Origin of the sequence: Vibrio sp. Isolate22 (assembly GCF_022398115.1) — a bacterium.
Lineage (GTDB): Bacteria > Pseudomonadota > Gammaproteobacteria > Enterobacterales > Vibrionaceae > Vibrio.
The window spans coordinates 1-52,780 of the sequence record NZ_JAKEUW010000035.1 but is presented as its reverse complement, the minus strand read 5'-3'; the positions used below and the strand labels follow the sequence as shown (position 1 = coordinate 52,780).

The 52,780-nt window shown below is 43.1% G+C and carries 49 protein-coding genes; 19 read left to right on the top strand and 30 right to left on the bottom strand.

The window, feature by feature from the left end:
• Positions 1–216: IS3 family transposase (locus L1D55_RS18045; RefSeq protein WP_152966870.1), on the top strand; the 216-nt coding region annotated here is incomplete at its 5' end.
• Between the two features lie 70 nt (positions 217–286).
• Here the strand turns inward: L1D55_RS18045 and L1D55_RS18040 are convergent.
• Complete coding sequence (locus L1D55_RS18040) at positions 287–592, bottom strand: DUF3861 domain-containing protein (RefSeq protein ID WP_102423021.1); 306 nt, start codon at positions 590–592, stop codon at positions 287–289.
• Positions 593–695: 103 nt separating this feature from the next.
• On the opposite strand from L1D55_RS18040, the gene L1D55_RS18035 reads away from it, so the two are divergent.
• On the top strand, positions 696–1,130 hold the full coding sequence (locus tag L1D55_RS18035) for a MarR family winged helix-turn-helix transcriptional regulator (protein WP_128163637.1): 435 nt from the start codon (positions 696–698) through the stop codon (positions 1,128–1,130).
• Positions 1,131–1,264: 134 nt separating this feature from the next.
• On the opposite strand, the gene L1D55_RS18030 is transcribed toward L1D55_RS18035, so the two are convergent.
• Positions 1,265–2,326 (bottom strand): MBL fold metallo-hydrolase, encoded by a 1,062-nt coding sequence (locus L1D55_RS18030; RefSeq protein ID WP_239918345.1) that lies wholly within the window; start codon positions 2,324–2,326, stop codon positions 1,265–1,267.
• Positions 2,327–2,604: 278 nt separating this feature from the next.
• Between L1D55_RS18030 and L1D55_RS18025 the strand changes: the two genes are divergently transcribed.
• Positions 2,605–4,503 (top strand): methyl-accepting chemotaxis protein, encoded by a 1,899-nt coding sequence (locus L1D55_RS18025; RefSeq protein WP_239918344.1) that lies wholly within the window; start codon positions 2,605–2,607, stop codon positions 4,501–4,503.
• A 41-nt stretch (positions 4,504–4,544) separates the two neighbouring features.
• Here L1D55_RS18025 and L1D55_RS18020 read toward each other — a convergent pair whose 3' ends face one another.
• Positions 4,545–6,329, bottom strand: coding sequence for an SgrR family transcriptional regulator (locus L1D55_RS18020; RefSeq protein ID WP_239918343.1), 1,785 nt, complete (start codon positions 6,327–6,329; stop codon positions 4,545–4,547).
• A gap of 603 nt (positions 6,330–6,932) precedes the next feature.
• Here L1D55_RS18020 and rimK point away from each other — a divergent pair.
• Positions 6,933–7,838, top strand: coding sequence for a 30S ribosomal protein S6--L-glutamate ligase (gene rimK, locus L1D55_RS18015; RefSeq protein WP_004740040.1), 906 nt, complete (start codon positions 6,933–6,935; stop codon positions 7,836–7,838).
• 32 nt (positions 7,839–7,870) lie between these two features.
• Complete coding sequence (locus L1D55_RS18010; RefSeq protein WP_004740039.1) at positions 7,871–8,299, top strand: RimK/LysX family protein; 429 nt, start codon at positions 7,871–7,873, stop codon at positions 8,297–8,299.
• Positions 8,300–8,407: 108 nt separating this feature from the next.
• On the opposite strand, the gene L1D55_RS18005 is transcribed toward L1D55_RS18010, so the two are convergent.
• Complete coding sequence (locus L1D55_RS18005; protein WP_128163631.1) at positions 8,408–9,196, bottom strand: MBL fold metallo-hydrolase; 789 nt, start codon at positions 9,194–9,196, stop codon at positions 8,408–8,410.
• A gap of 202 nt (positions 9,197–9,398) precedes the next feature.
• Between L1D55_RS18005 and L1D55_RS18000 the strand changes: the two genes are divergently transcribed.
• The 3 genes from L1D55_RS18000 (at position 9,399) to L1D55_RS17990 (ending at position 11,829) form a co-directional block, all read left to right on the top strand.
• Positions 9,399–10,001 (top strand): 2OG-Fe(II) oxygenase, encoded by a 603-nt coding sequence (locus L1D55_RS18000; RefSeq protein ID WP_239918342.1) that lies wholly within the window; start codon positions 9,399–9,401, stop codon positions 9,999–10,001.
• 211 nt (positions 10,002–10,212) lie between these two features.
• Positions 10,213–10,932, top strand: coding sequence for a glycerophosphodiester phosphodiesterase family protein (locus tag L1D55_RS17995; protein ID WP_239918341.1), 720 nt, complete (start codon positions 10,213–10,215; stop codon positions 10,930–10,932).
• Positions 10,933–11,091: 159 nt separating this feature from the next.
• Positions 11,092–11,829: a sulfite exporter TauE/SafE family protein gene (locus tag L1D55_RS17990; RefSeq protein ID WP_239918340.1), complete on the top strand. Its 738-nt coding sequence runs from the start codon at positions 11,092–11,094 to the stop codon at positions 11,827–11,829.
• Between the two features lie 39 nt (positions 11,830–11,868).
• On the opposite strand, the gene L1D55_RS17985 is transcribed toward L1D55_RS17990, so the two are convergent.
• Complete coding sequence (locus L1D55_RS17985) at positions 11,869–12,648, bottom strand: L,D-transpeptidase family protein (protein ID WP_239918339.1); 780 nt, start codon at positions 12,646–12,648, stop codon at positions 11,869–11,871.
• A gap of 2 nt (positions 12,649–12,650) precedes the next feature.
• Positions 12,651–13,133 (bottom strand): GNAT family N-acetyltransferase, encoded by a 483-nt coding sequence (locus L1D55_RS17980; RefSeq protein WP_239918338.1) that lies wholly within the window; start codon positions 13,131–13,133, stop codon positions 12,651–12,653.
• A gap of 202 nt (positions 13,134–13,335) precedes the next feature.
• On the opposite strand from L1D55_RS17980, the gene L1D55_RS17975 reads away from it, so the two are divergent.
• The 4 genes from L1D55_RS17975 to L1D55_RS17960 all read left to right on the top strand — a co-directional run bounded on the left by L1D55_RS17975 (position 13,336) and on the right by L1D55_RS17960 (position 16,968).
• The gene (locus tag L1D55_RS17975; RefSeq protein WP_239918337.1) at positions 13,336–14,316 is read left to right on the top strand and encodes a Gfo/Idh/MocA family oxidoreductase; all 981 of its coding nucleotides are present in this window, start codon (positions 13,336–13,338) and stop codon (positions 14,314–14,316) included.
• A gap of 164 nt (positions 14,317–14,480) precedes the next feature.
• Positions 14,481–14,639 (top strand): hypothetical protein, encoded by a 159-nt coding sequence (locus L1D55_RS17970; RefSeq protein ID WP_008221767.1) that lies wholly within the window; start codon positions 14,481–14,483, stop codon positions 14,637–14,639.
• A 313-nt stretch (positions 14,640–14,952) separates the two neighbouring features.
• Positions 14,953–15,585 (top strand): glutaredoxin 2, encoded by a 633-nt coding sequence (grxB, locus tag L1D55_RS17965; protein ID WP_239918336.1) that lies wholly within the window; start codon positions 14,953–14,955, stop codon positions 15,583–15,585.
• 153 nt (positions 15,586–15,738) lie between these two features.
• Positions 15,739–16,968 (top strand): ferric reductase-like transmembrane domain-containing protein, encoded by a 1,230-nt coding sequence (locus L1D55_RS17960; protein WP_239918335.1) that lies wholly within the window; start codon positions 15,739–15,741, stop codon positions 16,966–16,968.
• A 74-nt stretch (positions 16,969–17,042) separates the two neighbouring features.
• On the opposite strand, the gene L1D55_RS17955 is transcribed toward L1D55_RS17960, so the two are convergent.
• Entirely contained in the window at positions 17,043–17,876 is an 834-nt protein-coding gene (locus L1D55_RS17955; protein WP_239918334.1) for a pyruvate, water dikinase regulatory protein, read from the bottom strand.
• A gap of 178 nt (positions 17,877–18,054) precedes the next feature.
• Between L1D55_RS17955 and ppsA the strand changes: the two genes are divergently transcribed.
• Positions 18,055–20,427, top strand: a complete 2,373-nt coding sequence (gene ppsA / locus L1D55_RS17950; RefSeq protein ID WP_063523883.1) for a phosphoenolpyruvate synthase — start codon at positions 18,055–18,057, stop codon at positions 20,425–20,427.
• Positions 20,428–20,480: 53 nt separating this feature from the next.
• Here the strand turns inward: ppsA and L1D55_RS17945 are convergent, their stop codons facing one another.
• Complete coding sequence (locus L1D55_RS17945) at positions 20,481–21,596, bottom strand: hypothetical protein (RefSeq protein WP_239918333.1); 1,116 nt, start codon at positions 21,594–21,596, stop codon at positions 20,481–20,483.
• Between the two features lie 319 nt (positions 21,597–21,915).
• On the opposite strand from L1D55_RS17945, the gene L1D55_RS17940 reads away from it, so the two are divergent.
• Entirely contained in the window at positions 21,916–23,250 is a 1,335-nt protein-coding gene (locus L1D55_RS17940; protein WP_239918332.1) for an MATE family efflux transporter, read from the top strand.
• Between the two features lie 94 nt (positions 23,251–23,344).
• On the opposite strand, the gene L1D55_RS17935 is transcribed toward L1D55_RS17940, so the two are convergent.
• From L1D55_RS17935 to phnC, 14 genes are all read right to left on the bottom strand, one after another.
• Positions 23,345–23,986: a DapH/DapD/GlmU-related protein gene (locus L1D55_RS17935; protein ID WP_239918331.1), complete on the bottom strand. Its 642-nt coding sequence runs from the start codon at positions 23,984–23,986 to the stop codon at positions 23,345–23,347.
• Entirely contained in the window at positions 23,983–24,750 is a 768-nt protein-coding gene (phnP, locus tag L1D55_RS17930; protein ID WP_239918330.1) for a phosphonate metabolism protein PhnP, read from the bottom strand. Before phnP ends, L1D55_RS17935 begins: the two co-directional genes overlap by 4 nt.
• Positions 24,747–25,394 carry a ribose 1,5-bisphosphokinase gene (phnN, locus tag L1D55_RS17925; RefSeq protein ID WP_239918329.1) on the bottom strand — a complete coding sequence of 216 codons (648 nt, stop codon included), beginning with the start codon at positions 25,392–25,394 and terminating at the stop codon, positions 24,747–24,749. Before phnN ends, phnP begins: the two co-directional genes overlap by 4 nt.
• Before the next feature lie 3 nt (positions 25,395–25,397).
• The gene (gene phnM, locus L1D55_RS17920) at positions 25,398–26,531 is read right to left on the bottom strand and encodes an alpha-D-ribose 1-methylphosphonate 5-triphosphate diphosphatase (RefSeq protein ID WP_239918328.1); all 1,134 of its coding nucleotides are present in this window, start codon (positions 26,529–26,531) and stop codon (positions 25,398–25,400) included.
• 15 nt (positions 26,532–26,546) lie between these two features.
• Complete coding sequence (gene phnL / locus L1D55_RS17915; RefSeq protein ID WP_239918327.1) at positions 26,547–27,272, bottom strand: phosphonate C-P lyase system protein PhnL; 726 nt, start codon at positions 27,270–27,272, stop codon at positions 26,547–26,549.
• Between the two features lie 10 nt (positions 27,273–27,282).
• Positions 27,283–28,110, bottom strand: coding sequence for a phosphonate C-P lyase system protein PhnK (phnK, locus tag L1D55_RS17910; RefSeq protein WP_239918326.1), 828 nt, complete (start codon positions 28,108–28,110; stop codon positions 27,283–27,285).
• Positions 28,107–29,027, bottom strand: coding sequence for an alpha-D-ribose 1-methylphosphonate 5-phosphate C-P-lyase PhnJ (locus L1D55_RS17905; protein ID WP_275665332.1), 921 nt, complete (start codon positions 29,025–29,027; stop codon positions 28,107–28,109). Before L1D55_RS17905 ends, phnK begins: the two co-directional genes overlap by 4 nt.
• On the bottom strand, positions 29,024–30,145 hold the full coding sequence (locus L1D55_RS17900; protein WP_239918325.1) for a carbon-phosphorus lyase complex subunit PhnI: 1,122 nt from the start codon (positions 30,143–30,145) through the stop codon (positions 29,024–29,026). The genes L1D55_RS17905 and L1D55_RS17900 overlap by 4 nt, the downstream gene beginning before the upstream one ends.
• A complete protein-coding gene (phnH, locus tag L1D55_RS17895) occupies positions 30,130–30,750 on the bottom strand; it encodes a phosphonate C-P lyase system protein PhnH (RefSeq protein ID WP_239918324.1) in 621 nt (206 codons plus the stop codon). The genes L1D55_RS17900 and phnH overlap by 16 nt, the downstream gene beginning before the upstream one ends.
• Before the next feature lie 143 nt (positions 30,751–30,893).
• Complete coding sequence (phnG, locus tag L1D55_RS17890) at positions 30,894–31,340, bottom strand: phosphonate C-P lyase system protein PhnG (protein ID WP_239918323.1); 447 nt, start codon at positions 31,338–31,340, stop codon at positions 30,894–30,896.
• Positions 31,341–32,036 carry a phosphonate metabolism transcriptional regulator PhnF gene (gene phnF / locus L1D55_RS17885; RefSeq protein ID WP_239918322.1) on the bottom strand — a complete coding sequence of 232 codons (696 nt, stop codon included), beginning with the start codon at positions 32,034–32,036 and terminating at the stop codon, positions 31,341–31,343.
• A gap of 68 nt (positions 32,037–32,104) precedes the next feature.
• Complete coding sequence (gene phnE, locus L1D55_RS17880; protein WP_239718396.1) at positions 32,105–32,893, bottom strand: phosphonate ABC transporter, permease protein PhnE; 789 nt, start codon at positions 32,891–32,893, stop codon at positions 32,105–32,107.
• 50 nt (positions 32,894–32,943) lie between these two features.
• Positions 32,944–33,939 carry a phosphonate ABC transporter substrate-binding protein gene (gene phnD / locus L1D55_RS17875; RefSeq protein WP_239918321.1) on the bottom strand — a complete coding sequence of 332 codons (996 nt, stop codon included), beginning with the start codon at positions 33,937–33,939 and terminating at the stop codon, positions 32,944–32,946.
• Positions 33,940–33,955: 16 nt separating this feature from the next.
• The gene (phnC, locus tag L1D55_RS17870) at positions 33,956–34,768 is read right to left on the bottom strand and encodes a phosphonate ABC transporter ATP-binding protein (protein WP_239918320.1); all 813 of its coding nucleotides are present in this window, start codon (positions 34,766–34,768) and stop codon (positions 33,956–33,958) included.
• Between the two features lie 597 nt (positions 34,769–35,365).
• On the opposite strand from phnC, the gene L1D55_RS17865 reads away from it, so the two are divergent.
• The 4 genes from L1D55_RS17865 (at position 35,366) to L1D55_RS17850 (ending at position 39,282) form a co-directional block, all read left to right on the top strand.
• Positions 35,366–36,031: a PAS domain-containing protein gene (locus L1D55_RS17865; protein WP_239918319.1), complete on the top strand. Its 666-nt coding sequence runs from the start codon at positions 35,366–35,368 to the stop codon at positions 36,029–36,031.
• Between the two features lie 24 nt (positions 36,032–36,055).
• Positions 36,056–36,439, top strand: a complete 384-nt coding sequence (locus L1D55_RS17860; protein WP_239918318.1) for a RidA family protein — start codon at positions 36,056–36,058, stop codon at positions 36,437–36,439.
• Positions 36,440–36,476: 37 nt separating this feature from the next.
• Positions 36,477–37,883: a cation:dicarboxylase symporter family transporter gene (locus L1D55_RS17855; protein ID WP_239918317.1), complete on the top strand. Its 1,407-nt coding sequence runs from the start codon at positions 36,477–36,479 to the stop codon at positions 37,881–37,883.
• Between the two features lie 76 nt (positions 37,884–37,959).
• Positions 37,960–39,282 carry a CoA-disulfide reductase gene (locus tag L1D55_RS17850; protein ID WP_239918316.1) on the top strand — a complete coding sequence of 441 codons (1,323 nt, stop codon included), beginning with the start codon at positions 37,960–37,962 and terminating at the stop codon, positions 39,280–39,282.
• 474 nt (positions 39,283–39,756) lie between these two features.
• Here the strand turns inward: L1D55_RS17850 and L1D55_RS17845 are convergent, their stop codons facing one another.
• Together L1D55_RS17845 and L1D55_RS17840 are read right to left on the bottom strand one after the other, a co-directional pair.
• Complete coding sequence (locus L1D55_RS17845; protein ID WP_213962381.1) at positions 39,757–40,929, bottom strand: reverse transcriptase family protein; 1,173 nt, start codon at positions 40,927–40,929, stop codon at positions 39,757–39,759.
• Between the two features lie 135 nt (positions 40,930–41,064).
• Positions 41,065–43,299, bottom strand: a complete 2,235-nt coding sequence (locus L1D55_RS17840; protein WP_239918315.1) for a retron Eco8 family effector endonuclease — start codon at positions 43,297–43,299, stop codon at positions 41,065–41,067.
• Between the two features lie 587 nt (positions 43,300–43,886).
• Here L1D55_RS17840 and L1D55_RS17835 point away from each other — a divergent pair.
• The gene (locus L1D55_RS17835; protein ID WP_213962383.1) at positions 43,887–46,199 is read left to right on the top strand and encodes an AAA family ATPase; all 2,313 of its coding nucleotides are present in this window, start codon (positions 43,887–43,889) and stop codon (positions 46,197–46,199) included.
• Between the two features lie 394 nt (positions 46,200–46,593).
• On the opposite strand, the gene L1D55_RS17830 is transcribed toward L1D55_RS17835, so the two are convergent.
• The 6 genes from L1D55_RS17830 to L1D55_RS17805 form a co-directional block, all read right to left on the bottom strand.
• A complete protein-coding gene (locus L1D55_RS17830; RefSeq protein ID WP_213962384.1) occupies positions 46,594–46,851 on the bottom strand; it encodes a helix-turn-helix domain-containing protein in 258 nt (85 codons plus the stop codon).
• A gap of 376 nt (positions 46,852–47,227) precedes the next feature.
• Complete coding sequence (locus L1D55_RS17825; protein WP_213962385.1) at positions 47,228–49,051, bottom strand: relaxase/mobilization nuclease domain-containing protein; 1,824 nt, start codon at positions 49,049–49,051, stop codon at positions 47,228–47,230.
• Entirely contained in the window at positions 49,042–49,629 is a 588-nt protein-coding gene (locus L1D55_RS17820; RefSeq protein ID WP_239918314.1) for a hypothetical protein, read from the bottom strand. The genes L1D55_RS17825 and L1D55_RS17820 overlap by 10 nt, the downstream gene beginning before the upstream one ends.
• A 192-nt stretch (positions 49,630–49,821) precedes the next feature.
• On the bottom strand, positions 49,822–50,631 hold the full coding sequence (locus tag L1D55_RS17815; protein ID WP_239918313.1) for a hypothetical protein: 810 nt from the start codon (positions 50,629–50,631) through the stop codon (positions 49,822–49,824).
• Positions 50,632–51,912 (bottom strand): site-specific integrase, encoded by a 1,281-nt coding sequence (locus L1D55_RS17810; RefSeq protein ID WP_239918312.1) that lies wholly within the window; start codon positions 51,910–51,912, stop codon positions 50,632–50,634.
• Positions 51,913–52,563: 651 nt separating this feature from the next.
• The coding region (locus L1D55_RS17805; protein WP_239915817.1) for an IS3 family transposase at positions 52,564–52,780 on the bottom strand (217 nt) is incomplete at its 5' end.

Genomic DNA, 52,780 nt, shown 5'->3' with positions numbered 1-52,780 from the left:
TCGAGAAAAGGTAACTGCTTGGATAATGCGGTTGCTGAAAACTTTTTTGCTTTACTCAAAACAGAGATGTATCACAACCAAAGCTTTGAAGATGCAGATGCTCTGATAGAGCAAATTAAAGAATACATCGAGTACTACAATACCAAACGTATAAAAGTGAAACTAAAAGGCCTGACTCCGATAGAATATCGAACTCAGGCCTTGAAAGCCGCTTAACAGAAATGTCCAACTTTACGGGGTCACATCAATTTGCTGGCTTTTTGAATATGTCATTGCCGGACAAGCGCTACGCGCCTTTCAGCGTCTTCTTAAGATTTTGCATGAAGTTTCTGAAGTGAGGCATGAAATCAACAAACAGAGGGTGTTTTCTATCTTGCATCATCAACGGTCCCAGTAAGCGAATACTTACACCTAGTCTCGTTGCGGATTGCTCGTCTAAGCCACTGTCCTGCTTAATCTTATCTACAATCGCGAACATGTTTTCTCTATCTTCAATTTCAAACTGCATGGTTTGCAGTTCACGATCTTCCTTGATGTTCACTTCTTCGATAGTGATACGGTAGTGATTGTGTTTACCTGTGATTGTTTGCATCGTCATTACTGTCTCCTAACTTGAATTTACGAACAATTAAGTTGATAATGTCAACTATAAATACAATGGTTGATAATGTCAACTATATTTCTAAGGATCGTTTATGTCTGATAACACATCGTTGGAGTCTATCTTTCGCTTAGTACACTCTTTGAAACGCCAAATGAGTGAGCAGATTGAGAGCTTGGATTCTGAGATCGCACCTATGAATATTCGTGTCATGAAGATCATTACTAAGAAATCTCCATGTACGGCTATCGATATCGCACACTTCCTAAACCGCGATAAAGCACAGGTCACGAGATTAGTTAATGCTTTGATCAATCAAGAACTTGTAAAGAAGTCTCCAAACCCTGAAGACAAACGCAGCCAGTTGTTGGTACTGACTAGTAAAGGTGAAGAAATCATGACTAAGGTTTCGAATATTGATCGAGAGATGCTTCAGAGAATGACTAAAGGCATGAACAAAGATGAGCTAGAACAGTTCAGCCAAATAGCGAACAAAATGGCTCAAAACCTAGAAAACTGCCCTAAGTAATAAGCTGCCCTTTCAAATAAGCCGCTGCTTACAAGAAGCAAGAACGCCACCGAATCCCAAGATCGGTAGCGTTTGTGTATCAGCTAACTTTTACATCGATGCGCGTTATAAAGATTTCGACTAAAATCGTCGTTCTAGTTTGATGCCAATTTCCACCAAGCTTGTGCGGGCACTGGCTCTGAAATCACCAAACGTTCACCCATGACAGGGCTCACCATCTGTACGTCTCGCTCCTTGCTTATCGCTAAGGCTTGTTCCATTGGGTCTTGCCAGGCGTGCATAGAAAGGTCAAATGTGCTGTTGTGGATCGGCATCATCACCTCACCTTTAAGGTCGATGTGCGCTTGAACGCTCTGCTCTGGGAACATATGAATATCGGCCCAAAGTGAGTTATACGCACCCGTTTCAACCATGGTTAAATCAAACGGCCCGAAGCGCTCGCCAATCTCTTTAAAACCATTGAAGTAACCAGAGTCACCACTAAAGAAGACTTTTTTGTCTGAAGCCTTAATAACCCAGCTACCCCATAGGGTTTGGTCACGATCAAGCAAGCCACGCCCAGAGAAGTGCTGTGTTGGGGTCAAGGTAAACTCGATATCTGACGCTGTTGCCGATTCCCACCAGTTCAATTCTATGATTTTCTCTTTGTCCACGCCCCACTTTTCAAGTAGTGCACCAACTCTGAGTGGCACCAAGAATGTCCCTACTTTATCGGCTAATACTTTAACTGCACCTTTGTCTAAATGGTCGTAATGATCATGGCTAATAACCACCACATCAATATTAGGGAGTTCTTGCAGTGAGATAGGGGTTGGGTGGAAACGCTTTGGTCCCATCCATTGAACAGGTGATGCGCGATCACTGAACACAGGGTCAGTCATCACTAACTTACCATCTAGCTTCATCATCACACTTGAGTGACCTAAACGGTACGCAACGTCTTCTTGCTCTTCAATCAGCTGTTCTGCTGTCATGGGAACGAGAGGCAATGCGGTTCGTGGCACTGGCTCATTTCTTTCTACAGTTACATACGCCTGCAAGATTGAAAAAATATCAGACATACCCGACTTGTACTCTAACTCACTGTTAGCAAACTTCTTCGGAAGCTTATCTAGATTGTCATTTGATTGTGAACCTGTGCTTACGATAGCGACCACGGCAAGTACTCCTAAAATCGGTAATAGATATTTTTTCATTGGTATCTCTTCAACTGTTGGGAAAGCCCAACTCAAAAACTACACTAACTAGTTTACATACCAAAAAACAAAAGTAAACCAGTGAGTGTAATTTTTTATTCGTCAAATTTAGAAGCGAAGCACTCCGTATACCGAGCACAGACCAATGTGGACATCTTAAATCTGTACAAATATCGCACAACACTCATTTCTAGACTTCATTTATTGACCATAGAGTCAGGTTTTAATTAACATTGCACTTACAAATGGAATTGAATGTTTTTAGAAGGGAATCTAAATTGCAATTGACTATACGAACCAAAGCGATACTGGCGACGATCGTCGCTGCTCTTGCCATTATTAGCGTGATGGGAGTGTATTCATTTCAATCAAGCCGGGCTATTTTGATTGATAGAACCTTCGAGCGAGAATTACCAGCTTCACTCGGCGAGGTGAGTAATGAAATAAACCTCAAGTTGGAAACGCCTATCCTTGCATCAAAGATGATGACGCTTTCGCCTTTAATGCAACAAACCAGACTTTCGGAACAAGAGCTTCGAACCTATCTTCAATCTGTTAAAAGTGAGTTCAACGCGATCAGTGCCTATTACGTTTCCAACGAAGCGAGCACTTACTATACCCATAATGGCGTACTGAAAACGATCTCTACCAATGAACAAAGTGACCAATGGTTCTACCGCTTCATCGAGTCAAATCAGCCATTTGAGCTCTCTTTGGATATTGATGCAGCCACCGGAATCCCAGCACTGTTTGTTAACTATGTGGTCACTCGCAATGGTGAACGTATTGGTGTGACAGGTATCGGCTTAACGTTGGAAAGTATTACTCAACTGATCAGCAACTATAGCGTCGGAGAAAGCGGTATTGTTTTTCTTGTCGATCAAGAGGGGATCATCAAGGTTCACCCAGATAAAAATCTGATTGGACGCTCACTAGACTCTGTAGGAATTAAGGCTAATCAGTTGATCGGCAGCAAACAAACCGTCGTTCATGAGGCCACCGTCGATGGTCAGCCACTAATTCTGGGCTCCAAAGCGATGCCAGGTATAGGTTGGACTCTGATTACACAAATTCCCAAGCAGGACGTATTAGGCGAATTAAATGGCTTCAGCCAAACCATCATCTTTATGGCCCTACTCATTGCTGCCATTTACACGCCAATCGCAGCATGGGCGACCAACAAGCTCTTGCTACCGTTTGTGGAAGTAGCCGAGCGATTACAACAGATAGGGAAAGGGGGTGGTGATCTCACCTTTCGCTTAGATGATTCGCGACATGACGAAATAGGACAAATCGCCAAAGGCTACAATCAATTCGTGCAATATCTGAGTGATTTACTCAAAGATGTCTCGAACACGGGTATTCAAATATCTGAATCTATCCAAGGTGTCGATCATATGGCGCAGTCGATGGAGCAAGACATCAAACAACAAACCAGCCAGATCGAACAAGTTGCAACAGCCATTCATGAGATGGGTGCCAGCTCAGACGAAATCGCCCAAAACGCTAATGGTGCCGCCGACAGTGCACAACATGCAGCGAGTGCAATCAGCATTGGTCAAAAGTCCGTTTCTGTCACTTCAGAAAGCATTGAACATATGAACAAGCAGCTCGATGACACAACGGACATTATCAATCAACTCGCTCAAGATGCGAACTCTATCGATACCGTGTTGGATGTCATCAACAGTGTCTCTGAACAAACCAACCTACTAGCCCTTAATGCAGCGATAGAAGCCGCTCGCGCAGGCGAACAAGGTAGAGGTTTTGCGGTAGTAGCTGACGAAGTGAGAACCCTCGCCTCACGAAGCCAAGCGTCGACCGAAGAGATTCGAGGTATTATTGAAAAGCTTCAGCAGCGTACTCAACAAGCCGTGACAGCCATCGAAACCAGCACCACCCTTGGCAGTAAGTGTCAGGTCGAAGCCTCCAACTCAGAGCAACAACTCTCAAGCATTTCTCATAGTGTCGATCAGATGAATGCCATGAATATGCAGATCGCCTCAGCGACGAGTCAGCAATCTAACGTCATCAACGAGATTTCACCGCACATCTCTGGAATTTCTGAAATAGCCAGAGAGAGCGATAGCATGATTGAGAAAACGGCTCAGGAGTGCCAACACTTGCGGGCTAAGGCAATGCATTTAACGAGTTTGGTTTCTCAATTCAAATGTTAGCTTCAATGGAACGCGAAATACGCTGACCACTCCCACTCAAGTTAGTCAGCCGACCATACATTCTTGAAATCTGGCCATCCCCAGTTGGTGATGGCTACGTTTTTCAGAATCCCTTGGAAACGCACGGTTTGTAAGTGATGGAACATCGGGACTAACCAATAATCAGAAATTAGTGTCGATGCAATAGGTTCCAACTCAGCCAAGTAATCCGGTAATTCAACCGTTGCTTTGTGCTGATCTAATCGTTGCTTGAGCCAATCACTGTTCATCTCTCCGAGCGCGGAATGTAATACAGGGTCATTCATCAACCACGAGAACAACGAAGATGGCGCATTGTCATCGAGATTCAGGTTACACAGTACCAAGTCCTCTTTTAAATCGCCCCGCTGAGAAAGCTGAGCCAATTCTCGAAAACTGTAGGTATTCACCTCAACTTCCACACCATGTCTTTTAAGAATATCTGACACCGAAATAGCACATCGATAGAGGGCATAGTAGTTATAAACCGCGATGCTCAACTTCTTAGGCAACTCAGTCTCTCTAGAAGGCGTTCGATACAGCTTCTGCCAACTTGGCAATATGTTCTGAGCCAAAGAGACACTGAATAAGCCTTGGTTTTGCTCAAGTTGCGTCAAAATAGCCTGTGGGTTTGCAAGTGATGATAGGTACTTACGTTGTTCATCACTTAGCGAGTTTGCCGCTGAATTTTGGTTAAATAGAATAAACAAACAACCGTCTTCGATTCGACTGCGAAGCCCGTCTGTTTCAGCAGACACTAACTCAGTGTCGCTCTTCCCTAATTGATGAAAACAGGCCGAATCTTCATACGGTGACACCTGCATCTGGCTATAATCGAATCGAGCGCTACCAGTCATCGATTCCTCAAACTGCCAAATGGTCACCTCATCGGTTAAAGAGCGACAACCGTAAAAGTGTTCGAATGCCGAGAGCTTGATACGCTCACTGTTGGTTTCAACCACTCTGAAAGGGCCTGTACCAATCACAACATGAGAAGCTGAGTTTAATGGTGAAGGCTCACGGGTCACCTGTGCTGCCGGTTGAATCGAATACTTAACGCCAGCAAGCAAACCCGCAAAGCCAGTATCCGCTTGGGTTAGTTTAAAACTGATCCTTAATGGCTGCTCACTGTAAATGGAAGATACATGAGCCAACTCAGCTTGATAAAAAGGCAGGGCTTGCAAAGCAGTAAACAAAGCAACTAGCTGTTTGGCATCAACAGGCTGCCCATCATGGAAAGTCAAACCGGGGCGCAGATAGAAAGTCCAAACCAATTGCTCAGTGTCATATTCCCAATGGTGAGCTAACTCAGGCTTCAGTTCGCCCTTGCCGTTACATGTCACTAAGCAGCTAAACACTTGCCTGATCAAAAATCGCTCACTACTGCGATGTATATGATGTGGAAACAGATCCTCAAACTTGCGTTTATAGGTTAATTGAACATGCAAGAGCCCTTCACGCATGGTTGCGCCGGAGGTTTCTTGTAGTAAAGAGCCAAACACAGCGCGGTCATTATCTAATATCGAGAGCGCTTTTTCGTACTTGCCCTGCTCTATCAACTTACTCGCGACATGCTGAGCCAATTCTGGATTGCTAAAACGCAGTGTTAAGTTAGAGCGTTGATTCCTGCCAACTTTTGGTTCCCACACGACCCATTCAGCTTGATGCATTTTGCCTAACATGGTTCGAGCATGGCGCAAGCTTGTAAACAACTTATCTGCCACTTCCGTTAAGGTCACGGAGTGAGAAATGTTTGGCTCGAACGATTCTAGCCGCGTGTAGTAACGCATCATGTTTAGATCAGACAAATAATGAACCTTTTAAACGTAGCTCTTCCTAATTAAGCCCATTATAAAACACAATCGTAAAAAAGTAGTGCGATATGACCAAAACAGGAACAACCAATAAAAATACCATCTGTTTTTTAGTTCCTCTTAATTAACCATAATGAACGGGTCAGCAACAAACCATAGGTTGTAAATGAAGCCTAACTAGAGAGAGTAATGACCATGAGAAAATACTATCTTAACAAGCTAAAAAGCACCTGCAGTAAGCTCGAAAGAGAAGCACTACGAACACTTTTAGATCTATGTAACTGGCGTTATTAGTACACTTTTTAGCACCGAGTAAACGCGAGTTGAGCACAGCCTAATATGCTCCTACCCCCAATATGAGTTAGGTCTCAACTCGCTTTTCCTTTCAAAATCCCCTCCCAAGCCTGCTGTACCAATAGCTCACACAATCGATAGATTTCCGTTGTCGACTCGACAAATTTAATTCGTTTTCTTAGTTAAACAAAAAGCCTTAAGGTTCGCCCCGAAGCAAGCAAGGAGCCTCAGAAAAAACTGAAAGCTCAGCTAACAACTAAATAATTTTGCAGTTACCAATCAGGTATTAACTAAGGAAACGCCATGCGTATCGCAATTCTTTCTCGTAACGAAAATCTATACTCTACCGCTCGTCTAAAGCAGGCTGGAGAAGCACGTGGTCATCAGGTCGATGTTATCGACACGTTGCACTGTGATATAGATATCGCGAGTAACAATCCGAAGATTCGCTACATGGGTGAAGAGCTACCTCAATACGACGCGGTTATCCCACGTATTGGCGCTTCCATTACCTTTTACGGAACTGCGGTTGTTCGCCAATTCGAAATGATGGGCACTTTTTGTATCAATGAGTCAGTAGCTATCAGTCGTTCTCGCGACAAACTTCGCTCACTACAACTGTTGTCTCGTAAAGGTATTGGCTTACCAAAAACAGGTTTCGCTAGCCGCCCAGACAAGATTCAAGACTTGATCAAAAACGTAGGTGGTGCGCCACTGGTTATCAAGCTTCTTGAAGGCACTCAAGGTATCGGCGTTGTACTAGCAGAAACAAACAAAGCAGCAGAAAGCGTTATCGAAGCGTTCATGGGCTTAAAAGCGAACATCTTAGTTCAAGAGTTCATTGAAGAAGCAAATGGCGCAGACATCCGTTGTTTTGTTGTTGGCAACAAAGTAATTGCTGCAATGAAGCGTCAAGCTGGTGAGGGTGAATTCCGCTCTAACCTGCACCGTGGCGGCACTGCTCAACTGGTTAAACTAACCAAAGAAGAGCGTGCGACAGCAATCAATGCAGCGAAAATCATGGGATTAAACCTATGTGGTGTAGATATTCTACAATCTAAGAACGGCCCAGTAGTAATGGAAGTAAACTCTTCTCCAGGCCTAGAAGGCATCGAGAAAGCAACGGGTAAAGATGTAGCAGACATGATTTTCGAATTCATCGAGAAGAATGCAAAACCAAACGCTAACCGTACTCGTGGCAAGGGCTGATTGAATACCGATAACTCATGATTGGAAAGAAAATGAACAATAAAATGATCATAGGGAATACCGAAGCACTTTGCTTACCAGAGTTAGGGATAACTGGACTACATACACGTGTTGATACAGGGGCAAAAACCTCTTCTCTACACGTAGACAATCTACTATGTGTTAAATCAAACGGTGAGAAATTCGTAGAGTTTGACCTTCACCCAGACGTTTATCACCTAGAAGAGACGGTGCGCTGCAAGGCGAAACTGAAAACAAGTAAGAAAATTAAATCATCTAACGGCGAAGTTGAACACCGTTGCGTGATTGAAACCATGCTAAGAATCGGTGGTCAACAATGGCCTATCGATATCACGCTAAGCAACCGTCAAGACATGACTTACATGATGTTGCTTGGTCGCCAAGGCATGAGTGACAAAGTGATTGTTGATCCAGCGGGCGAATTCCTACTGACTCACTAATCTGAGCCATCGTAACCGCTCCACAGGTTATGACTAAAGCTCGCCACAACGATATAAGGCCAGTCTCATGACTGGCCTTATTGCTTCTATTTCCTAGGTAAACCTCACCTATTTCTTAGATTTACCATGAGATTGAAAACCAAAACGCCAAATTGAGAGCAGCAGTTTCTTGGTTTTAATTTTTGTTACCCGCCAATGCGTCACAGGCCTTCTTGGTGCACTCATCAACAAATGGTCAAACGCCTTCTGATTCAGTTCCACTTGCCCTCCATGCGCCACCAACAGGGTGTCGATCTGCATGTCATAAATGCGTGACACAGAATCACGATACTTATTAGGGTGGAAGATCGGGAAAGGCGGAATGAGCTTCTTTTTGACCTCTACCATCAAATCAGCCACATAGGCAACGCTGTGTGATGGAGAATACACAGAGAGATCTCTGTCGGTGTGCCCCGGCGTTTCCAACACTAACCAATCATCAAAGCCAGGAATGCTATCGCCATCTGATAGCTTGTAATCCGGCTTTAACTTCCTCGAATACCAAAGGTTTGCTTTGGGTTTGCCTAAACGATTCGCCATCCATCGTGCCAATGCCAGATCGGTCAGATGCATCAAGATGCCGTCGATACCGTGATACCAATCTTTGTCTCTGTTTGCAGCGACCAAATGACAGTTCGTTAGCTTTCTGAGCTTGTGCGCAGCCCCTGCGTGATCGGGGTGCATGTGCGTAACGACCACAGTATGCAGATCAGAAAAATCTCGCATTAGCTCAGTTTCAATAAAAGCCTTCAAATGCGGAATATCGGCTCGACATGCGCCATCGAGCAACAATAATTTGTCTGGGTACTCCACCAAATACATGTCTTGGATGTAACCTTTAATGGTATGCAGTTGCAAACCCACTCCTTGTGATAAACCAACTGGTCAGACCTATACCATAGCAAACTCATATTTATTTGTAATAAATTTGTTAACTATAAAATCACATCAAAGTACCATGCTCTTCCGCTCTTTTATCGTGACGACAAAATACGTGATTTGTTGACCTGAGTTATTAGGACTATATATGCGCCTCTAATTTATTGTCTGAGTGCTATACATGAACCAACTAATCGATGCTCTTTCTACCCAAGGTTACTGTGTTTGGGATGACTTCTTAACTCATGAAGAAGTGGTGGCATTGAGGGATTGCATTCCAGAGAACTGGAAAAAGGCTAGGATTGGCCGCAACGATGAAGTAACACGAGAATCAAGTATTCGTAGTGACAAGATTCAATGGGTACACCGTGACATGGGTGAGCCTGCATCTCAGTTCCTAGATAAAATGGAGCAGATTCGTTTAGCTGCAAACCAAGCGTTCTTTTTGGGCTTGTTCGAGTATGAAGCGCACTTTGCTAAATACGAAAAAGGCGACTTCTACCAAAAGCACTTAGACTGCTTTAAAGGCAACGAAAACCGCCGTCTGACTACTGTGTTCTACATGAATGACGAGTGGAGTGAAGATGACGCTGGTGAACTTGTGGTTTACGACCTACAAGACAATCACATCGCCACCATTCCACCAAAATCAGGTCGTCTGTTTGTGTTCTTATCTGAGCAGTTCCCACACGAAGTTCTGCCAACCAACACAGAACGATTCAGTATCGCAGGTTGGTTCCGCATCAACGGAGTGAAAGACAACCAACTCGATATCGCTCACTAAAGCGAACGTCGGGGCAAAGCTTAATCTCATCCAAAGCCTCTCCACTCGAGAGGCTTTTCCTTTTAGTACTGCTAGGAAAGTACTAAGAGGAAAATATCACTTTTATGAGCAGAATCCTGTGTAGAGACTCTTGCACAGCAATTACTCTGGCGTATTCGGGAAAACTGATATTTAATAATTATTTACGATGCGCATTCAAGAAGGATTAATTATGTCGTCTATCATCGTAGGTCACCGTGGTGTAGCAGGTACTCACCCAGAAAACACCAAAGCAAGTATTGAACAAGCCGCTAAGCTTGGCTTGAAATGGATTGAAGTTGACATTCAGCAGACTCAGGATGATGAGCTTGTGGTTTGTCACGACCACACTCTCGAACGCTGTAGCGATGGTAAGGGCCGTGTTGATGAACACACCTTGGCAGAACTACGTCAGCTTGATTTTGGCAGCTGGAAGTCAGCGCAGTTCGAAGGAGAGAGAATACTCACACTTAGCGAGTTACTTGAACTTGTTGAAGAACATAACCTCAGCGTTAACCTAGAGATAAAAGTCGATAGCCGACACCAAGCGCCTCATGTCGTTGATCTTCTACACAGCGAGCTGATCCGCTCAAACATAGACACCGACAGAGTGCTGCTTTCAAGTTTCAGTCATGAAGTTGTCGCAGAAATAGCTCATCACTTACCAAGATACCGAGTTGGTGTGATCACAGAACAGCTCTCTCAAGACGAACTTCTGCTTATTGATCAGGTAAAAGCGTTCAGTTGTCATATGAATTACGAAAACGTCAATCAGGATGATCTTGATACGCTTGCCGAAGCAAAGATTCAAACATGGTGCTACACCGTCAATGATCCGTCTACGTTTAAATTCCTATCCGCCGTCGATGCGATATTCACTGATTTCCCAGATAGATTTAGCGCGAAAAATTGACTGGGTAAATGCCAAAGTAGTAAACATTTAAGACGGGAAAATTTACCTCGATAAACCTCAAAATTAAGTAGCAAACACAAGTGAGTAGGAGTACATTCCGCTGCTCACTTGGTTTCATTAGCTCGCACTATTTAGGCAGCTTTATTGGTTACTTAATTTATGGATCTCATTTTTAGTCCAACTTTCCCAATTTTGGGTGCAATCTTCATTTTTGCCGCGATCGTTCGTGGCTTCTCAGGCTTCGGTTTCACCTTAGTCGCATTGCCTTTAAGTGCGTTGTTCGTTCCGGTTATTGAGCTTGTCCCTGTGTTCATGCTTATCGACCTACTTGGTAACGTTCAATTGCTGCCTAAGGTCAAAAAACATGTCAATTGGCGCTGGGTCGCCAAGGTATTTATCCCTTGCCTTGTGTTCACTCCTGTTGGCCTGCTTTTACTCAAATCAGTTAGCCAAGACACCATTATCTTGATCATCAGCGCCTTTGTCTTCGCGTCTGCACTTATGATCTACCGAGGCTTTCAATATAAAAGTGAACCAAGATTTGCTCCCTATATCCTAGGAAGCCTTGCTGGAATAATGAATGGTGCGGCTTCTATGTCTGGTCCACCTATTGGCACCCACGCATTGGCAAGCCCTGTAGCGCCGCACATCGCCAGAGCTGGGTTGATTGCGTTCTTTGTTTTGGCGGATTCAAGTGCGTTTGTTTCTGCATCCATTGCAGGGCTCGTCGACCGTGATGTGGTCTGGCTGACACTGGCACTGTTACCAAGCAGTATATTTGGTGGCTATGTGGGTTCGAAACTGTTCGAAAGGTTTGGTGGCGAGAAATTTAAGCCTGTCACTATCGGACTGCTAATCGTGATTGCGTTTTTCAGTGCAGGTCGAGTTCTACTGTAACGAACTGTCTAATTTCTGAAGGAATATGGGTACCAGAACCTACCATTCGATGTGGATAGGGGTGCCCATTTTAACCAGTTGAATAAACTCATCCATATCTTGGTTGGTTAATGCGATACAGCCATCTGTCCAATCGAAACTTTGGATAAAACCTGGCGAACGACGCTCACCGTTTTTAATACCATGAATTTTGATGTTACCACCCGGGTCCACATCGTTCTCTTCAGCCCACTGTCTATCAGAGGAGCGCGGATAGTTGATGTGTACCGAACGGTAAAACTCAGAGCGCTCCATGATATAGTCGAGCGTATATTCCCCTTCTGGCGTTCGGTTATCCCCTTCAAAGCGTTTATGCCCTTTCGGTTCCTTACCCAAAGCAATACGAAACTCTTGTACCACCTCATCTCCTTTAAGTAAGTACATTCTGCGTTTCGATTTATCGACTTTCACTAAGGTCACGACTTGCAACAGAGGATCGATTTCAGAAAAAGAGTCTGGCGCCATGTAGGGTTCTAATAATGAAGCTTGAGCAGAAGCTTTAGGTAAACGTTTCGATGAACCTTTTGCCAGCTGAGCAATTTGAGTGGGTTGGTCCTCACCCAGCGCCTCATCCACATCAATCACATGCTTTGATTTTGACGTGTCAGTAGAGTTAGGAGAGGAAGTTGAGATGCGTTGTGAATGAGCTGGTGCTGACTCAAAGACAATGGTTTCAATAGCGGTAGCGTCAGACACTATTTTCTCAACAACGACCTTCTCGGCGTGTGCGAACGGAGTCATAAAGAATAAGCATAGTGATAACGGTAAAAACGGACGCACCCTTATATCTCCTCAAAACGCATCGACATGATTCGAGACTGAGTCTCCATTCCTAGCGACTCATAAAAACTCTGAGCTTGTTGATTAAACTCCATCACCTCTAGTCTTAACTCTATCGTCCCCTGAGCTTGCGCCCACTGATTGAATGACTTCATCAGTGCTCGACCCACGCCTTTACTCTGAATTTGGTCATTCACCACAATAGTGTTCACTCTTGCCACCTTGTGTGACTGGATAAAGCTCACGCCTTTGTTCTGCGTCACCTTGCCTGCAAGAAAGCCAATCACTTCATCCTGTTCAACAGCAACAAAGAAGGCCCCAGCCGGGTCAATCATTAAGCCCAGCCAGTACTCCTCACTGTCTGCATTGCTCTGTGATGGCGGCGCGAAAACCATAGGCGCACCAAGATGATGTTGACGATTTATCTGATCAGAGAGCGCTAAAATCGCGTTAATGTCAGTTACCTTCGCAGTCCGAATTTGCATATCATCACCTAGTTTGAATTCAATTACACCTTAGCAAAAATGCCTTAGATGTGCACCGTCCCACTGGTAGACTCAGCCCTGCGATGAAAGATTACCTTTAATATTAGGCACTAAGTTTAAGGAAATTGTTCCGCAAATCTCGAACACAACACCTACCTTTGAGTGCTACTATCTTCGCAGACCCTAAGTATCGGATACCACTATGATTAAGTTCGCTGTAATTGGAACCAATTGGATTACACAAAAATTCGTTCAAGCTGCACATGAATCGCAATCGATGCAGTTAACTGCTGTTTATTCACGAAACCTAGACAGCGCGGCACAGTTCGCACAAGAGTTCGATGTTGAAACCACATATGACTCACTCGACGCGTTAGCTAACGACAATAGGGTTGAAGCGGTGTACATCGCCTCCCCTAATTCGCTGCACTGCGAGCAGTCGATTCTGATGATGGAACATGGCAAGCACGTCATCTGTGAGAAGCCTGTTGCATCGAATATCACGGAAGCAACACGCATGTTTGAAGTTGCTGAGAAAAACGGTGTGGTGCTGTTTGAAGCGTATAAATCTCAATTTCTGCCTAACTTTAAACAAGTCCAACTTGGGCTAGAGAAAATCGGCAAGGTGCATAAAGCGCACATCAACTACTGCCAGTATTCATCGCGTTACCAGAAGTACTTAAATGGTGAAAACCCAAACACCTTCAACCCGGCTTTCTCAAATGGCTCATTAGTCGACATCGGCTTCTATTGCGTTGCAGCAACGGTAGCGCTGTTTGGAGAACCTGAAAACGCGCAGGCCTCTGCAAAGTTACTGGAGTCTGGCGTTGATGCGCATGGCTGTGCCATCTTCCAATACCCCGAGTTTGACGTGACCCTTGCACACTCTAAGGTCAGTGACTCTTACGCACCGAGTGAGATCCAAGGTGAGCAAGGTGCGATCATCATTGATCACATCGCTGAATGCACCGACGTTAAGATCCGCTACCGCGATGGCAGCATTGAAAATCTCACTCAAGTGCAAAGCAACAACTCAATGAGTTACGAAGCGCAAGCCTTTGCTGGTTGCATTGGTGGCGATCACACCACACAAACCGATACAAAACAGCGCGCATTAACTGTTGCCAAATTAATTACAAAGATGCGTCAACAAGTTGGTGTCGTTTATCCTGCAGATAAATAATACAGACCACTAAGCTAACGCACTGATTTTAATAACATACCAGTTTATGCATAACTAAATTTAATCCTTACGACAAATAACCGGATTAGTTGATCAGAGGGCTATCTGATTAAATCCGCGTTCGATATCTATCGTATTTATTTAATTTATTGAAGGTGTGTAAAGTGTTTTCAGTTGATGATCGCGTTGTAGCAACAAAAGGTGTTGAACTTGGTGAAATGGTAGTAACTGGTCTAAGTGCTGGTGGTTACTACGTTCACGTTACAACAGTAGAAGGCGCAATGCCGCTTACTTACCCAATGCAAGATCTTAAAAAAGCATAGTCTAACCGCTCTGCTCTTTTAGTAGTCACTCTGCTAAAGGTAACAAAATTGAGGCCTTGGCTGCTTTACTCTTCTGCATTAGAGTGAACAGCCAGGGCCTTTTTTATATCTGCTACTCCCCGCCAAACCCTCCACAGGTTTAGTCATTGCAGCAAAGCCGAATTCAACAGACAATAGAATGAATCAAAGCGGAACGACACCAAGCACTTATTGCCTGTGAATACGCACTCTCTATTGATGTTTAGTGTTTACAGAAGTTTCTGGTACATTAGCATCATCTTATACTTACAATGACCATGAACTGAGGGAAGCTATGAAGCTTTATATTTACGACCACTGCCCTTTCTGTGCACGAGTCGCCTACATTGCTCAATCTCTGGGCTTAAACATCGAACTTGTTTCTGTGGATTATGATGATGCCCAAACCCTTATCGATTTAATCGGTAAAAAGATGGTACCTGTATTACAAAAAGACGATGGTTCTATCATGGCAGAGAGCCTAGATATCATTGCGTACTTCATGGACCTAAAATCAAGCGACGAGCAGCGTGAACCATCAGAGCAAGTAACCCTGTTCCAAACTCGCGCATTCCCGCTAAGCCAGCGCATTGGTTTACCACGTTGGTGGAAACTGGACCTTGCCGAGTATCAATCACCAGCAAGCAAAGAAGCATGGCGCGCAGCCAAAGAAACTGAAGAACTCAACTTCGACAAGCTGATTGAACAAACACCGCAGTTTGTTGAACAGATTAACCCGCTTCTGAAAGATGCAGAGCTGCTGCTGAACATAGAAAACGGTGAGTCTTCGCTGCCTCTTATCGACCAAGCCTTGTACTTCTCTATGCTGCGTGGCTTCTGCGTAGAGCCGAGCATCACATGGCCACCAGCACTAGAGCGTTGGTTAGAGAAGCAAAGCGAAACTCTGAAGCTATCTCTGCTTCGCTAGTGCACTTTTCCTTTAAGAAGCTAAAGGCTGTGTTCAGCTTTTAGCTTCTAACCGTTCTATTTCCTACCTTAATCAATTCCAACAATACCATTCACACTTCATTCATACTGACAACCGTACGATATAGGCATTCCTGTATTGCTAGAGTCCTGTATGAATACTTTTAAAACCACACTGCTAACCTTATTTGTATCACTTTCTGTCTGGTTTATATTGCCAGTCGATCTCGAGTTGGCTCGAAAAGTCCCAGCATTTTTTGCTGCAATCTCCATGCTCAGTATGGCTGCGGCAATGCTCATTAGCTGCCGTACTAAATGGCTAGATCGTCTAATTGGTGGGATAGATAAGGCTTATGTTTGGCACAAATGGTTAGGTATTTCAGGTGTGCTTGGTGCTAGCTTTCACTGGTTATTGGTTCCGGGCCCTGCTGGCAATGGCATTGATCCAACCTTTGCTGATTTTGGAGAGGAAGTTGGGCAGTGGGCTATGTATGGCCTGATCTTATTAGGCGGTATTAGCATGATCCGCCAGATCCCTTACCGAATTTGGTATTACACACATATGCTAATGGGGCCAATTTTCATCATCTCGGTTTACCATACATTCTTTTCAGATGTGCCATTTAGCCTGACCAGCGTAACGGGTATCACTTTGCTGTTCGTTTCCACTATCGGGATTGTAAGTTGGGTTTACAAAGCCATCTTTAAGAAACGAAGTTTCTGCACCTACACAGTTAGCGATATTAAAGCGATAGACAACGCTGTAGAGGTTACCCTTGAAGCTGAGTCCAAAAGCATTGATTACCAAGTCGGACAGTTTGCTTATCTGGATTTTAACTTGGATAAGGTATCTCACTTCCACCCATTTACTATTACGTCTCACCCTTGTGAGCAGCAGCTGAGCTTTATTATTCGAAATTTGGGCAAGCATACTCAAGCGCTACAAACACAACTGGTCATCGGCCAGAAGGTCACGGTTGATGGTGGTTATGGACAACTCATACGCGAAAAGAAGCCAAGTCAGCCACAAGTATGGTTGGCAGGAGGAATAGGCATCACACCTTTTATTTCTTGGATAAAGGCAACGGCTAGCCCTGAGCAAGAAGTTCACCTATTTTTTGTTGGCCGCGGAAAGTTTTATCGCCTTATGGTTCAAAATGTAACTGAGCTAATTGGTAGTAAGAACATTCAATTGCACGTACAAGACAATGAACAGGATCGCCTATCTGCTGACAGTATTAGCGAGAAACTATCTTTACCACTGTCGATGTATCAAGTGTTCGGGTGTGGACCGACTCCAATGCTCAACTCATTGAAAGAGCAACTGGTCAGTAAAGGATTAAAGCCCAGTCATTGGCACAATGAAAACTTTGTTATGAGGTAATACTCGCCAAGCAACAAGGCTCGTTGTTAGTAATTAGCTAAAAACCAACAACGAGCACTTCTCAGCGTTTAGAATCAAAGTAGCCTGCGTCTCAAGCCAGTTCGCTCTAGGATACGTGTAGAAATTTCTTCAACCGATAACGATGAAGTATTGATGTACGGCACAGCTTCTCTACGGAACATCGCCTCTACGGTTTGCAGCTCATACAAACACTGTGAGTCGCTCGCGTATTCACTGCCTGCTAAACGGTTCTCACGGATTTCAGTCAGCCTTTCTGCATCAATGGTTAAACCAAACAACTTATATCGGTATATCTCAAACTCAGGCAACAGCTTTAGTCGCGCTAAATCATCGTGGATAAATGGATAGTTCGCTACGCGTAAACCAAACTGCATCGCCATGTACAAGCTAGTTGGGGTTTTACCACTTCGAGACACACCCAGTAAGATGATGTCGGCTTCTTCTAGACCTTTAAGCGTAATGCCATCATCGTGCGCAAGCGTGTACTCAATTGCGGCAATACGGTCGAAATACTTCACCGAGTCCTTGTTTACACTGCGTGAGCGTTGCAGCTTAGGAGTCGGCGCCATATGGATGTCATCTTGTACCTTCTGAACAATGCTTTCCAACACGTCATAGCAATGAGCAGGCGCTTCAAGCAACTTCGCTTTGATTTCAGGAATCACAATCGAAAAGAACACTAAAGGTTGCTGACCACTCTCACGATACGAAGTGTCGATCTCTTTCAATAAATCAGAAAGTTTGTCCTCACTTTCAACAAACGGAAAGGTTTTCTCATTGGCTTTGAAGGGAAATTGACCTAGAACAACATGCCCTAAAGTCTCACATGTTATGGCCGTTCCATCAGAAACATAGAATACATCACGACTTTGAATATCAATTTGCATTTTTTATTTAATGTTTAAAATTATTTTGAGTAGGATGGTAACCATAATATATATAACAAAACCCTGCTGACTATTACGTCCCCCACAGCTTTTAAAAATAATTTACATTTTTTTAAACTGACACGTAATCGTTTGCCTTTAAATCCCTACAATGCTTGCTATGTTTCTGGAGAAATAAATGCAAAATAATACCCTATGGTTCAATGGCCTATCCATGGAAGATGTCGACAAAGTCGGCGGTAAGAACGCCTCACTGGGCGAGATGGTTTCTAACCTATCCAATGCTGGTGTTTCTGTACCAAATGGTTTTGCTACCACCTCTCATGCGTTTAACGACTTTCTTGACTACAAAGGTCTTGATGAGCGCATTCACCAATTACTTGACGAACTTGATGTTGAAGACGTTGAAGCTCTGCGTAAGACAGGTGCAACGATTCGACAATGGGTTCTAGATGCCCCTTTCCCAGAATCACTAGAGCAAGACATCCGTGATAACTACCGTGAGCTAATCGAAGACAACGAAGAATTGTCTGTAGCTGTACGTTCATCTGCAACTGCAGAAGACCTTCCAGATGCTTCTTTCGCAGGCCAGCAAGAAACCTTCCTTAACGTGAAAGGTATCGATGCGGTACTTGAGGCGACTAAGCACGTTTATGCGTCACTGTTTAACGACCGCGCAATCTCTTACCGTGTACACCAAGGCTTTGACCACCGCGGCATTTCATTGTCTGCGGGTATCCAACGCATGGTTCGTTCAGACAAAGCATCTTCAGGTGTAATGTTCACCCTTGATACAGAGTCAGGCTTTGACCAAGTCGTATTCATCACCTCTTCTTGGGGTCTAGGTGAAATGGTGGTTCAAGGTGCTGTGAACCCAGATGAGTTCTACGTGCACAAGCCAATGTTAGAAGCAGGCCACCAGCCGATCGTGAAAAAGACATTTGGTTCTAAATTGATCAAGATGATCTACTCAACCAACCAAGAGATCGGTAAGCAAGTCGACATCATTGATACAGATGAGCAAGAGCGTAATCAGTTCTCACTGAACGACGAAGAGATCAAAGAGCTGGCCAAACAAGCGATGATCATCGAGAAGCACTACCAACGTCCAATGGACATTGAGTGGGCGAAAGATGGCATCGATGGCAAGCTTTACATCGTTCAAGCTCGCCCAGAGACTGTATGTTCTCAAAGCGACCAAAACGTTATCGAGCGTTACGAGCTAAATAACAAGGCAGATGTACTCGTTGAAGGCCGTGCTATTGGTCAACGCATCGGCTCTGGTCCAGTTCGTTTAGTTGACTCTCTAGACCAAATGTCACTGGTTCAAGAAGGCGACGTGCTAGTAACAGACATGACAGACCCAGATTGGGAACCTGTTATGAAGAAAGCCTCTGCGATTGTTACCAACCGTGGCGGTCGTACTTGTCACGCAGCAATCATCGCTCGTGAGCTGGGCATCCCTGCAATCGTTGGTTGTGGTAGCGCAACAAGCAACCTTGAAGATGGTGCGACCGTGACAGTGTCGTGTTCTGAAGGTGAAACCGGTTATGTCTACCAAGGTGAGCTAGAGTTCGAAATCAAACGTTCTGAGGTTGATGAACTACCATTGCTACCAACTAAAGTAATGATGAACGTGGGTAACCCAGATCGTGCTTTCGATTTCGCGCAGATTCCAAACGAAGGTGTTGGTCTTGCTCGTCTCGAGTTCATCATCAACAAGATGATCGGTATTCACCCGAAAGCACTGCTTAACTTTGACGCTCAGTCTGATGAGCTAAAAGCTGAAATCACACAGCGTATTCGTGGTTACAAAGATCCTATCGATTTCTACGTCGGCAAACTAACAGAGGGCATTGCGACCATCGCTTCTGCATTCTGGCCTAAGCGTGTGATCGTACGTATGTCTGACTTCAAGTCGAACGAGTACAGCAACCTAGTTGGCGGTAAAGAGTTCGAACCACATGAAGAGAACCCAATGCTAGGCTTCCGTGGTGCATCTCGTTACATCTCGCCAGTATTCGAAGACTGTTTCGAGCTAGAGACTCAAGCGATCAAACGTGTTCGCAACGAAATGGGTCTTAAGAACGTTGAAATCATGATCCCGTTCGTTCGCACGCCAAGTGAAGCTGCTTCGGTTATCGACATTCTGGCTAAATTCGACCTTCGCCGTGGCGACCAAGGTCTGAAAGTGATCATGATGTGTGAGCTGCCGTCAAATGCGATTTTGGCTGAAGAGTTCTTGAAGTACTTCGATGGATTCTCTATCGGCTCAAACGATATGACTCAGCTAACGCTTGGTCTAGACCGTGACTCTGGTGATGTTGCTCACCTATTCGATGAGCGTAACCCAGCTGTGAAAGCAATGCTGAAAATGGCAATCGATGCAGCAACCAAAGCCGGTAAATACGTAGGTATTTGTGGTCAAGGTCCATCTGACCATGATGACCTAGCAGAGTGGTTAATGGAACAAGGCATCAGCTCTGTATCCCTAAACCCAGATACGGTTATCGATACGTGGTTGAAGCTAGGCAACGTTGCTAGCAAGTAATCGTCACTAATCGAAATACGAATAAAGCCAGTCATTACGACTGGCTTTTTTAACTATTCCAATAAGGCTCTGGCATTGTCACCTTGTTCATAGATATACAGGCTGACACGAGACAATATGGTTATCTCTTCCATGCTCACTTGGAGTGAGTTTTGCCCTCTTCCAAGGTTCGCTCTCAAGCGATCCACAAGCTCCTGCACGGCGATCAAATCATCCCTCGCTTTCGGTACTCGCGTCTTCATGAAGTTAAACCATTTTTCACTCATATTACGGTTTATTTTGGCAAGCACTTCGCTATTAGTAATAGTAAATGCCTTATCTAGATTACCGCCATCGCGCAGAATATCGTAAATGATATGACCATTTTTCTTCGCTACCATCATGTTCCGAGTATTAAGCTGTAGCTCACCAATGTGGCCATTGGCCATTTTTAAGAAGAACTTAATGTCTTTGTAGCCGGCATCGGTTGCACCGCAGTTAAACTTAGCGTTGTCACCTTGGCTTGTGCCGTAGCGATCTTTCATTGCAGATTGGTGGTGCTTCAGTTCAACGAATTCTTTGGTCAAGATGATCATTGCCTTTGCTACGATCATATCGTCCATATTCTCAAACACGATCGTCATACGTGCCGCATCTTTAAGATCACCGATGTCGTAATGACGTTTACGATTAGTGATCTTGTCTAACGCACCGTGGAAGTCTTTTACACCTAAGTAAGCACCGGGAGGTTGCTTGAGCGTGCCATTACATACTGAGGCCACTTTCACCGAAAACTCTCTGAGCGCCTCTTGCGCTTCAACGGTTTCCATAAACATCATGAAGAGCTGTTTCTTCTTGAGCGTAGCATTGGCAACTTGATTTCGAGAGCCAAAATCAAAGTTCCCATTTGCTAACTTCTGGCTTGATGTTTCATCCAGATAGTTATGGATCTTCTCTTTCTGCGTCATGATATCGAGAATCACCTGATCTTGCTTTTTATTCGCTTCATTCAGGTAATCGAAGTTTTCCACCTTCTGCTTCAGTGCTTGTAGCTTCTGTTGGTAGTCTTTGACATTAACCAATCGAAAGCCCTGAGACATAATGCCTTGCTGGTTTATCTTGGCGAGCACCTTAGCCTTATTCTTCCTAACTTGCTCTTGGCTAATCTGAATTTCTTCTGTGGTCGGCATATCTTAGTTCCCTCTCCAATATGCAGTTCATTCTGTACTGTCGGATGCACTATCCGTTTTCCTATAACGATATTAGTTTATGGATTTGATAATTACATTAGCCATCAAGGATAACCCTATAAAATAAATAAGGTTTGAGAGGTAGTTCCATAAAGTCACTGTACAAAATGCGCCAATTCTATCAACCGCAGGGTTAAGGAATATAGCGAGATCCGGTAACAATGATTGGTATCGTGCTGGCCTTACGTTATCCTTTACACAATTCTTCACAGCTCGACGTTAACGCTGTGAGTCTATCTTCAAGACCAAAAAGAGTAATATGAATTCTACTACCGCAACTCCCTCACCTTCGCTTGGCCGACAACTCTATACCATGACGTGGCCAATGCTGTTTGGGGTGCTTTCTCTAATGAGTTTCCAACTTGTAGACAGTGCCTTCATTGGTCAGCTAGGGGGACTACCGCTCGCTGTTCAAGGTTTCACGCTACCTATCCAGATGATCATCATCGGAATTCAAGTCGGTTTAGGCATCGCGACCACAGCAGTCATTGCACGTGCAATTGGTGCTAACGAAATGCGCTACGCTAAGCAGTTAGGTGGGCTTGTGATCGCAATGGGAAGTGTGAGTGTCGCACTTTTTTCCGTCATCATTTATCTGCTTCGCGGCCCCATTTTAGAACTGCTCGACGCACCAGCAAGCGTATTACCGATCATTGACTCTTACTGGATCTATTGGTTAATCAGCTCTTGGACAGGTGCTCTACTCTACTTTTACTACAGTGTGTGTCGTGCCAACGGTAATACTATGCTGCCCGGCTCAATGATGATCGCAACCAGCATCATCAACCTGATATTGGACCCAATTTTCATTTTTACTCTCGACATGGGTATCAATGGTGCGGCTATTGCGACGATTTTGGCGTTCGGTGCGGGCATCTTTATCGTGGCGCCCAAAGTAACCAAGAAACATTGGATGACGTTCGATTGGCACGATCTTGACATCGGCAAGAGTGTTCGCTCGATTGGCAACATCATGGGTCCTGCGATGGTAAGCCAATTGCTGCCACCTGTATCCTCTATGTTGGCGACTAAACTGCTGGCAGGCTACGGTACGGCTGCCGTTGCGGCTTGGGCGCTGGGTTCTCGTTTTGAATTTTTCTCGATTGTAGCGGTACTTGCATTGACCATGTCGATGCCACCAATGGTTGGTCGCATGTTGGGAGAAAAGAACCTGATTGATATTCGCAGCTTGATCAAGATTGCCGCAACCTTTGTACTTGGCTTTCAAGTCGTAATTGCGCTCGTTACGTGGGTATTCTCAAGTGGATTAGCAGGATTGATGACCAGCGATAGTGAAGTAACCACAATCCTAAACTATCACCTCATGATTGTCCCAATCAGCCTTGGTCCTCTGGGTATTTGCATGCTGATGGTGTCGGTTTCGAACGCCCTAGGTAAGTCTTACACCGCATTAACGATTTCAGCATTGCGTCTGTTCGCTTTCTTCTTACCCTGTTTATGGATTGGCTCTCACCTGGCTGGAATTGAAGGCCTATTCTGGGGTGCCATGGTCGGTAATGTGTTTGCCGGAACCTGCGCATGGTTCATGTACCAACGCGCTTTAGGCCAAGTTGAAGCTAAGCTTGCCAACTAACTCGCGAGCAAGCTTTTAGCTTATATTTGTTAAATACAAAAAAAGCAGCCACTTAGGCTGCTTTTTTAATTTTCAGAATGAAAGAATATCGAGTTTAAGCTTGCTCAAAGTGACTCAAGAACTCACCACAATCTTTCTGAAATAGTGGCAAGGCTTCAGCGAGCTTTTCATCTTCCCAATGCCACCACTCAAGGGCTTCTAGTCGCTCGGCATAGCTAGGATCACCAAAGCGAGGTCGCAGAACCTTGGCTGGGTTACCAACCACAATTGAATATGGAGGCACGTCTTTCGTCACCACACTACCAGCACCGACAATAGAACCATTGCCAACCGTGATACCCGGTAGCACAATCACGCCGTGGCCAATCCACACATCGTGTCCAACATGCACTTTGTCTTCTTCGCGCCACGAGAACACCTCATCGTCCAGCGATGAAGGATCTTCACCTAGTTGATACTTGCCCGGGCGATAAGTGAAATGATGCAGCGTTGGACGCCACCATGGATGATTGCTCGGGTTCAGGCGAACCGCCGCCGCAATGGAGGTGAATTTACCAATCTCGGTAAACATCAGATTACAGTCGTTTTGGATATAACTGTAATCTCCAACCAACACGTTATTTAACACGCAACGGTCAGCGATTTCAGTCCAACGCCCAAGTTCAACGTTGTGTAACTTACTGCTCTCAGCAACACTAGGTTCGCTGTTTAAGGTAGGTGAAAGCGGTTGGCTCATAGGGTTATCTCCTCGCCATCGTTGAGAATACGTAAACGTTGTGAAAAGGCGTGGGGATGTTGTGCAGCCCAGCCGAGCATATGGTGACTGACATGGATCAAACCAAGATTCTTCGGACGACAGGCTTCATCAATACCTAATATGTGGTGAAAGTCATTATGATTTAAGTTCGATCGAACTTGAGGGTCTTCAATTGGCGGGGAGTTACAATCGGTGATCAACCAATCGACAGGAAACTCTTTCAACCAACGCTCAGTTTGCTTTGGCAGCCCCACCGTGTCTGTTAAATATGCTAATCGCTTTCCATCCAATTCAAAGCAATAACCAAGGCAAAGTTTAGAGTGATTGAGCGGTAAAGGTGTGACGGTGATTCCCTGCCAATCAAACGACTTAAACGCCTGAGCACGCAGCGAAAAGTCTAAGATTCCCGGATGTTTATAGAGATCATCACAACCCAGCGGATCATCAGGAGAAATTACCGAGATCTGATCGCCTGCCCCCCACCGGAGATCAAACAAACTCTGCACATGATCCATGTGGTAATGTGTTAGTAAGATCTGGTCAATCGATCCTGCGGGGAATCGGGACATAAGATCAGGAGCATTGGCATCCAACAGCAGAAGCTTGCCATTATGCTCAAGAAGCGCTGATGACTTTTCTCGCCTTAAACTCGAGTCCTTAAGAGCAGAAATACACACCGAACAATCACAACCGTAAACTGGCACCATCGCGCTGTTGGCGGTGCCTAACATGGTCAACTTCATGCGACACCACCTGCTGGTTCTGCGAGCCTTTCAGCTTGCTCTTTTAATCGTGCAAACTGCGCAATGCTCTCTTCAAGGGTGCCACTATTATCAATACACAGTGTGTTATTGAGAGTGGATAGTGGGTCTAAACAATAGTCCGCAGCACGCTGCAGTCGAAGGGCAATCTCAGCACCACTTTCACGGCCACGTGCTCGCAAACGTGCTTCTAATACCTCTGGCTTGACGCTCACCACAACGGGGACTAATCGCTCGCCAAACAAGTCTCTAGCTGCATCTAAATACGCACGTGAGCCATTAACCACAACACTCAAGCCCGCATCCATCCATTGGTGAACTTCTTGACCGATGCCATAGCTCATACCATGAGCCTGCCAACTCATCGCAAACATATTGCGCGAGTAGCGAATAAAGAATTCATCATCACTGAGCTCGATATGGTTTTCGCCACCAGCATCGGCTGCACGTGTGATGTAGCGATGAGCAACCACTAAGTCTTTTACGAACTGCTCACGCAGCGCTGAGATAATCGAATCTTTGCCTGCACCAGAAGGACCAATTACGTAATAAAGCTGACCCGGTTTGTCAGCTTTTGGAGTAGCGTTCACCACCCCATTCACATCAAATGAGTAACCTTTAGACATGGATTAGAATACCTTCTTGCCTTCGCGCCACACACGAGAAACCAGTTGATGACCATCAACACGATGTGCGAGTACTAAGTCAGCACGTTTGCCTTCTGCAATCACACCACGGTCATGTAAGCCAAGAGCTTGCGCTGGGTTCAACGTCGCCAGTTGTACCGCTTGCGCCACATCGAGGTTGTTACGTTCATCGTTGACCAGCGTAAATACTGCATCTAATAAGCTCACTGGGTAGTAATCCGAAGACAAGATATCCAACACACCCAAAGACACCAATTCATGCGCAGCGACATTACCCGAGTGTGAACCGCCACGAATCACGTTTGGCGCACCCATCATTACCTTCAAACCTAATTCGTGAGAGCGTTTCGCCGCTTCAACTGTGGTTGGAAACTCTGCGATAACCATGCCTAACTCTTTAGATTCGGTCACATGTGCGCTTGTCGCATCATCATGGCTTGCTGTTGGAATGTTCAACTCACGGCACTGGCGTGTGATCTCATCACGATTCTGTTTCGACCAACGTTCAGACTGAGCAACTTGGTCTTTTTCATACACCGCCATCTCAGCATCCGTCATGTTGTATTTGCCTTGATAGTAAGTGCGGTACTTGTCTAAGTTTACAAACTGACGCTGACCCGGCGCATGATCCATCAAGGACACCAACTGTACTTCAGGCATATTCACGTAACGCTCGAACAAACCAACGGTAGTTGAATGCGGTACTTCACAGCGCAAGTGAATACGGTGCTCAGCACGAGTTAGACCGCGTTTCTGGCTTTCAGCAACGGTATTAATGAATTGGTCGAGGTTCTCTTGGCGATTGCCATCTCGATAGTCACCCAAAGCAACCGCATCAAGTACAGTGGTGATGCCTGAGCCAATCAGCTGAGTGTCGTGTGCACTCATTGCCGAAAGCGGCGGCCAATTCACCTTTGGTCTGGGCGTGAAGTACTTCTCGAGATTATCGGTATGCAGCTCAATTAAACCCGGCATTAAAAAGCCATTCTCACCATCAAAGGCACCTGGCAGTTGGCTTGTAGAGTCAGACATATTGGCGATCACGCCGTCTCGCAGTTCAACCGAGCCACGTATCACTTCATTTTCAAGCACCAGATTTACGTTGGTAATAATCATTTGCGTCAGCTCCCTTTACGCACACGCTGTAGTGAGTGGTTTTGGTGAAATGTCTTGTTGTAGCTTGACGTCATACAGGCGGTCAGCAACTAAATCTCGTGTTGCTTCATCATGGAAGATACCAATGATTGCAGCGCCGCACGCTTTGGCTTCTTCAATCAAGCTAACGACTACCGCACTGTTGGTCGCATCGAGCGAAGCGGTTGGCTCATCAAGCAATAGGATTGGATAATCAACAATAAAGCCGCGAGCGATGTTCACACGCTGTTGTTCACCACCAGAAAAAGTTGCTGGCGCCAGGTGCCACAAATGCTCTGGCACTTTTAGGCGAGTCAGCAGTAGCTTTGCTCGCTCTTCGGCTTCTTGCGCGCAGCCACCCATTTCCAACATAGGTTGCATCACTACTTCTAGCGCACTGATACGTGGAATCACACGCAAGAACTGACTAACCCAACCTATAGTGTGTTTACGCACGTTAATAATTTCTCTTGGTGTTGCTTTAGCAAGGTCTATTGTGTTGCCTTGGTGCACAACATTGATCGACCCTGAGTCCACTAAGTAGTTTGCATACAGCGCGCGCAGCAGTGTGGATTTACCTGAGCCTGAATGTCCGTGCAAAACCACACACTCGCCGCTGTCTACAGAAAAGTTCGCACCAGTAAGTACAGGCAGTTCAACGCCATTTTGATTGTGCAGCACAAAGATTTTGCTGACGTTGTTTACGGTTAGTTTGGTATTCATGTCATCGTCCTTAATTCTGCAATACAGAAGAAACCAGTAGTTGTGTGTATGGGTGTTGAGGATCGTCAAGCACTTGATCAGTAAGGCCGCTTTCTACCACTTCACTGCGACGCATCACCATGAGTCGATGTGCAAGCAAGCGAGCCACTGCAAGATCGTGCGTTACGATCACCACAGCTAACTCAAGCTCTGTGACCAAGCGACGAAGAAGATCAAGCAACTTGGCTTGAACAGACACATCCAATCCACCAGTTGGTTCATCCATGAAGATCAATTTAGGGTGAGTCACCAGATTGCGGGCGATCTGTAATCTTTGCTGCATACCTCCAGAAAAAGTCGTCGGCATGTCGTCCATTCGATCCGTTGGGATCTCGACATCAGCGAGCCATTTCGCTGATTTCTCACGAATTTCGCCATAGTTACGTTCACCCACAGCCATCAGGCGCTCACCAATGTTTCCGCCCGCTGATACTCGACCACGCAAGCCATCCATTGGGTGTTGATGCACCACGCCCCACTCGGTACGAAGCAAGTGACGACGCTGGCTTTCCGCCATTTGGTACAAGTCTTCGAGTTGTGAGATTTGCTTATCCGCATCACCACGTAAGTAAATCACTTCACCACTATCTGGTGTCTGGCGACCAGAAAGTGACTTCAACAAGGTACTTTTACCTGAGCCAGACTCACCGACAATACCCAACACTTCACCCGGGTAGAGGTCGAACGACACGTTTTGAAAGCCCTTGCCCGGTGCGTAGAGTTTGGTCAGGTTAGAGACAGACAACAATGGCAGCTCCGACAGGTTCGGTTGTTGTTGCATCTTAATCAAAGCATTCATGCGTTGTTCTCCTGCTGTTCGCGGCAGTAATCCGTATCGGAACAAACGAACATATGTGAGCCTTGGTCATCCATAACGACCTCATCAAGGAAGGTATCCGTTGAGCCACAAATCGCACACGGCTCGTCCCACTTCTGAATCTCAAACGGATAGTCTTCAAAATCTAAACTCTGAACTTTGGTGTAAGGAGGAACAGCGTAGATGCGCTTTTCACGACCCGCGCCAAATAGCTGTAGTGCCGCCATGTTGTCCATTTTCGGGTTATCGAACTTAGGAATCGGCGATGGATCCATGATGTAGCGGTCATTGACTCGCACTGGGTAAGCGTAAGCCGTTGAGATATGGCCAAAACGTGCGATATCTTCATATAATTTTACATGCATGATTCCGTACTCTTGCAGCGCATGCATTTTGCGAGTTTCGGTTTCACGTGGCTCAATGAAGCGCAACGGCTCAGGGATCGGCACCTGATACACTAAGATCTGGTCTTCTTGAAGATCGACTTCTGGGATACGGTGTCGTGTCTGAATGATGCTCGCTTCGGTGGTTTTCTCAGTCGTTTTCGCACTGGCGATAGACTTGAAGAACTCACGAATCGATACAGCATTAGTTGTATCGTCGGCACCTTGGTCGATCACTTTTAGCGTGTCTGGTTGGCCAATAATCGCAGCGGTGATCTGCACACCACCGGTTCCCCACCCGTAAGGCATGGGCATTTCACGACCACCAAATGGAACTTGGTAACCTGGAATAGACACAGCTTTAAGCAGCGCACGACGAATCATTCGCTTAGTTTGCTCATCAAGGTATCCATAGTTGTAACCCGTCGCTCCTACTGAGCTGTCAGATGCAGTCTCCTCAGAGTTCAATACCTGTGAGGTGTTACCTACCGGCGCATTTAGCGTTGGCGTGCTCATGAGTGACCTCCTTGTACATCATTACCTTGTTCGTCATTACCTGGCTGAGCCATCAATTCATCGTGCTCTTTGTGCATTTTTCTAAGCAGCTCCAGTTCCGCTTGGAAATCGACGTAGTGAGGAAGTTTTAGGTGGGACACAAAACCAGCAGCTTCAACATTGTCTGAGTGAGAAAGCACAAACTCTTCGTCTTGAGCAGGGCTATCAACAGGCTCATCAAACTCAGCAGCTTGCAAAGAACGATCAACCAACGCCATCGACATCGCTTTACGTTCAGTTGCACCGAACGTTAAGCCATAGCCACGAGTCAATTTAGCTTTCTGTTGTTTGTTACCAACAAAGCCATTAATCATCTGACACTCTGTTAGCTCAACTTCACCGATGTCGATGCTGAAACCAAGCTCTTCTGGTTCAATTGATAGCGTTGAAAATCCAGTACGAATCTCGCCCGCGAATGGGTGATTACGACCATAGCCACGCTGAGTCGAGTAACTCAGTGCAAGTAAAAATCCTTCATCGCCACGCACCAAGTTTTGTAATCGTGCACTACGGTTACACGGGTAGTTCACCGGATTCATGGTGATGTCTTCTGGTACTTGCTGGTCATCTTCTTCGGTCAACATCATGTCGAGGTTTTCAAGAATGCCTAATACCTGTGGGCAAGGTTCAGATTCAGTCACATCTTGAGTAGAGATCTGCGGTGCTTCACCTTCAGCAAGCAAACTAAAATCCAACAAACGGTGTGTGTAATCGTAGGTTGGACCTAAGATTTGGCCGCCAGGTAAATCTTTATAGGTTGCCGAAATACGGCGCTCGATTCGCATAGCGCTCGTATCGACAGGTTGCGCTGTGATCAAGCGAGGTAATGTAGTTCGATAAGCGCGTAACAAGAAAATCGCTTCGACAAGATCGCCAGCCGCTTGTTTGATTGCTAATGCCGCAAGTTGTTTGTCATAAATACCGCCTTCCGTCATCACTCGGTCCACCGAACCCGACAACTGCTCTTGAATCTGCTCTACAGTCAGCTCTGGAAGCTCTGGATTACCGCGACGCTTCTTGGCTTGCAGTTGGTGCGCCAAGCTAATGGCCTTTTCCCCACCCTTTACAGCAACGTACATGATGTCGCCTCCACTTTGGTTGTACGAGGCAGACACAGCACTTGCTGCTCTGCGACAAAGATAAAATCAACACCTAATGGGAACTTCACCAATGATTGACGTTCTTTAAGGTAAGCAATAAAACTTTCAGGTAATCCGGTGAATGAAGCGATTTTCTCACTTTGAATGCCCGGGCCACTCAGGTACAGCTCAGTACCAAACGTTAAGCTATCCACTTCAATAACAACCGTTGTTGAAGTATCTGGATACTCTTCGTTGCCGAGATTAAATGTCAGTTCTGACCAATCAATATCCAGTAAATCTTGCTCTGATATCACCGCAAAACTGGCCTGTTGAGGCTGCTCTACAATCGGTGCGCCAACATGAAATTTAACGTTTTCAGTGACGGCGTGGTCGGCCTGTAATGTCGCAGATAGCCAAATTGGCGTCGCATTGTCGGCCATTGAAAGTAGTGTTTGAGCAGCAGCACTCATCATTGAACCAAAGCCTTCACAACGGTTCAGTGTTACTACGGTGCCGGGTTCCGACATCGCCTTCAGCAGCAATCGAAAGCACTGCTGGCTGTCATGAACTGCATCTTGAAATGCAGGAGAAATCATACTCATTGAATTCGTTCTAACCTGTTTAATTCGTTAATCTTATTCTTGAATGACATGTGGTTCTTTTGCTTGCGAGCGAAGCTGTTCTTCTCTCCGAAACAAGCTTCTCCGCGAAGCTTTTCTTTACTAAGCCAGTCTTCTCCACAGGCCTAGTCTTCTCCGCGAACCATGGTAAAAAAGTCCACTTTGCTTGAGGCGACTTCTTGGTGACGTCGACTGTCTCGTTCGTGCTTCATCGCTGCCAACGGTTCTATAAGTTGCGCTTTGATCACTTCGGCTTGTTGCCCGTTTTGCATCAAGGCATCGACTACAGCTGCTAACTCTGCATGCGGCTTACTTCGTCCCTGTAAGTAGCTGTAGCCAAGCTCCCCAGTTGTTAGCTTGATTACGGCTCGTGTCACGGTGACATCACCCATGTTGAATTGACGGCCTGTTGAGCCCATACGAGCTCGCACTTGTGCCAACCCAATCTCTGGTTGGCGAACCATTGCGTATTCTGCTTCTAGCCCTAATGCTTCCCAGCGCGTTTTTAATTCTGAAAACTGGCTCTGCGCGAGTACTGACATCCAATTTTGTCGCTCTTTCAAAGCTGTCATTTAGTGCTCCATTACTATTTCGGTTGCATCGGCACGGGTATTGGAACTTGAGAATTCCGCTATTACTTGAGTGCCTTTAATTACGTTGGTGGTTTTAATTTTGAGTAGCGGTGTGTTGGTGCTGATTTGCAGCAAGCGACACTCTTCATTGCTTGGGATTTTTGCCCCAACACGAGTCTCTTTTCGCTCTAAATCAGTCTCCAAACCACGCTGAATAAACTGGTGCAAAGAACCGTTAGTGAAATTCTTGAGAATCGGCCACCACACCAGATTCGGCAGGTAGTGATCGATAATGGTTCTTGGCGTATCTCCCGTTTTTCGCAGGGTACGGATATGAATAACCTTGCTCCCTTCCTCCACCCTCAAGTAACCCGCAATCTTGGGGGATACATTAATAAGGCGAGACTGAAGCACCTCACATCTTGGCATCGCACCTTGTTCAATCAGGTTTTTGGTGAAATGTGCTCCAGAGTGCAGTCGATATTCACTTGGCTCACGAATCACCATGTTGCCTTTACCTTGATGACGCTGAATCAGTCCCGTAGATACCAACTCATCGACAGCGCGGCGAAGCGTGTGACGATTCACGGCAAAGCGCTCTGCCAGTTTTGACTCTGGAGGAAGGTAGTCACCGGGAACAAAACGATCTTTCACCTCTTGTTCAAGCTGTGAAGCAATATCTAAGTAAACGGGCATAAGGTGTTCCTTCTCTATGATTCAATTACTTATCTAGACAAGTCTGCTTAAATAGACATCTAAGATGCCTAGATAAACTTCTTACGAATGATTTGAGAAACGAAGTCGATAACACTGACCGTTACGATAACAATCGCCATAATCGCGGCAGTTTGTTGCAACTGGAAACCTGAGATCGATTGCCAAAGCAGTACACCGATACCACCTGCGCCAACCATGCCTACAACCGTTGCAGAGCGGATATTCGACTCTAAGCGGTACAGTGAATATGAAATCCAAAGTGGCATCACCTGTGGAATCACACCGTATAGAATTACCTCAAATGGGTTAGCACCAGTCGCTTTAATACCTTCCATCGGTCCGGGTTCAATCGCTTCAATGGCTTCAGCAAATAGCTTGGCAAGTACGCCTGTCGTGTGAATAAACAGCGCCATCACACCGGCAAACGGACCCAACCCAACAACCACCACAAACAGCATCGCAAACACCATTTCGTTGATAGCGCGTAGACAGTCCATTAGTCGACGAATTGGAAATGTCACCCAGCTCGGCATCAGATTTTCAGCACTCAAAATGCCAAATGGAATCGCCAACAGAATCGATAGCACGGTTCCCCAAATACCCACTTGAATCGTTACTAGCATTTCACTGAAGTAAACGTTGCTTTCACTGAAATCTGCCGGGAAGAAGTCCTTGCCCAGCTGAACCATATTCTCTGGGTGTTCAAAGAACATCATTGGTGCCATCTCTGCGCCTTGCCATGCCCAGCTAAGGACCAGAAGCGCTATCACAGCAATCACACCATTTTTAATCGACAGCTTCGATGAAGGCTCGTAACGTTGAGTTATTGCAGTCATTGTTCTATTACTCGGTTGTTGCGCCACTCAAAGCAGCGCAAGGATTAGGGTTAGCCTTTAAGGGCATCAATTTGAATTTGTAGTTGGTCGATTTCAGCTTGGTATTTCGCCATGCGCTTAGTTCTATCTTTCTCGCTCAAGTTGCTGTTGTTCTCCGCTTCAACTAACTTCTTAAACGCTTCCATTTGACGAATTGGCAGTAGTTGGTTGTTATCGGTTGCAGCAAAGCCAGACCAAGCTAGCAGGCTGAGGTTTTCAAGCTGTTGTGGCTCGTCTCCATAAGCAACAAAGAATTCTCGTGCCTTCTGCTTTAACTCTTCATCTAAGCCTTTTCGGTAAGTAATCACATCTGAAGGGATGAGCTCTGACTGCCAAACCACTTTCAGCTTGTTAAACAATTCAGGGTTTTGTTCTTCGATACGAACAAGGCTCATGGTGTGATTGGTGGCAACATCAACCTGGTTGTTGGCTACGGCCATTACGTTTGCGCCATGGCTAGCAGTGACGTTGCGATGGAAATCGTTGGCTGATACACCATTGTTGGCGAACGCTTCGAAGTTTGGCACTAAGAAGCCTGACGTGGAGTTAGGATCACCGTTGCCAAGCCTGAGTTTCTCATGTTGGTCTAGAACATCTTGAAGTGTGTTGATGCTGTCATTTTCTGCATTAACAATAAGTAGGCTGTAATACCCCTGTAAGCCATCCGTATCGATATAACGTGCAAAAACTTCCGCATCGGCACGATCAACAGCTTCCATTGCAGCTTTGTTTCCGTAGTAGGCAAAATCAACTTTTCCAAAACGTTGCGCTTGGATGATTCCCGCGTAATCGGGAGCAAAATACGCCTTCACGGGCTTACCCAAGGCTTCGCCTAAATCATCTAAAAGAGGCTCCCAACGCTGACGTAAGTTTTGTTGCGCATCGGTCGCGATAATGCCGAAGTTTATTGTGTCTTTTGCAAAAGCATGACTAGCAGTGAACGTTGTCATCAGTACCGTTACTAACGTTGCGGCTTTTTTAATTCCCGACTTGATTGAATGAAACATCTTAATTCCCTGATATTTAAAAAGACGCAGCAAGCACGTCGTTAGATTGGATGTGTGGTGTATTCGCCGATTTTTTTGAGCGGTATAGATCTTCAAGCTGAGGCTTAGTCAGTTCAGCACTCTTTCCTTCATAGAACACTTGGCCGTCTTTTAGCGCGATGATGTTTTCGCAGTACTTAAGGGCATGGTCCACTTGGTGAAGTGTGACGATGACAGGAATGCCTTCTTTCTCATTAATGTCGGTCAACAGTTCCATCACAATGCGCGCAGATTCTGGGTCTAGCGAAGCGATGGGTTCATCAGCAAAGATGATTTTAGCCTTTTGCATCAATGCTCTAGCAATCGCAACACGCTGCTGTTGGCCACCAGATAGATTGCCAACACGTTGGCCCGCGAAATCTTCCATACCGACTCGACGCAATGCTTCTAATGCTTGTTGCTGCTGTTCAACCGTGAACATGCCAGTTAGCGTTCTCCACTTAGGAGTCGAGCTCAGTGCACCAATCAGTACATTGGTCATCACCGATAAACGGTTCACTAAATTGAATTGTTGAAAGATGTAGCCCGCTTTCGCACGTCGCTCACGAACTTTGGCATCAGGCTTGCCATTGGATTGAACAGTCTTACCTAAAACTCGAATGTTTGAGTCGTTACCTTTATCGCCAATAACTAGTCCACTTAAATGACGCAACAACGTAGATTTACCTGAACCCGATGGGCCAAGTAACGCCGTCATCTTGCGGCTGGTAATCGTCAAATTGATGCCATTCAGTGCTTTATTCGAACCGAATGTTTTGTTGACCTTGTTAACTTCAATGATGTTATTCATCGTCAATGTCCCTGTTTGGTTTAAGGCCACTTTGACGTCTGATTATTAAAGTTACGTGTCGGTTTATTTGCAGAAATGAAATATTTCAACGGGTTAACCAACTTGTCTAGACAAGCTTAACCTGCTGTTTTAAATGATAAAAAATGAAGGAATTAGCAGAGGGATATCAACTTATATACAGACGTAATTCACAGTAATTTGACAATAAAAAGTGCGATAGCCACAGCGACACCTTTTTAACTCTCAGATCAATCAATAAACATGTCCAATAACTAATAAGTTCGCATATAAAAAAGCATCCCATTATGGGATGACCGTTTCACCTCAGTCGTGAATTTGTTCTAGATCATTAAAGTGTTCAAAAATGCAATCTTTGGTTTTAAATATTTAAACTTTGATGAAGTTTAAGAAATTAAACCATATTGAAGATGGTTTGGTGATCCTGTTCAAATTTCACTCTTAATTTAGGTTAAATTTCCGTTATTTGTTGGTGTTTTAGACGCTTTTTATCGGTTTACAGAAGTTTACTGCACCTTGCTCAAATACCACCAAAGGGGTAGATTTCAGTCATCGAGTTCAAAAATGTAAACCGAAACAATGAATGTAAAACAAGTTAGATTCACCGATGAAGATAGAGAATGTTTAAGCAATTACTTTCGCTTAGCAGACACGCTCGCTGATTTAATTGGCCCCTACTGTGAAGTAGTCATTCATTCATTTGAAAGCTTAGAAAACTCGGTCGTGAAAATCGTCAATGGTCATCACACAGGTCGTGAAATTGGCTCTCCAATCACAGATCTCGGTTTACGTATGTGGAGCACCTTTGAGAAAACTGGCGAAGTTTCTCCAAAGAGCTACTTCACTAATGCAGCAGATGGTTCCCTACTAAAATCAACCACCTGTGTGCTAGCTGGTCCACAGAAAAAGCCAATTGGCATGCTGTGTATCAACATGAATTTATCCTTCCCATTTCCTGAAATCGTTAAAACGTTAATGCCAACGTGCAACGTATCTCAAACACTAGTCAGTGAGACTTTCAGCAAAAGTGCAAACGATGTGATTCAACAAGCACTGACTGCTGCAATAAAAGAAGTAGAACAAGACGAAACGATTTCCTGCAAAAGTCGCAACAAAGCCATCATTCGTTGTTTGTTTGATAACGGCGTATTTGAGCTAAAAGAGACGACGACACAAGTATCAGAACAACTTGGGATCAGCCGTCAGGCGGTTTACAAGTTTATCCGTGAATTTAAATCAGAATAAAACCAATAATTTAGGAGTTACATCGTGAAACAGATCATTGCCACTGAACAAGCACCAGCAGCTATCGGGCCGTACTCACAAGGTACGTCTTACGGCGAAATGGTTTATACCTCAGGTCAATTACCTCTTGTTCCAGAAACCATGCAGTTTGTTGAGGGCGGTATTAGAGAGCAAGCTCGCCAGTCTCTTGAAAATTTGAAGGCCGTTTTAGAAGCAAGCGGAGCTGGGCTAGACACTGTATTGAAGACAACCTGCTTCCTTTCAGACATGGAGAACTTCGTTGCGTTTAACGAAGTGTACACCGAAGTATTTGGCACAGAGAACGCACCTGCTCGTTCTTGTGTAGAAGCAGCAAGACTACCAAAAGACGCACTGGTTGAAGTTGAAGCCATCGCATACAAAAAATAACCGACTTAGGTATTAATGGGTATCATAGGAGATTCTCATGAGCGTTTCATTTATTGGATTAAGCATACTGTTCTTTGGGTTCTACGCACTGTTGTCGAACTTCAAAAAGCAAAAGAAAAGTTTTAACTTCCGCGTACTCAGTGCGCTCGCTGCCGGCTTGTTATTCGGTGGTGCAATTCAACTGGTTTTCGGTGTCGGCAATGCTGCAACAGCAGGCTTCGCTGAGCTAATTTCAGTGTTCGGTAAAGGTTACATCAAACTTCTACAAATGATCGTTATCCCGCTAGTATTCGTGGCGATGATCTCTTCGATCATGAACGTTGAAGGTGGTGGCGCACTGTCTCGTATCGCACCAAAAATCATCGGTATTCTACTTTTCACTTGTGCAATCTCAGCAGCCGTTGGTATCGCAAGTATTTACCTATTTGGTATCGATGCAAACGCGCTAGTAAGCACAATCGGCACCAACAGTGCAATTGAAGCACGCGGAGATTCATTGGTAGCAACACAAGATGCAATGGCGAGTAGCGGTCTATCTGGTATGGCGCTTTCTATCATCCCTACCAACATCTTTGACATGCTAACAGGCTCTCAGCGCACCTCGACACTATCGACAGTATTGTTCGGGATGTTCCTTGGCTACTGCATCCTACAAGTGAAAAACCGTAAGCCAGAAAAAGTGCAAAACTTCGTTGATTTCATCAACTCTGCAAAAGAAGTTGTACTGTCAATGGTACGTGAAATCCTGAAGTTAACGCCTTACGGTGTATTTGCTCTGATGACAACCTTCATGATGACCAACGACCTATTCGCACTCGCTGAAATGGGCCGCTTCTTACTAGCGAGCTACGTGGCAATCGGCGTGATGTTCGGCATCCACTTCGTGATGGTATCGATGCTCGGCCTTTCTCCAGCCAAGTTCATGAAGAAAATCTGGCCAGTGCTAGTATTCGGCTTTGGTTCTCGCTCAAGCATGGCGGCAATCCCACTAAACGTTGAAACACAAACTCAACGCCTAGGCGTAGATGAAGAAACGGCAAATATGTCAGCAACATTTGGTACCAGTATCGGTCAGAACGGTTGTGCGGGTATCTATCCAGCAATGCTAGCTATCATGGCGGCTCAGGTAATGGGTATGCCAGTTGACCTAGGCTTCATCCTACAACTGATTGCTGTTATCGCGATTGCTTCATTCGGTATCGCTGGTGTTGGTGGCGGTGCAACTTTCGCAGCAGTAGCAGTACTAACCATTATGGGTCTAGATATCACAGTAGTAGCAATCCTAGTGTCTATTGAAGCTCTGATTGACATGGCGCGTACCGCGCTAAACATCTCAGGCTCTATGTTGTCTGGTGTTCTAACAGCTAAGAAGAACGGCTCACTGAACACAGAACAATACGATGCTGATGTAGCTGCAACAGTTTCAAAAGAAGCAGCAGTATAATCCCCACGTTTAATTAAGAGCACTCCCATGGGTGCTCTTCTGTTTTTCCTGAGTTCAGGTTATTTAGGTAATAAATATGAAAGTTGTTGTTATAGGCGGTAGCGCCGCTGGTATGAGTTTCGCAGCTAAGTACAAACGTAATCAGCCATCAGACGAAGTCATTGTTCTGGATAAGCGTAGTTACATCTCATTTGGCGCATGTGGTTTACCCTACTTTGCGGGCGGCATGTTTGACGACACAGAACGCATGATTTCTCGTACGCCAGAACAAGCGATTAAATCAGGCTTAGACGTTCGTGTTGAAACAGAGATGGTGGCACTAGACCGTGTTGAAAAGCAGATTAAAGTCCGTCATAAAGGCGAAGAGAGCATCATCGATTACGATATGGTAGTGATTGCTACAGGCGCGCGTCCAATCGTTCCTTCGTTCGGTGAATACAACTCAGAACACGTGTATACATTGACAAGCATGGAAGATGGCTTAGCAGTAAAAGAAGCTTTAAAAGACAGTGACAAACAACGAGTGTGCGTAATTGGCGCTGGTTTTATAGGTCTAGAAGTATTCGACGCAGCACATGGCCTCGACAAACACGTAACCATCATCGAACGTGAACAGCACATAATGAGCCGCCAGTTCAGTCCAGAGATCATTGAAGTAGTTGAAGGGGCTATTAGAGAATCAGGTGCAGACCTTAAAACAGGGTGCAGCGTGTCTGCAATTCGTAATGCAGAGCAAGGCGGTTACATTGTAGAGACCGATAACGGTAATGTAGAAGCGGATGTCGTGATCCTGTCACTCGGCTTCAAACCAAACACAGAAGTATTCGAACTACCAAAAGCTTCAAATGGTGCATTGTTAGTGAATGAATATGGCGCAACTGAAGACGCTTACATTCATGCTGTAGGCGACTGTGCAGTGGTTCATCACATGGCTTTAGGCAAGCCAGTATATGTACCACTTGCAACCACAGCTAACAAACAAGCGCGCATGATGGCTGATAAGCTAGCAGGTAAAGATACTTACATGTCAGGCTTCTTAGGTTCATCTTGCTTGAAAGTTCTCGATTACGAACTGGCATGTACTGGCGTGAATGAACTTCTGGCGAAAGAACATAACTTAGATGTGAAAGTATCAACAATTTCTGACAAGAACCAAACCGACTACTATCCAGGTCAAGAAGACATAAAAGTGAAGCTGGTTTACCACCCAGAAACCAATGTACTGCTTGGTGGAGAAATCGTTGGTAAGAAAGGAGCTGTGGGCAGAATCAACGCATTAGCTGTTGCTATCACGGCGAAAATGACCACTCAGCAGTTAGGCTATATGGACTTCTGCTACGCCCCACCATTTGCTCGTACTTGGGATGCGTTGAATGTTGCAGGAAACGTCGCTAAATAGGCATTACTAGTCACAAGTACATGTAGCGAAAACATCAAAGCAGAGCCTATGTGCTCTGCTTTTTTATAGGTTGAACTCTACGAGGCTTACAGCTAGGTAAAATAACTATTTATCTAATGTATTTGAGCTTTCTTTTACCAAATGCAAAACGAAAAAAAAGCCCGCTGATTTCTCAGCGGGCTTTCTAATGGTGGTGGAGGGATAGGGATTTGAACCCCATCGCTTACTAAAAATCTTTTGCAAGCCTTTGAATTTAAAGATGTTTTCGACACCTAAAACTGCAAATCGTATACAAGTGTCTAAGTCAATTGACTTGGGCACAGTGTTACAGGCCATTTACCAAAAGTCAACCTAGTGACATTATACTACAAGATTACAAAGCGAACTAATGTAAGTTATATTGTTACTTACATTAGTTAGTCGTGAATTAGCTCATATAATGTAACGCGAAGTTGATTGGTATTTATGTATACGTTACTTCAGTCTTTTAGTAATCGAATTGTCTAATTGTTCAAGAAGTTTAGTATACTTACTTCTACTAGCAGTGCTCAGACAATCCTTATCTCCATCGAACTTGACTATAGATATGATATAAGACTTATACCCGACAAGCTTATTGTTGATCTGATTGGTACAAAAATCGGATATAAAATCATTAGCACCTTTTTTATATTTAGGAGTAGGAAATTCTTTCTTAAAACACTTCTTAAATACTAATATATCGTCTTTATTAACTTTTAATTCGTGAATTAGTTTAGTTATTGTTTTAGTTTTAACATTAGAAATTCTTATATCTCCCTTTATATCGGAGTAATTACTTCCTGTTATAGTATATCCGTTTATAGATATAGTATGAACTGACTTCTTAACCTTGTTTTTATTTATTTTGTAACCATCTAACTGTAACAGATAAGAAATTTCCTCATAAAACGCTTTAGAATGCAGAAATGGAGGATCATAACTTTTTCTCTTCTTAGTATCTTTTCCAAAAAACGCAAAAATGGGCGGAGGAACTATTTTCCCCCTTGATGAAAATAGCATGTCATCAGCATATCGAGTATAAACGATGCCTTTTTCGTCGCAAAATTTTTCGATTAATAAATCTATTTTTCTAAACACTAAATTTGATATTGAAGGAGACAAAGGAAAGCCCATGGGAAGTATTTCACATCCCTTGAATGTAGAGTTATCACTCTTACTATCAAGTTTATACATAATTAAATTATATATGGCTTGAGCGTGTGTTTGTTCACATTTATCAGAAATCGGATCATTTGAAAAATATTCAAGAAAATTTCTTTCTATTATATCTTTACTAATCGAGTGAAAGAAATTCTTTAAATCCAATCTTAGAAAGAAATAATTGTTCCGATGTGGCTCTATAAAGTCATAATATGACTTTCCAGACAAGTAAGCAGTGGCAGACTGATTAACAGGAATTTTAGAAATATATTGATTGAAAATCAACTTTGAAACTTGAGAATGAACGCTGTTGATTGCAGACGAAGTCGAATAGGCGAATTTTTTCCCAATTTTGAATTCACGAACATGGGAAGAGGACAAAGGAAGAACCCCTTTGTCCTCTTTGTAGTATGCATACTCTTTAAGCAAATCTATGATGATAGGAGATAAAGAATATTTTTTCATAATAATCTCTTCTTGGATACAAAGAACGTCTTTTCACGTTTACGTGCCTTAAAAGTACCATTAGCGATACGGATGCGCAGGACAAGCACATATTAGGCTAGGAAGCTCCAGGCTTCATCTCGCAAGCGAGACCCATTAGTCTATCGAAGAAGAAACTTCTTCTATTGTACTATATAATTCTGGGAATGCACGCTTAAACTTTTCTTCTATCTTGTCCGTCCCACAAGAACTGCTGCGCATTTCTTTGATCGAAAAATCAAGGAAGCTTGATACCCAACCTCCTGTTTTAGAACCACCATAAGGTAATTTATCAACAATCCGATCTTTGACAATTGAAACTAGGTCACGAATAGATTGATCAATTAACAGTGTGTAGTTATTGTTATCCTTACTGCATAACGTGTCAGATTTTCCTTCGAAAGCAATTCTAACAACAATAACCCTATCTTCCTTAGTTATATTGCACTTCCTAAACTCTTTAAGTACTTGCCTTAGATATTTGATTTTAACCAATTCAACAAAATCTAAATTCTCTCTTGAAAGCTCTCCATCAAAGGAATAGCCATTAAAGATAGCGTTAAAACAACGGACCACGTCAAATTTATTTGGATAATTTTTTCTATGTATATCTATAACTATATTAGGGTTTCCTTTAGGTCCAACGTTAACATTATTATAGAATTCAGATATTAACCACCTAACAAACAGCTTTATACTATTTCTATTTATTAAGTAACCTTCTATCGTATTTGGTGCGACTTTTACTCTCTCGGAATCAATTATTATTCTATTGATTCTATTCACTAACGATTCTATATTTCTATGTTTGAAAGATGTTTTATTCGAATTAAACTCATTAGGGATTTCATTAACCTTTAGGATACTATTGAGTCTTTTGTAGCGTTCATTGCTTTTAGAACCCCAAAAACTTCGCTTATATTTATCTCTTATAGAAGGTATATCTACCTCCTTTGATAGGAAATTTATTGCTCCTGTATGAGGGTTAATATCTATCATCTTGTCTGCATCGTACAAAACAAGGTAAGGTATCGATACATTGGAATTTGCAGGCTTTATTGCCTTTAACATCACTTCGTTAGTTTTGTAAATATCAATTTTACTTAATATTGGGAACACTCTTCTTAAGCTAAGGTTTCCAAATAGTTCTAACTCCGTCTCACCTTCTACAAAGAGAATAAAGTTGCTGAAGAACAATCGAGCTTCATTATCATTGAATACATTGATGAACCTATTGTCATCAAAATATGATTTCATAACAGAACAGGATGTCACACTATTTCTAGAAGAGGTGAAGTGGAATACTTTATGTTCGTCATGTTGATTAAATTGCTTTACTATTGTTTTTAGAATGCTCGGAGAGTGTGTGGTGAATATCATAATGGGATATGGTGTATTGTACTTTCCGCGCTCCCATTGAGGTGATTCACTTTTGAGACTTCGATATAATTTGTGTAGGTTATCAATTAGCTCTTCACTTCTCATTGGATGTAAACCAATTTCTGGCTCATCTACAAATATTGTCGGAGTGATAAACTCTCTTCTCGTTAAAGTTATAACTAAATTAAAAAATAACTCTAAGAATTTGTGTGAGTTAGTACCGTCTGATTGAGTATCTAAATCTAATCCATCAATATTAAATGTATGTCCTTCCAAACCAACTTTAATATAGTTTAATAAAAGTTCTTGGTACTCATATGGGGTTGCTTTTGTAATAGAGTCAATATTATTGACGTAATCTTTATATGAGTTACTCTTTTGGGAGATATTCTGATCGATAAAGTCAATCAACTTATCTCTGGGTAGCTGCTTCGTGTTCAAGAATTTTAACTTTGTTACAATGCTCCATAAATATTTCCAGTTGTATAAATCTAATCGTCGAGTATCAATAGAAAAAAATGGATAAATACGATGGATGATTTCTCTTACATTTTTGTCGGAGTCAGACCAAGAGATTGAATTATTTTTATGTACTTTAAGAGTTAAACTAAACCGATTTTTTTTCTTTCCTTTCGCATGTAAGTACTCCCACTGGTTTAATTCACTCCTAAACAAAGTTTTATATATGTGACGCTGGTAAGGGCTCCTGTCTCGACTGGTTCTAATAACATCTTCCAGCCTACTGGTATCAAAGGTTATTGTAATTTCACCATGATTAGAGTACTTACTATGTAATTGTAGATTTTGCGAAAACTCATTATTCAAAGCTTTATAATAAAAATCTATAATCTTTAAAAGGTTAGATTTTCCAACGTTATTTTTACCAATAACACAGTTAATATCTGATAAATCTTTTATCATAAAATTATTGAAAGATAGTAGATTCTTTATCTTTATAGATTTGATGCCCATCAACTGTTACCCATCGAAAACAAAGCTTGTTTTACTGCTACTAGTAGCAGTAAGTTACCTTATTTTTAATCTAGTTCAACAATTTTCTTGTATTTCATTGTGTTAGTGGGGGACATCATACTAGGGTGCGTGACCGAAAATTTCGATTACAGGCGTTTCTTACAATGCTCTAGAGAACGTATTATGGTGTGGTAGATCTACATTGATCTGGCGACCTCCTCATTCTACTTAACTTTCTAACTAAATCAGTTGTAGTTGCATTTTCGTGCTAATGACAGTCTAGTTGGCACATCGTTGAACAGTAATGAGTCAACGACTTTGTGAGGTAGCAAAAGATAGATTTAATCAGGTACGAAAAGCTTCGGTAGGTCAATGCAAGGTCACTCCTATCGCTCACTGCTTTTTCTGTAGTATTCGTATTAAACAGCCCGACTTATACCTTTATCTTGAATCTTTTCTTTTGTCCACTGACTCGCATCCTCTGCTCTTTGAGCTAGATACAGTTTTAGGCAATATAATCATGCTAATATGCCTTTAGCATCATATTTACACCATGCAACGAAATTTACATAGCTGAAAGATTAGAAATGTTAGAAAGAATAATAAAGATTGAAAACATCAAGCAATGGCAGCAAAAGCGAGCATTAACTCAAGGGTTTGATAAGCTAAACCTGATCTACGGCCGAAATGGCTCTGGTAAGTCTACGCTAAGTAAGATATTCAACTTCATCAATGAAAACGACAAGGCAGCGATAGAAGCCTTAAAGCCTCTAGAGTCTAATGGTGTACCAGCTCTCAATCTTCGAGTTGGCGGTAAAAACGTAACGCTAAACTCTCTTGAAACACCGTTTAGTTTCCAAGTATTCAATCAAGAGTTCATTGATAGTAACCTTTATATACCTAATGCTAAAGATCGTAGTCAACTCACTAATTATTATGAGTTTTCATTAGGTAAAGTATCAGTATTAAAGGAACAAGAGATTGATACACTTAAAGCAGAAATTGACGCTATCAACGTTCAGCTAAGTCCAATTGATACACGACTTACTACGAAATTTCCCAGCAAAACAGTTGCTAAGATACGTGGTATAAAAGCTACTCCTAACGCTGATGCTGAGATTTCAAGTCTTGAAGCTCAAATCCAAGATTTGAAGAGTGTAGAACACTACAAGAGCCGTAAAAAGCTTTCTCCCTTAGCTCTGACTAAGCCAGATTTAAATACAAGCGTCTTCACACTCAACATCGAGAGTCTGTCGAAAGAAGCACAAGAAAAAGTTGAGCTACACATTGCTAATCATCTTAAAGAGCGGGATGTCACGTGGCTTGAAACTGGCACTCAATTGGTAAACGAATCAGATAATTGCCCTTTCTGTGCTCAACCTCTTGCAAACTCCAATGTCTTTAGGCTGTATCAGGACTTCATTAATGATTCATACACTAAGGCTAGTGATAAGTTCGAGCTTGATAGTGGCCAGTTCGAATTAGATGTAAGAAACATTGGTTGTAAAATTGAAGACTTAGAAGCTCTAGTGAAATCCAATAGTGAGATTATCAAAACTTGGTCAGATCGCATCAAAGGCTTCAATCCTCAATATGATTTTAAAGACCTGGTTTCTTTATCAACATCAATCGAATTTGAGTGTGTCAACTTGATCAAGGAAAAGAAAAAAGACTTATTGTTAGAAACCAATTTCACTACGTTCAATCAACTATTTGATAGTATTTTCAATGGATTTGATTTCTCAGAATACAACAGTGAAGTGCAAGAATTTAACGATCAAGTTACTAAGTTTTTGAATCAACTAGCAACTGGATCAACTCAAGCTCTCCAAGCCAAAATCGACAACATTGAAGAAACCAAGAAGCGTTTCGAGACTGAAGTAGTTGACGATTTGGTCAATCACAAGTCTCTGTCTGATGACAAAAAAGACAAGACAAGAAAGGTCAAAGAACTAAAAGAAGAAATTCATAAAGATCAGGAAGTTAGCATTAAAGAACATAAAGATTCGATTAACCTGCTATTAAAAAACTTTCACTCAATGATACGAATCAAAGAGCTTCATAAGGATAATAAAGGTAGAGGCGGTTCAACTCGTCTTAAGTATGTAATAACCTTTATTGACAAAGAACTTTCAGTTGAAAATGTGGACGATAACAAACACATCTTTGAGCACGTTCTGAGTCTAGGTGATAGATCTGCTCTAGCTCTAGCATTCTTCTTATCTAAGTTTGCTAAGGCTAATAGTGATAATTCAATCGTTGTTTTAGATGATCCTATGTCATCCTTAGATAATTACCGCAAAGACGCAACTATCGTTGAGCTTGAAAAGCTGATTAACAACGGCTATCAAACCATCGTATTTAGTCATGATCCATTCTTTTTATCTGAGATTCAGAAATACTCGGTATTATCTCAACATACAAAGTGCTTTGAGATTGATGTGTCATATAAAAAATCAGATCCTCTTAAGGCTGACAGTTCTCAATACATATCTAGTCAAATGGTGGAAAGAAGCGACTATGACTCTCACGTTCTTCACTCATACCATAAAGAGTACAATAAGCTCTATGATTTTGTTGCTGATGCCAAAGATGAATCAAAGGTTGAAGTAGCTCGTTCGATTCGCCCTATTTTAGAAGCACACCTACGTTTCTTATACCCTAGAGAGTTTAACGAAGGTGTTTGGTTAGGTAATATGATAACGATGATTCGAGAAGAGACAGATCCAACTAGTCATTTCTATGATACACATAATCAGATCGGTCAAATCACTAAGATTAATGAATTTTCTAAGGCGTTTCATCATGCTGATGGATTTGATACACAAATTCAAAGCTTAGATTTACAAACCGTTCAGTCATATGCCCAAGAAACGCTGCACTTCATTACTGGTATTTAATAAAATACCTTGAAAAGTTCTGCCATATCGGTAGAGCTTTTCTTTCATCCAACAAGACTTGTTTAAGCGCTTTATATTACTTCACTCGCTAATCGCCCAATCCGAGAAGTAAGACCAAATTTCGAAACAAAAAGGTAGAGTGTGATGGCAAGTGACTTGCACATCTTTCTATGGCTCTAAATTAGCTATCTCAATTAACCTATCTCCGTAAGACAGTCCACTAGCTAGCTTTGCCCTTGTTCGACTCTCGATGCTGGGGAAGGGGGATAATGATATCGAGCGATGTTTTTACTAGCACAGTTCAGCCAGTCTTCATCATGTTGGATTGGAAGCTATGGACACCGCCAAGCTCTTTAGTGAACCTATCAACTCACCACTCATAAAAACGCGCACTTTACCATTTCTCATCGCTCTCATTATTAGCTTCTCGGTATATGCTTTTGCCTCTTGGCACAATATGCATTTCTAAATTTAGCGATGATAAGATACGAAATAGCGTCTGAATACGGGTGGTTTCTGGATTAACTTCAAACTTAGAAACGGTGTCCTGTTTAATGCCAACAGGATCAGCAACTTTATTCTGAGACAAATTCTTGCTTTTTCTCTCATCACGAAGGTGTGTTGCTAACTGCTTGGGTGATGTTATCAACATAAACATTCCTCATGTTACTTTCGATAAAGTGTAGTTTACCCTTTTTAGGGGGTAAAACACACATTACCCCTTGTAAGGGGTAAGAAAAAGGAAGCTGTGATCTTTAATTGGCGTTAATTGCTCTGAACAGATTTTTGCCTCACAAAAGCCTCCGATAAACTTAGTATGTATTCGGTACACTAGAGGTTTCAGACATTTTGACTAAACAGTGTTAATCGCTCACGAGTGATGAGGAAAATTGGACTCTTGAACCATAAGAAAAACTTTTCATTAATTTATCATGAACTCTAATGAATTTAGACAGATCAATAGTTAAGCTAATGTATTTAAATAAAAAATAATAGTCATGACAGATATTTGCTATTACGTAAACTAATTAATTATTTCGATTGTTAGTTGGGCTATTCATAACATTTTTCTTTTTGTTTTCAAGATTATCAAGTACTCGCTGTAACGTATCGCGCTCATTATCCCATCGCATTTTCTCTTCGTTTTTAGCTAGCGTATTTTTAAGTTTTGTTTTCAGCTCAGGCTCTGTTGCTATAACTTCAAAAGCTCGACTAAGTTCGAGATAGCTTTCGCGCTGTCGTTCTGCCACATTTCGAGCAGTTTCAAGCGTTGTTCTAATTTCAGTATTTGCTGTCTCGTGGATATTGAGACTTCGTCGGAGGCTTTCGATAGCTCTTGTAACGCTTCGACTGAAGCTTGGTATTCTTGGAGCATGATTTGATTGGTCTGAACAATGTCGTTCAAAATTGTTCTGCGTTCGGCTTGGTATTGCTCTTGGATTTCTTTTATCGTGTTCAAGTAAAACTCGTTCTGTGTCTCGACCATAGCGAGTAAATGCTCGTTTGAAATCTGCTGATTCTTCGTCAATGATGTAATTTGTGAAGCTAATTGTTTCTCCATATGGCTCATATTCTGATTTTCCTTCAATTACGCAGCTCATCCACTCTGAGACAAACTTACGTTGTTGTTCGTGATACTGTTTCAAAGCTAGCTCTGCGTTGCCCTCCGCTAGCGCTTTTCTTTCCTCAAGCTGTTTTGCCATCTCCGCACCTCTTAGATTTGTGTCAAAGTCAGGCATACGAGCATAACTAGGAAGAGGTTGCGGTATGTAAAAAGGCGGTGTTTCTGTCCAACGCGAGTTCGAAGGTAAATAATGCGCTTTGCTCACATTGAGTTCGGGCTTACTTTTGTGTAATCCGTAACGTCTGTTGTTGTAGTTAGCTCGTTTCATAATCGCTTTATCGAGTTGGTCTTTTAGCTCCTCCAGTCGACTTTGTTTGCTTTGGAATAGCTCACTGGACTGTGTTAAGGAACCCCTAGAACGAAACTGGTCTGTAAATGCGAATCCTTTCAATCGGAGATTCTTTTTATCTTTAAAATGTAGACGCAGAAAATTTTTAGATTCACTAACATGAGTAACACCACTAGCTTGTTTAAACTTATCGCTATTTAGCGCTTGAACGATGTCTGAACGGCTATTCACTCGGTTGTTAGCAATCATGTCACTAACCCAACCATTTATTTCTTTCTTGAGCTTAGAGCGCTTATCAAAACTTTTGCTATCTTGAGTCATTCTCCTATGCATGGCATCTAGGGGGCTGGCTAAATCGTGCTTTAGATTTAAGTAGTCACGAAGCAAGTTAAAGTCATTTTCATGACCTGGTGGGGCGGGGTTGAAAGAAAGCCCCGTAGCAAGGTGGATCCTCGGTATTAAGAAGTGGTTTTCAATATTACCCTGATGCGTGTGACGCACCCAATCAATAAGACGTTCATTGGTGGGGAACCCCGCAAAACACAAGTCTTCGAATAATTCTCGCCATTCCGCTTCAATTTCTGGATTGGCTTGTAACTTATCTGTATCTTCCAACGCGTGAGCAATCACACCAGAAACATATTTATGTTGGTGAGGTGTATGCGCAATCGCATATTCGACCGCTTTGCGATTGCCATTAATCGCTTCTGGTGGCGGCTCTCGGCGCTTTCCTTTCTGCTGTTGGAGAATGTAGTCGCATTCCCACTCTGTCTGTATGTCGTTCGTTTCTCTGGCAGACTTACGCATTTGATAAGCCTCACTGTAAATTTGTCTTTGTTCTTCAGTGAGGCTGCACAGAGGACCATAGAGATAATCAGTTGCAGCTTGCGAACTAGATTGCCCAATACCACTTGTTCGGAAAAATGAAATTACTGCCATGCTTCCACCGCCAACGGATCAACATGTGCAATACGGTATTTGTAGTCAACTTCAGGATTTGCAAGAATATTCATGACTCGAAGGTCATGCTGTTCAAAGGCTTTGTTGAGTTGATTAAGCTCTAAAAGTATCTGAATCGATTCCGCACCTGATTTGTGAGTGTTGCACCACTTTACAGTCTGGTTTAGTAACGAGTTAAAACGAACTCGCTCATTAATGACACCAAGCATTTCTTTTCTTGTCTTCTCTGCGAAAGGAACGATAATTCTAGTCTTATGCAGCGATTCAGAAGCGATCTGAGAAACCGTCTTTCCAGCTTGTTCTGCTTTGTATTTCCAGATCTTTTTATCTAAGAGCGTACAGTTCATTTCGATACGAGTGCTCTTTGCTTCACAATAATGATGATAAAGAGAATCAACCTCCGCTGACTTTAGTTTCGTCTCTTTCCTCATTCGGTTTCTGGTGATTTTGATGTTGTGCTTAACACAGAACTCAAGCTTTTCTTCAAATATTTCTGTGAGCTTGGGGTTGTTAAGGTAGTGTTCTTCTATCTGTTTTTTCTTGTATTTCTTAGTCATAAATTCGCCTATTTTGATAGGTCTAATTCTGTTTGTATGTCAGTTTCTTCAGGGGTTTGGGCGCAGCCCAAGCGTTCCTAAGCAGCCGCTTAGCTCCCCAGTCCGATGAAGAATTCATACGGGACTGGGGTAACCTTGCTCTTTTGTTTTCTGTTTGCTTAGTTGTTTTTCGTGAAACGGAAAATTTTGCTTTTAGTTTTCGAAGATGTCGGGGTCAGGTATGATGACTTGGTCATCCTGACTAGGTAGCTCACTTATTCCCGAGCGGCTACTGTCACCGAGTTGCGAGAGCATCTGAAGCAACCGCTGTTTATCAACCTTCAGATCTTGCACTTGTTGCTCAAGAAAATCGCTCTTTGCTATCGCGACATCAAGATCTCTTTGAATAGTTAGAAGCTCGTGCAGCTGTTCACGTAACTCGTTGTTACGTTGTTCATAGCTCGAACAAACTTGCTCAGCATGAGCAAGTTTGCTTTCTACTTCCTCCGTACTTTTTTGTAGTTCTTCGGTGTTTTTTGATTGCCTTTGCAGCTCATCAATAAACTCGGCAAGTTCTATATTTTCTGCTTCAAGTTCTGTGATTTGATTTAGAGAATCTTGAGTCTGCGCTCGAACTAAGTATTGCACTTCGGTGTCGAACGCACGCCAGATAGTAGACATTTCCTCTTTAAGAACAGAGTTCAATCGCTGTTCAATATCGACAAACCACGTAGATTTCTCACGAATTATAGGAATAGGCTTAGTCGCTTTACTTAATAGTTTGAATGCGATTCGTACACGTTTGAACTCACCACCCACTTTTGTTTGAAGAGCTTTGGATGATTTAGGAGCATTGTGTGTATTAGAGAAGGCAGCAGCATATTCGTCAATGCTTGTGCCTAGCGTAGTCGAACAACCATGTTTTTTAAGTTCGGATAGCCATTGTTCTCGTAGTGAGTGAGTAAGCATTCCTTCCTGACTAACTGAGTTAGGAAGAGAGGAAGGTAAGGGAAGATCCGCCATTTACAGACCTCCTTCTAGATTTTTAACAATGAGTTTGTAGATTTGCTCTCTATGCTCATCATTTTTTGCCCCGCGAGCCAGTTGAAGCAAGTTTTGGATAAATGCTTTGTCATCATCACTAGCAACTGGCTGTGCTGTATGCTTAGCTTCCACAATATCACTTGGTACTGTAATGCTATTTTCACCAACACTATTAAATAGCTCTGCTACAGTCTTGTTAGCTTTCGCTTGCTCTTTTTTTAAGCTTACTTTATTACGCTTAGCGTAGTGCTTTTCAACAATACTTACGTCACGATGCCCTAATAGCTCCGCAATCCAAGCAACGCTTACACCGCTGTTAAATTGAATTGAAGCGCCAGTATGCCTGAGCTGATTCGGACCGCGATGCTTAACGCCTGCATCTTTAAGAAAATCTTTAAAAAATTGTTTGGCAAATTGCTTTGGATTGAGCCAAGGGTGTCCCGTTTGTTCATTAAAGAAAATGAACTTACGCTTTTCGCTGGTAACTGTAATATTGTCTCGTTGTACAACATCAATGCTGATAGCTGCTTTGCCGCCAGTTTTTTCTTCTAGCTTTCTTAAGAGTTGGGCTGCTTCGGGAGAAAGCTCTATAGTGCGCTCAGACTCTTCAGTTTTAGTTACTTTGTACTTGTTAAGAGGTTTAGCTAGATCGACATACAGTCGACACCTCTCTATCCCATCTTCATTGTAAAACTCAACATTTTCCCAAGAAGTACAAATTAATTCACTGATGCGTAATGCAGTTAAGATACCGAATACAAACATATCTTTTGCTATTTCAAAATCGGTGTCAGTCAATAACAACTGGCATACTTCATCTTGTGTAAAAGGGAAAGGCTCTGCATTAACAACTTTTAGATTTTTTATTTTGCTCATCAAGTCAGTAGGTTGAAGACCTGATGAAGCGGCTTTTGCGCAAATACCACGCAAGATGGTATAACAGCCATTTATCACTTTTCCTTTTTTGCCTTCTTGAAGAAGGGTTGTTTTTAGCTCGTCAATATCTTCAATAGTGAGTTCAGAGATAGGTTTGTCACCAAGGCTTCTGATGATATGCCTTGCGTGAGTTTTCATTCCAAAGTAAGTAGATTCGGCAACTACGGGTTTTTTAGTGCGTAACTCATGAGCGACTGCCTGAGCAATGGTGTTTGATTTATAATCGTTTTTATCGAGAGATACAGAGGATTTTTGCGTACCTTTGCGTCTTTTTTGAGTTTTAGATTTAAGTTTTTTAGTTTGTACTTGTTTTTTATGGTTCATCATTTGACCTATAAATTACAGGCCATCAAAGGGGTGCTCATCTTACGTAGCGGTACTATGTCGTACTCATTATTATTATTTTTTGATTGGCTCATAGTGAATGTGTGTATTATCACAACATGACTAAGCTACTGATTCAACAAGAAAAATAATATACACTTTCTATATATTTAAGATAAACATTCACTATCTGTATATTTTTTCAGCTCCAAACCCTTGTTATTACTTGTTGTAAGTACTTACTAACAAATAGGTCATCATTCCAATTGTCAAAATTGTAGAAACCCTGAAATGTGATTGATTTCACATTTCAGGGTATTTCAAGCGTAGAGAAGATAAGTGTTTACTACAACAATCCAGCAGCGTTCAGTATGTCGGCATTAAAATTACTGTGATGATGAAGTGAAAATTGCTCTAACTTTACAACGTTCATTTGGCTATTTTTACGTTGCGTATTGTTTCGGTCATCTATCAAGCAAACGTGATAATCCGATTGTTCAGAAAAGTGAGAGGCGTAAATTTTCAATTCTACACTGACTACTTTTGCGTCAGACTTTAGAGTCAATACCATATCGTCATCATTCAACTTGAAGTACGTGTAATAGCCGTAGCGAGATAATATGATCTGCTCCAGCCAGACTGGACACTTCATTAAGCGACATTTTGTTGTTCAAAGTTAACTGGGCTTAGATACCCAAGAGCACTGTGCCTTCTCGTTCGATTATAATCAACCTCTATGTACTCGAAGATCGTTTGGCGCATCTGCTCTCTCGTCATAATCGGCTCATATTGGATCGCTTCCACTTTCATAGAATGGAAGAAACTCTCAACACAAGCATTGTCCCAGCAGTTTCCTTTCCTACTCATA

Coding starts and splice junctions, on each gene's coding strand:
- L1D55_RS17945 (WP_239918333.1), bottom strand. CDS start 21,596: ATGCCGACCACAGAAGAAATTCAGATTAGCCAAGAGCAAGTTAGGAAG.
- L1D55_RS17935 (WP_239918331.1), bottom strand. CDS start 23,986: ATGAGCCAACCGCTTTCACCTACCTTAAACAGCGAACCTAGTGTTGCT.
- phnP (WP_239918330.1), bottom strand. CDS start 24,750: ATGAAGTTGACCATGTTAGGCACCGCCAACAGCGCGATGGTGCCAGTT.
- L1D55_RS17830 (WP_213962384.1), bottom strand. CDS start 46,851: ATGTTGATAACATCACCCAAGCAGTTAGCAACACACCTTCGTGATGAG.
- grxB (WP_239918336.1), top strand. CDS start 14,953: ATGAAGCTTTATATTTACGACCACTGCCCTTTCTGTGCACGAGTCGCC.
- L1D55_RS17840 (WP_239918315.1), bottom strand. CDS start 43,299: ATGGGCATCAAATCTATAAAGATAAAGAATCTACTATCTTTCAATAAT.
- L1D55_RS18040 (WP_102423021.1), bottom strand. CDS start 592: ATGCAAACAATCACAGGTAAACACAATCACTACCGTATCACTATCGAA.
- L1D55_RS18000 (WP_239918342.1), top strand. CDS start 9,399: ATGAACCAACTAATCGATGCTCTTTCTACCCAAGGTTACTGTGTTTGG.
- L1D55_RS17990 (WP_239918340.1), top strand. CDS start 11,092: ATGGATCTCATTTTTAGTCCAACTTTCCCAATTTTGGGTGCAATCTTC.
- L1D55_RS17905 (WP_275665332.1), bottom strand. CDS start 29,027: ATGAGCACGCCAACGCTAAATGCGCCGGTAGGTAACACCTCACAGGTA.
- L1D55_RS18035 (WP_128163637.1), top strand. CDS start 696: ATGTCTGATAACACATCGTTGGAGTCTATCTTTCGCTTAGTACACTCT.
- L1D55_RS17815 (WP_239918313.1), bottom strand. CDS start 50,631: ATGGCGGATCTTCCCTTACCTTCCTCTCTTCCTAACTCAGTTAGTCAG.
- L1D55_RS18010 (WP_004740039.1), top strand. CDS start 7,871: ATGAACAATAAAATGATCATAGGGAATACCGAAGCACTTTGCTTACCA.
- ppsA (WP_063523883.1), top strand. CDS start 18,055: ATGCAAAATAATACCCTATGGTTCAATGGCCTATCCATGGAAGATGTC.
- L1D55_RS17850 (WP_239918316.1), top strand. CDS start 37,960: ATGAAAGTTGTTGTTATAGGCGGTAGCGCCGCTGGTATGAGTTTCGCA.
- L1D55_RS17865 (WP_239918319.1), top strand. CDS start 35,366: ATGAATGTAAAACAAGTTAGATTCACCGATGAAGATAGAGAATGTTTA.
- L1D55_RS17940 (WP_239918332.1), top strand. CDS start 21,916: ATGAATTCTACTACCGCAACTCCCTCACCTTCGCTTGGCCGACAACTC.
- phnE (WP_239718396.1), bottom strand. CDS start 32,893: ATGACTGCAATAACTCAACGTTACGAGCCTTCATCGAAGCTGTCGATT.
- phnG (WP_239918323.1), bottom strand. CDS start 31,340: ATGACAGCTTTGAAAGAGCGACAAAATTGGATGTCAGTACTCGCGCAG.
- phnN (WP_239918329.1), bottom strand. CDS start 25,394: ATGTCTAAAGGTTACTCATTTGATGTGAATGGGGTGGTGAACGCTACT.
- L1D55_RS17980 (WP_239918338.1), bottom strand. CDS start 13,133: ATGCAAATTCGGACTGCGAAGGTAACTGACATTAACGCGATTTTAGCG.
- L1D55_RS17820 (WP_239918314.1), bottom strand. CDS start 49,629: ATGACTAAGAAATACAAGAAAAAACAGATAGAAGAACACTACCTTAAC.
- phnF (WP_239918322.1), bottom strand. CDS start 32,036: ATGCCCGTTTACTTAGATATTGCTTCACAGCTTGAACAAGAGGTGAAA.
- phnD (WP_239918321.1), bottom strand. CDS start 33,939: ATGTTTCATTCAATCAAGTCGGGAATTAAAAAAGCCGCAACGTTAGTA.
- L1D55_RS17855 (WP_239918317.1), top strand. CDS start 36,477: ATGAGCGTTTCATTTATTGGATTAAGCATACTGTTCTTTGGGTTCTAC.
- L1D55_RS17960 (WP_239918335.1), top strand. CDS start 15,739: ATGAATACTTTTAAAACCACACTGCTAACCTTATTTGTATCACTTTCT.
- rimK (WP_004740040.1), top strand. CDS start 6,933: ATGCGTATCGCAATTCTTTCTCGTAACGAAAATCTATACTCTACCGCT.
- L1D55_RS17835 (WP_213962383.1), top strand. CDS start 43,887: ATGTTAGAAAGAATAATAAAGATTGAAAACATCAAGCAATGGCAGCAA.
- phnM (WP_239918328.1), bottom strand. CDS start 26,531: ATGATTATTACCAACGTAAATCTGGTGCTTGAAAATGAAGTGATACGT.
- L1D55_RS17845 (WP_213962381.1), bottom strand. CDS start 40,929: ATGAAAAAATATTCTTTATCTCCTATCATCATAGATTTGCTTAAAGAG.
- L1D55_RS17825 (WP_213962385.1), bottom strand. CDS start 49,051: ATGGCAGTAATTTCATTTTTCCGAACAAGTGGTATTGGGCAATCTAGT.
- L1D55_RS17995 (WP_239918341.1), top strand. CDS start 10,213: ATGTCGTCTATCATCGTAGGTCACCGTGGTGTAGCAGGTACTCACCCA.
- L1D55_RS18030 (WP_239918345.1), bottom strand. CDS start 2,326: ATGAAAAAATATCTATTACCGATTTTAGGAGTACTTGCCGTGGTCGCT.
- L1D55_RS17975 (WP_239918337.1), top strand. CDS start 13,336: ATGATTAAGTTCGCTGTAATTGGAACCAATTGGATTACACAAAAATTC.
- L1D55_RS17810 (WP_239918312.1), bottom strand. CDS start 51,912: ATGAACCATAAAAAACAAGTACAAACTAAAAAACTTAAATCTAAAACT.
- phnL (WP_239918327.1), bottom strand. CDS start 27,272: ATGAATACCAAACTAACCGTAAACAACGTCAGCAAAATCTTTGTGCTG.
- phnC (WP_239918320.1), bottom strand. CDS start 34,768: ATGAATAACATCATTGAAGTTAACAAGGTCAACAAAACATTCGGTTCG.
- L1D55_RS17955 (WP_239918334.1), bottom strand. CDS start 17,876: ATGCAAATTGATATTCAAAGTCGTGATGTATTCTATGTTTCTGATGGA.
- phnK (WP_239918326.1), bottom strand. CDS start 28,110: ATGAATGCTTTGATTAAGATGCAACAACAACCGAACCTGTCGGAGCTG.
- L1D55_RS17900 (WP_239918325.1), bottom strand. CDS start 30,145: ATGTACGTTGCTGTAAAGGGTGGGGAAAAGGCCATTAGCTTGGCGCAC.
- phnH (WP_239918324.1), bottom strand. CDS start 30,750: ATGAGTATGATTTCTCCTGCATTTCAAGATGCAGTTCATGACAGCCAG.